The organism is Gemmiger sp. (assembly GCF_057431175.1).
This window is the reverse complement of sequence record NZ_DBMDDV010000005.1, coordinates 57,672-106,557: the sequence shown is the minus strand read 5'-3', so window position 1 is coordinate 106,557 and position 48,886 is coordinate 57,672. Positions and strand designations below refer to the sequence as shown.

Below are 48,886 nucleotides of genomic sequence, written 5' to 3'. Positions count from 1 at the left end.
TCTCTGGTGTATAACAAGGAGATCTTGCAGCGGCTGGAGAATCTGATCCCGCCGTCCACGGCGATTTCCGTTCAGGAGGCCATCTTCTCCGGCGATAACGCACGGCTGAAAGCGCAGATCCAAACGCTGCTGACCCAGTCGGTCAGCTCCTTCGACACCGCCGGCGAGAATTTCTACCACGGCTTTATGCTGGGACTGTGCGCCCTGCTGGGCGGCGCTTTCGTGACCTCCAACCGGGAATCGGGCGACGGGCGCTATGACATTCAGCTGAAGCCCACGAAAAAGGGTCTTCCGGGTATCCTGATCGAACTGAAAGCGGAGAAAAATTGCAGCGACGAGAAGCTGAAAAAGCTGTCCGAGACGGCCTTGCAGCAGATCAACGATAAGAAATACGAAACCGAGCTGACGACCGCCGGGGTCAGGACGATTTATAAATACGGCGTGGCCTTCAGCGGTAAAAAGGTCGAAGTGGCAGTCGGGTGAGGAGAGAGAATTTCAAAGTATCAAATTGATACTTTGAAGATGTGCTTATATCAAATGCTAAATGAATTAACAAAAATCGAGGGAGACTGCTTATGAAATCAAATTTTGATTTTCTGAATCGATACTGGCCTGCATTGGCACAGATCGGCGCAACCGCAGAAACCTATGTCTATTCTGATCCCAATGCCTGTATCTATAAACTCGGAATGTTTGCCGAGCGCTTAGTGCAGGAGATCCTTGTCTTTGAGCACATTGCGGAGCCGGCTGTTGACAACACCCACGCGAATCGAATTCGTATTTTGAAGCGAGCCGGTTTATTGCCGCACGAAATTGACAACACGCTATATGTTCTTCGCAAGACAAGAAACACGGCAGTACATACAGGAACGGACTCCGTGGACGAAGCAAAGACATTGCTATCCTTGACATACAATCTTGCTGTTTGGTTTATGGAGACATATGGAGACTGGGGATATATTGCGCCTGAGTTCGTTATGCCGAGCGAGACCACGCACGAAGATTTGGAATCCGTTATTGCTGAGCAGGAAAGGAAAATCGAGGAATTGACGAAGCAACTGGCCGTGGTCAAGACCGCCGCTTCGGGCAAAACGCAGAAGGAGCGCGCAAAGCGGTCGGAATCTGTCTCCGCTATGATGAGCTGGAATGAGGCGCAGACTAGATGCTTGATTGACGAGCAGCTTCGCCTTTCTGGTTGGGAAGCTGATACGCAGAACCTGCGCTACAGCAAAGGAACGCGTCCTGTAAAGGGGAGAAATATTGCCATCAGCGAATGGCCTACCAATTCGGCCTTTTACAAAAACGGGTATGCGGATTATGCATTCTTCGTTGGCGAGAAGCTCGTAGCATTGATGGATGCAAAAAAGATGTCGGAAGATGTGGCATCTACCATCGATGTGCAGGTAAAGGACTATGCTGCACATATTAAGCCGGAGGATATTCCACATACGGTTGGAAACTGGAATGGTTATCAGGTCCCCTTCCTCTTTGCTTCAAATGGCAGGGCATATTTAGAGCAGCTGCGGACGAAGTCTGGTATTTGGTTTTTGGATGTCCGGGAACAGGAAAATCAACCGTATCCTATTCGGAACTGGTTTAGCCCAAGTGACCTGATGGAAAAACTTGGTCAGAATACAGCGGCGGCCAATCAGGCGCTGGCTGCAGCAGATAATTCGTTTATGACAGATCCTAATGGGTTGAATCTGCGCGACTACCAGATTAAGGCCATTGATAAGGCAACAGAGGCGATCGTTGACGGCAAGAGGACAGCGCTGCTTGCAATGGCAACAGGAACAGGCAAAACCCGTACTGTTCTGGGACTTATCTACAAGATGCTGGAATCCAAGCGTTTCCGTCGTATTCTTTTCCTTGTGGATCGAGTGTCCCTCGGTGAGCAGGCAATGGACACCTTCAAAGATGTCAAGCTGAAGGAACTGCTGACGCTGGACAAAATATATGAGATCAAAGCGATCGATGACAACATCATCAATCTGGAAACCAAGGTCAGCATTTCAACGGTGCAGGGGCTTTTGAAACGCACGATTCTGGCAGAAGAACCGGATTTGATGCCCGGTGCATTTGATTTGATTATTGTTGACGAAGCCCACCGAGGCTATATTCTTGACCGTGAAATGACGGAAGAAGAAATCCTCTACGATAATCAAGATGATTATATGAGCAAGTACAAGCAGGTTATCGAGTATTTCGATGCGGTGAAAGTTGCTTTGACTGCTACGCCCGCCCTGCACACGACCGAGATTTTCGGGGAGCCGGTCTATACCTACAGCTACCGTGAGGCGGTTATCGATGGGTGGCTGGTGGATCACGACCCTCCATATCTGATTAATACGGATTTCATTGAAAATGACGCACAGTTCAAGAAGGGTGAAACCTTGGCGCAATATGACCCCAACACCAATGAACTTTTGAACGGTGCAGTTTTGGACGATGAAATGGATTTCGATGTGTCGGAGTTCAACCGCAAAATTGTTCTGCCGGATCATACCCGCAAGGTGCTGGAAGAAGTTTCGACCTACCTGAATCCGGAAAGTGGAGAAAAGACGCTGATTTTTGCGGTGAATGATGCACACGCTGACCGTATTGTGGATACGCTCCGAGAAATTTACAAGCCCTATGGCATTTCCAATGATGCCATTATGAAAATCACGGGCAAAACTGCCGGCGGCAACAAAAAGAAAATTTTGCAGGTGATCAAGCAGTTCAAGAACAACCAGTACCCCAACATTGCCGTAACAGTCGACCTGCTGACTACCGGAATCGATGTGCCGGCAATTTGTAATTTGGTGTTTATGCGCAAGATCAACAGCCGGATCCTCTTTGAGCAGATGCTGGGACGCGCGACTCGCCTTTGCCCGGAAATCGGAAAGACGCACTTCAATATCTTCGATGCAGTTCGCGTGTACGAGGACTTGGACGACACTTCCAATATGAAGTCAGTCTCCGTCAGCAAATCAATGGCTGAATTGTTGGAGGATTTGTTCCGTCCGGGTGAGGCCAGCAAGCAGCCTGTCAAAGATCGCATTTTAGCAAGATTGCAGCGTAAGAGCAACAATCTGACCGATGAGCAAAAGTATGATGTATCCGAGCGTTTAGGCGGAAAAACAATTCGGGAATATGCGAAGGAATTGAAAAGCTGTACAGAGGAAGCTTTTGTGCGACGCTGCCGGGAGAATAAGGATTTCCTACTTTGGTTTGATAACCTGAAGGGCAAAAAGCGCGGACATTACTATTCCGAAAAGGAAGATACTCTTTTGGAAACGACTCGCGGCTATGGTGACACGGAAAAACCGCAGGACTATCTGGACTCTTTTGTGGCCTATGTTAATGAGAATAAAGACCGTATCGAAGCGATCCGCATAGCCTGCACCCGCCCCAGCGATATGACCCGGGCGCAGCTTCGGGAGTTAAAGCTGGAACTTGATAAGGAGAATTTCACCGAGAGCAGCTTGAATGAAGCGGCCAGTGCGGTGAGCAATGAACGGATTGTGGCAGACATTATCGCCTTTGTTCGTCGGGCTGTACTTAAAACGCCGCTGGTGAACCACGATGACCGCGTGAAAATGGCCTTTTCTAAACTGATTTCGGCGCATCACTTTAACAAAATGCAGCTGGATCTGCTGGAAAAGATCAAGGTATATATGCTTCACGAGAGCATCCTCAATACCGAGACCTTTGAGGCACCGGCGTTCAAGATGGATGGTGGTTTTGCACGCTTTAACAAGAAGTTTGGCGGGCAGCTTGCGGAGATCATCCGTGAGATCAACACTTATATTTACGAAGGAGCAGCTTAAATGAGCACGCAAGATATTGTACAGAAGCTTTGGAACCTCTGCAATGTGCTGCGGGATGACGGTATTACTTATCACCAGTATGTGACAGAGCTGACCTACATTCTGTTTTTGAAAATGGCCGATGAGACCGGTGCAGATAAGGATATTCCCGAAGCATATCGTTGGGGCTCTCTGACCAGCCGTTCCGGCATTGACCTGAAAAAGCACTACTATACGCTGCTCAGCAAGCTGGGCGAAGAATCCGTTGGCCGCGTGGCGCAGATTTACGCCAACGCATCCTCCAGCATCGAGGAGCCGAAAAACCTCGAAAAAATCATCACGGAGATTGATAAGCTGGACTGGTATGAGGCCAAAGAGGAAGGTCTGGGCGACCTGTATGAAGGACTCTTAGAGAAGAACGCCAACGAGAAGAAGTCTGGTGCCGGTCAGTACTTCACCCCTCGTGTGCTGATCGATGTGATGACGGAGCTCATCAAACCCCAGCTGGGCGACAAGTGCTTTGACCCGGCCTGTGGTACTTTTGGCTTTATGATTGCAGCCAACCGCTATGTCAATGCGCATAACGATATGTATGCACTCTCTGACCGTCAGGCAGATTTCCAGCAGAACAAAGCGTTCAACGGCGTGGAGCTGGTGCACGAAACCCATCGCTTGGCATTGATGAATGCCTATCTGCACAATATGAATGCCAATATCACATTGGGGGATTCTCTTGCACAAAGCGCCAAGGGATTGAAAGATTTTGATGTTATTCTGACCAATCCGCCCTTTGGCACGAAAAAGGGCGGTGAGCGTGCCACACGGGATGACATCTCTTTCCAGACCTCCAACAAGCAGCTGAACTTTTTGCAGGTGATCTATCGCAGCCTGAAGGCGGACGGCAAGGCCCGTTGCGCCGTGGTACTGCCGGATAATGTGTTGTTTGCTGCCGGTGACGGTGCCAGCGTGCGCCGGGAACTGATGAATTTCTGCAACCTGCATACCATTCTGCGCTTGCCTACCGGCATTTTCTATGCACAGGGCGTCAAGACCAATGTGCTGTTCTTTACCCGCGGGACAACCGAGCAGGATAACACCACCGAGGTTGCGTTCTACGATATGCGCACCAATATGGACAGCTTTGGCAAGACCCGGCAGCTGCGCAAGAGCGACTTTGATGAATTCGTGGCAGGATACGAAGACCCGTCCAAGCGCACAGGCGAGCGCTGGAGCAAATTCACTCGTGAGGAGATTGCCAAGAACCCGGATGATAGTCTTGACCTTGGCTTGATCCGCGACGACTCCATTGTGGATTATGACGATCTTCCTGACCCTGTAGAAAGCGGCGAGGAAGCGATTGCAAATTTAGAGGAAGCGGTCGATCTGCTGAAAAGTGTTGTGCGTGAGCTTCGCGCTCTGACGGAGGGAAAGTGATGGCAAGAGCAAAAAAAGAAGCCGCCCTCACGCCCGAAGAGCGTTTGCAGGCAGCTTTAGTGCCGGATTGGGAGTGGCCCTATAAGTTGCCGGAGAATTGGTGTTGGACAAGGATGCAAGAAATAGCACAATGGGGGTCTGGTGGAACACCTTCTCGAAAAGTATCAGAATATTATAATGGTGACATCTCTTGGGTAAAGACAGGAGAGTTAAATGATGATTATATATTCGAAACAGAAGAACATATAACCCAAGAAGCTATTTCACATTCAAGTGCAAAAATCTATCCCACAGATACAGTTGTGATTGCAATGTACGGAGCAACAATCGGAAAAGTTGGCATTCTGGGAATTCCTGCAGCTACTAACCAAGCGTGTGCGTGTGCTATTGTTAAGCCGTCAACGGACTATAAATATCTTTTTTATTATGCTCAATCTCAAAAAGATGATTTTATAAAAAAAGGTAAGGGCGGAGCTCAACCCAATATATCCCAAGAAATTATAAAATTCCACCAGTTTCCTCTCCCGCCTCTTGCTGAGCAGCAGCGCATTGTTGACCGCATTGAAAGCCTGTTTGCCAAGCTGGATGAGGCCAAGGAAAAGGCACAGGCTGTGGTGGATAGCTTTGAAACCCACAAAGCCGCTATTCTCCATAAAGCCTTCACCGGTGAACTGACTGCGAAATGGCGGGAAGAACACGGTGTCTCAATAGATAATTGGAAAACTACTCGATTTGACAGCGTTGCAGCTATTAGAAGCAACTTAGTTGACCCTGCAGAGTATCAGAGTTTTCCGCATATCGCTCCAGATAATATTGAGAAAAAAACTGGTGTGCTGCTTGAATATCATACGATTGCCGAAGATGGTGTGACCAGCGGTAAACACCGTTTTTACTCAGGACAAATACTCTATTCAAAAATTCGACCTTATTTGTCAAAAGCGGTTGTTGTTGATTTCGATGGGTTATGCAGTGCAGATATGTATCCTATTGAAGCGTACCAAAACGCAAGGTGCCTTTGGTATTATATGCTATCAGATGAGTTTTTACTTCAGGCATCGACTGCTGGTTCTCGTTCTGTTTTGCCAAAGATTAACCAAAAAGAGTTATCTGCGTTAACTGTGCATCTTCCGACGAATGATAGAGAGCAAGAAGAAATCGCTCGAATCCTTGATGAACTTTTTGATAAAGAGCAGCAGACCAAAGAAGCCGCCGAAATAGTCCTTGACCAGATCGAACTGATGAAAAAATCCATTCTCGCCCGTTCTTTTCGCGGTGAACTGGATACGAATGACCCAAACGAGGAGAGCGCGGTAGAATTGCTGAGGCAAGTAATCGAACAAGAGGATGGAGATGTGATCAGGCCAAAGGCAAAAGCGAAGCGAATTGCAATTCCCGCAGAAATTAAGCCGTTGTTGTCAGGTGCTAATGAAGAAGCAATTGTCAAACTCCTATTAAAAGCTGCGCCCCAATCTGTTTCTACACAGACAGTAATGTCCATTAGTAAGGAAAAATTTGAGCTTATGGACGCATTACGCAATCTGGAGAAAAAACAGATTGTGTCGAAAAGTGATTCTGGAGAATACTCACTAGTGAGGTAATATTATGCAAATCAAACGGCTTCAGATCGATGATTATCTTTGTTTGGTTGACTTTGATATAGTATTTGACACCGTATCAGGTGGTAGCTCAACAATTCTGATTGGAGAAAATGGCGCTGGAAAATCAACGATGATTGAGTGTATTCTGAACATTCTGATGTCTTTTGATTCTCCCGCAATAGAAAAACAGATTGACTACAGCTATTCTATGGAGTACAACTATGCGCAAAAGGCGGTATGCATTGTCCAAAGCAATCATAATTATCATATCACGGTAGATGATGTTTTCTGTGAGGGAAGCTATAAAAGGGTGCGCTCTTTTATCCGATTTCATTCTTTGTTCCCTCAACGCATCATTGCGTTTTATTCTGGGGCCAACAATAAGCTCTTGCCTCAAATAGAACAAATTAACAAAAGATATGTAAGGCAATGCAGAAATACACTTGTGCGCTTTCTTAAAGCAATGAACGATGAATCTGAGCGCTTCTTGCCGAACTTTCCCAAAAGGAAGTACAACTATTGTGATGAGGGAATGACTCCAATATATTTAGCTTCTATTCTCTGTGGTCAGGAGTCTTATGAACAGAATTATCTTGTTGATGCGTGCCATTTTGATGAAGTCCAATGTGTGGATATGGCCATTAATATTAATAAAGTTGAGGGCATTTTTGGCAGAGAACAGTTCGAAGGAGATGTGCCCATAGGCCTGTACTATTTGACGGATTTCATTGACCATCGGTTTACGGATTTGCTGCGAAGAGGATTACTATATTCTGCTGTAGGAAAGTCCTATTTCGAAATTAAAGGTCTTGAAAAGTTAGGGTTAGATTCTATTGCAATCTTAGAATTTTTTGAGAAACTATACTCTCTGTTTGATGCGAGATTTGAGGTGACTGTCACTCAAGGGAATTCCATAGTGAAATGCAAATCAATGAGCGAAGGGCAGCGCCAACTTATCAAAATCCTTGGTATGCTTGGTATTTGCAAGACGGAAGATTGTCTCGTTTTAATGGACGAACCAGATGCGTATATGAACCCACGCTGGAAGTATGACATCAAAAGCACAATGGATCAATCCTTGAAAGACGCCATAAACGCTCAGGCAATCATTGCAACACACGATCCATTGGTGATCAATGGCGTTCCTAAGGAGTTTATTAGGATATTTACCCAAAACAAAGAACTTGAATCATCCACAGGATTTTTTGTCACAAGAGTTATCACTCCCGTCGAGGACACTGAGGGAATGGGAATCGACGGGTTGCTACAAAGTGAATATTATGGGTTGCAGACTTCTTACGACCAAAAATCGCATAAGAAATTCTTGCGCAGACAAGAATTATATCTAAAACTTATTGGCGGGAATGCTACGGCCGGAGAAAAAGCAGAACTTCGTGAAATAACGAAGGATTTGGGATTGCTGCCGCTATCGTATAATTCAATTGATTTTCTATATGATGATTTTTTGACCGTATATAAGAAGTGCGATCTGTATAGTAAAGAGTATCTTACCTACGACCAGGTGTTAGAGCGCAGAGAAAAAATTAAAGAAATTATTGAGGCGTTATACAAAAGGCAAGTATGAGATATATAAAGATAGAAGATCTTCTGGTATTCAGAAGCAGGTGGGGACAAGGGGATACACTCTGGAAAAACAGTGTGCTCAAAAAGGATTTCAGAGATTTCTTTCACAATAAATGCTGGTATACAGAAGTACCCCTTGTCGGGCAAGATGTACATATTGACCACTTTCGACCCAAGGCAGAGGTAAAGCCTTTTGAGAATTTTAAATATAATCATTTAATTCAAGATAAGGGGTATTATTGGCTAGCAAATGATCCGTCGAATTATAGGGCGTGCTGTATCTATGCTAATCGAAAGACTGGTGGCGGCGGTAAAGGAAATTATTTTCCTCTGGCAGATGATGGCGTATATCAATCGGAAAAAGATGAAAATAATGAGCATCCAATGCTGTTAGATCCATGCGTGGCAGAAGATGTTAAGTTGTTGTCTTTTCTGGGTAATCGCGTAGTTCCTGCAACGGACGATGAACTGGGCAAAGAAAGAGTTAGAGTTTCGGCATCTATTTACAATCTGACTGATGCTTACATAAGCAACGAAAGAGGGAAAATTTGGGCGAGCATCGAACAATTACTTGCAGAGTATGTCTCCGGAGATATTAGCAAGTCCAGCTGTATTCGCCAGCTAAGGGATGCTATATCACCCGAAGCGCCCTTTTCAGCTTGTGCAATAGCTTGTGTTAATTCTCTTGCTCCGGACGAAATAAAGAGTGAACTTGATTTGATACTCTAATTCTATGAAATGAGGGATGATAGTGCTGGATCAGACAAATGGAGTTCTGAAACAATGCAAGAAGTCGTCGCTGGATTTTCAGTAGACACTTCAAGACAAAAAAGTTTGGCAATTATTAAGGAGAAGCTGAAGCAGGACAAGAATACTTAGGAATAGGGCGCCGACCGTTTGGCCGGTGCCCTATTTCTATATGAGCCATCTATAAGCACTCCTTTCTTTTGTATGTACTGTTTTATTCTAAGTTATTCAAATGAAACATGAAGTGTCTTGCCCATGCAAGAAGCCATTTTTTGCAGAAAATCCAACGAGGGATTTGCATTCCCGTTTTCAAAACGCGAAATGTTTGCCTGCGCAGTTCCCATTTTCTCGGCCAACTGTTTTTGAGTTAACCCGGCAGACTTCCGACTTGCGATTGCAGCGCGGATAGCTTCATACTGAGGACCAAGCTGATCGTACTCGGCTTTGACTGCGGGATTTTCAGAAAAAATTTTGTTTTTGATGCTATTATAGTTCATCGGAAAGACCTCATCATACTAAATCAATAAAACTGTCTGATAAAATTATATCGTATAAGATATATTTTGTCAAACAGTAAACAGAATGCATAGAAAGTTCAGCGGTCAGTGCTAATTTGTGCCCAACCCAAACAGCTGGTTCTTGTGCAGTTTTATGAATAGCTATCTACTGAAATTAATGGTATGATTTGTACCGAACCCGGAAATCACTACTTGAAAATAAAGGGGAGATGTTTATAAGAAAAGTACGGGATTTTTACAAAGCGACAACAAAAAATCACTACCCAATGTAGAATTGAGTAGTGATACTTGGCGCAGACGGTGGGATTCGAACCCACGTGGCATTGCTGCCAAATTGATTTCGAGTCAATCTCGTTACGACCGCTTCGATACGTCTGCTTATTTAGTTTTTATCGCACCGCCTCGCACAGCGTTTGGAAAAATGCGAGATTTCGATGCAAGATAACGATGAAAGGTTGGGTACGCGACACCCGATAAAGCCCGCCGTTATGGGATTTCCTACGGACAAGGTGACCTGCCGGATGCAAACTTTCGAGTGCTCCCTCTTACGGCCACTTGAGTACATCTGCCTGTGTACTTTACCGCACCCACACAGGGATACTTATAGTATTATACCAACTCCCCGCCCGGTTGTCAATCATCCGCCAAGGTTTTCTGCCATTTCTGCCATTCATACGCTTTCGATGACCATTCATCCTACTTTCCCCCGCAGTGACCCCACCCGTGCTATACTGTGTACAGTTCAAGCAAAACTTCTCCACTCCCCCACCACAAAGAAAAGGATGGATAATCATGAAAAAGACACTCAAACATCTGCTCCCTGCGCTGTTCCTGGCGGCGGTCATGGCTCTGCTGACCGGCTGCACCAAATCCGTGGACCTGCTGCAATACGCCGACGTCACCTTCGACGGTGCCAGCGGCAACGCCACAGCCACCGTAACGCTCGACTACAACGGCTTGGGCAAAGAGCTGTTTGGCAAAGGCAAGGACCAGGACATTTGGGACGAAGCCCAGACCGAACTGAGCCTGATGGGCCACGTCAACTACACCGTCACCCCGCAGACCGGGCTGTCCAACGGCGACACCGTGACCCTGACCGTAAGCGCCGACGACGCCTTCCTGAAGAACCACGAAATCACCTTGAGCGAGACCAGCAAGACCCTGACCGTCTCCGGCCTGAAGGAGCCTGAGACGATCGACCCGTTCGAGGACAGTCTGCTGAACATCGCCGTTGAAGGTGAAACCGTGAGCGGCAAGCTCAACATCCTCATCCGCGGCTGTGCCCCGCACCTGGGTGTCACGGTCTCCAGCGACCTGCCCGCCGATGACCCTCGTTCGGCGCTGACCTACTCCGTCGCGACCGAAAGCCCCGAGGGCGGTTATGCCCAGGGCGATGTCGTCACCATCACGGCCACGCCCAAGTTCAGCAGCGACTTCACCAATAACTACATTCTCTCCCGCGACAGCCTTGAAGTTTCCCTGGAAAACGTTCCCCACTACCTCAACTCCGCCGACGAAGTGACCCCCGACCTGCTGGCCCAGCTGAAGCCCCTGGTCGAGAACGAGCTGAACAGCAGCGTCGACTACGGCATGACCTATACCAGCATCTGGGCCGCCGACGGCAGCTCTCCGGTTTCCAGCGAGTCCAGCGCCAGCGGTCCCCGCTGGACCGGCACAGCCTCGCTGCTGGTGGACAAGGACAGCGACATCTACAACGGCAGCTACTACGGTGACAATATGCTGGTTTTCCCCTACGAGATTGCCTACAACGTTTTCTCCGGCGAGGGTTCCGGCACGGCGGTCGGCGGTATCTACCTGCTGAACGTCAAGGTCAACGCGGACGGCAGCTATGATCTGAGCGAAGTCTCCACCGGCACGACCAGCTATTACACCGACATGGACGCTTTCCTGGCCAAGGAAGTCAACAACCGCAGCGAGTGGTACGACATCACCACCGCGCCCTTCAACTGGTAACAACTCTACGCTCCGCAGGTTGTGCCGCACAGCTTTGCGTCAGCGACAAGATCGTCTCCAAGTGGGAGACTGCCCGCAGCCTGCCCGACACCACCCTGTTGGAGCCGCCGGCCGCCGGGGCTATGGGAAGCTGTACTGGTACTGCAACCGGCACGGATTATTTGAGCAAAAGGTATAACAAAAGCGAGCAGCCCATCATCGGCTGCTCGCTTTTATTTTATGGCCGAGGGCCGGGTATGCCCGGCCCCTACACACGGTATTCTTTTACGCTTCCGCCACGGCCACCAGGTATTTGTAAATCTGCGGCTTGTATTCCTCGTACAGGCCCAGGTGCTCGTACAGTTCCTTATAGTAGGCAAACAGCGTGGCGCGTGTGGCAACAACGTTGACCGGGTTCAGCGCTGTGTGGACCGCACTGCCGGGCGTATTAAAATAATTATAAATCGGCGTGGAGAGGGCGTAGAACTTTTCCGCATAGCGGATGTAGCTCAAATTGAAATACAGATCCTCCGACCAGTCCATATCCTCGGCGCAGATGATATCATCGTGGGCGCGCACGATATCGGCGCGGTAGAGCTTATTCCACATAACACCATAATAAAAGCTGGCCGGTTCCTGCATCAGGCCCGCGGCGAATTCTTCCTTGGTCATGGGGCCTTCCAGCAAAAAGCCGTAGGTCTGCACCTTGGTGGGGCGCTCGGGGCGGGGGTCATCCTCGGCCCGGGGGCGGGGCGGCGTAATGCGGTTATAGTGGGCAATGACCAGGTCAGCCCCGTTTTCCTCGGCGCGCTGCACCAGCATTTCCGTCGCGTAGGGCTGGATGGTGTCATCCGCATCCACAAATTGCAGGTATTTTCCCTTGGCCTCCCGCAGGCCCATGTTGCGGGTGGCGGCCACGCCGCTGTTGGCCTTGTCGATAAGGACGATGCGCGGGTCAACGTTGGCGTACATTTTGCAGACTTCCAGGCTGACGTCCTTACTGCCATCGTTCAGCAGCAGGATTTCCAGGTTTTTGTAGGTCTGGCGGCGGATGCTTTCCACGCAGCGTGCAATATGATCCTGGGCATTGTAGATCGGCACAATGACACTGACGAGCGGCTGTTCCGGCATGGCGGGCGGCCTCCTTTTTACTTAGTATACCCACAATACCATAATTTTGCCCGGTTGGCAATGGAAAAAATCCGCCGGGTGTGGTATGATGAAGGTAAAGGCTTCTCCCGAGGGAGAAGCTGTCCGCGAAGCGGACTGATGAGGGGCGCGTTTCCCGCGGCTGCCCCTCATCCGGCCTGCGGCCACCGTTCAGTCTACGCGCTAAGAGCCGCCTTCGGCGGTTGCGCTCCGCCACGCGCCTGCGGCCACCTTCCCCAAGGGGGAAGGCATTTCTGTTGAAACGAGGAACACCACACATGAAAGACTCCATCATCCGCCTGCGTGCGCTGGAAAAGCAGCTGTACGCGTATCTCTACGCCCTGACCGTCATTGACTTTGACGCCGAGACCATCGCGCCCGAGGGTTCGGCCGACGGCCGTGCCGAGGCTACCGAGGTGCTGAGCCGCGCCAACTTTGACCTGCTGGTCAACGAAAAGACGGCTGCCCTTTTAAAAGAAGCAGCCGCCGATGCCGAGACCGAGCAGGAAAAAGCCGAGGTGCGCAATTTGCAGCGCCAGTACGACGAAATCGCCAAGATTCCCGCCGACGAATACGCCGCCTTCACCAAGCTGTGCAGCCAGAGCGTGCCCGCCTGGGTCAAGGCCAAGCGCACCAACGACTTCAGCACCTTTGCGCCGTATCTGGAAAAGATCGTCGCCGCCCGCCGCACCCAGGCCCACTACTTTGCGCCCGACCGCGACCCCTACGAGGTGCTGCTGGACCGCTACGAGAAGGGCCTGACCATCGCCCAGTGCGACGAATTTTTTGCCACCCTGCGGGAGACGATCGTGCCGCTGCTGGCGGACATCCAGGCCCGGGGCAGCGCCGTCCGCACCGACTTCCTCGACCAAGAATGGCCCATCGACGCCCAGCGCAAGGTCAGCGAGAAGATCATGCAGCTGTGGGGGCTGGATCCCGCCCACAGCCATCTGTCCGAGAGCGAGCATCCCTTCACCACCGAGTTCTGGCGCGGCGATGTGCGCATCACAACCCATTACATGGCGCGGGATATGTTCTCCAACCTGTACAGCGTTGCCCACGAGGGCGGCCATGCGCTGTATGAGCTGAATATCAACCCGGACTACGACTACACCGCCGTGACTCACGGCGCAACCATGGGCATCCACGAGAGCCAGTCCCGCCTGTTTGAGAACATCGTGGGCCGCTCCCGCGCCTTTGTCAACTACCTGTACCCGACGCTGAAAGAGCTGTTCCCCGCCCAGCTGGCTGACGTCTCCGCCGAGGAGATCTGGCGTGCCGTCAACCGTGCTGAGCCCAGCCTGATCCGTACCGAAGCGGACGAGCTGACCTACGCGCTGCACATCATGGTGCGGTACGAGCTGGAAAAGGCTTTGATCCAGGGCACGCTGGCCGTGACCGACCTGCCCGCCGCCTGGAACGCTAAGTACAAAGAGTACCTGGGCGTCGATGTGCCCGACAACGCCCACGGCTGTTTGCAGGACATCCACTGGGCCATGGGCGACATCGGTTATTTTCCGAGTTATGCCCTGGGCAGTGCCTACGGCGCACAGGCCATTGACGACCTGCGCAAGACGAACGACTTTGATGCCCAGTGGGCCAAGGGCGACATGGAGCCGCTGAAAGCCGCGCTGAAGGAGCGCGTCTGGCAGTGGGGCAGCATGAAGGAACCCCAGTGGATCGTCGAGAGTCTGTGCGGCGGCAAGTTCGACCCGCACCATTTCACCGAGTATTTAAAGAAGAAATATACGGAGCTGTATAACCTGTAATTGAAAGAGCCTTTCCCTAAGAGGAAGCCTTTTTTATTTCAGCACAGCACACTGTCCGGGAAATTCAGGCAGGTGTACAGATACCTCAGGGCCTCGTCCATGGTGTCAAACTCGCCGCCGTCGGCGTCCGCCGGGCGGGCGGCGATGGTGGACTTATCAAACGGGATATCGTTCTGTCTGCGCCATTCATCCACCTGCACGGCAATGTTTTTCGCGTAGGCAGTGCGGTCGCTGCTGCTGCCGTCGGCATCAATGTAGACGCAGGCGCTGTACTTGTCCTTGCCGGGCAGGTGTACCAGTTCCGCCAGCGTGTAGTAGTCGCGGTCAAAGTAGAACAGCATCCTGCCGCGGTAGGCGGCAATTTCCGCCACGTTTTCGTCACGGTTCGTGATCTGGGGTACGGTGTCCACCAGCCGGCGCAGTTCAGCCAGCAGGGCGTCGCCATCAGCGGGGTAGTTGTCTGTGCCCTTGGCATCGGCAATTTCGCCGAAGCAATAGGCCTGCCAGTGGGGCGGGCACTTGCCCAGTTTGGCGCGCTCGATATAGTAGAGCAGGTCCGCACGGTAAGAGGCTGCAAGAGCATTGGTTTTTACGTTTTCCATAAGTTTTCTCCTAAAAATCTGAAAGTAGTTTTGTACCGCAGCGCTCGCGCACTTCCTCCTAGTAAGTGCGCGGCGCTGCCTTTTTGTCTTTCCTGACAGCCCTATCGTATCACACTCCGCTGTCGAATCTTGCCACATTATAAGACCGAACGCCGTTTTATTTTGGGGACAGTTGTCCTGTGATGTCAAAAAACAAAATGCAGAGGCATAAAACGCACCTCTGCATTTTTGTTTGTCTATCAGCCCGCCTTGCCGGTCAGCACGGTGTTCACCGTCACGAGCTTATCGGGCACCTCGGTCAGGGCCATGTTTTCAAAATCCGTCGTCACACCTGCAGTGATCAGTTCATCAGCCTCGCCCGCAGGGTCACCGCAGATCGCCTCGGCCTCGCTCAAAATGCAGGGCCAGTTCAGGTCCAGCAGCTCCTTCTGGTCGTCAGTCAGGCCCGTGCACCAGTCAGCCATCACATCGGCATCCAAATCCGAGCAGCTCAGATATTCTACCAGCACGGCAGCGGCTTTGGCAGTCTTCAGGCTGCCGCCTGCTGTGTCCGCGCCAAAATCCACCAGCTGATCCAACACATCGATCTGCTCGCCGGTCGTATCATACGCCGCAGGGTCCTCGGCCGCGGTCGGCTCCTCGGTGGGAGCCGGGGTAGTTTGCGCCGTGCCGGACGCAGCTGCCGCCGATTCCGATGCTGCCGGGGCAGCGGCACAGCCAGCCAGCAGAGCAGCCCCCAGCACAACAGCAATCAATTTACGCATAAACGATTCCCCCTACGCGTTTATTTCATATTATTCACAGCAGGCGTGCTTTGCGCCGCTCCCGCAGCAATCCTTGCAGGCGTGGCCGCGGATATACCGCTGGATATCGTCAAAAATCGGCATAAGCGCCTCTCCGTTGGGGGTCAGGCGGTACTCAACCTTGGGCGGGACCTCATTATAGTCGATGCGCTCCACCAGGCCGTCCGCAGCCAGCTCTTTTAACTGGTTCGAGAGCATCTTGTGGGTCACACCGTCCAGCAGCTTGCGCAGCTCGCCATAGCGCAGCGTGCCGTGGGCACCTACCATAAAGAGTATGCGCATTTTCCACTTGCCGCTGATCTGGTCCATGACCTCTTCCATCTTGTCACAGCCCACATCGGCATAGCGGCAGTTGCAGTGTTCGTTCGGGTGCATAGGGGTTCACTCTCCTTTTGGGTAGCGGTTTCCAAAAAGTGCGTACTTGTCAAAACCGACCATTTCGCTATACTGAGTATAGAACAATTTTCGCAGGTTTGCAACTTGTTTCTTACAGGCTTTTGCGGTAATATAGTTGTGTGCAGTTCAAGCGTAGGGCGGCATGCCCCCATGCCGTCCCACGTTATCACCGCCAACCGTGCGGAATATTGTTCAAGAGGAGAAACCAACCCATGTACGATGATCTCGTAGAATTTTTGCAGGAATCCGTCACCCCGTTCCACGCCGCTGCCACGGCTGAAAGCTGGCTGCGCGCCGCCGGTTTTACCCGGCTGGAAGAAGCCGACTACTGGAACCTGGAACCCGGCAAGGGCTACTACACCACCCGCAACGGCTCGTCCGTGGTGGCCTGGCGCGTGCCGGACCACGCCATCGGCGGCTGGCGCATCGTGGCCAGCCACAGCGACTCCCCCACTTGGAAGATCAAGACCGACATCGTTGAGAATGACGGCTGCCGCCGCCTGAGCGTCGAAGGCTACGGCGGGATGATCATGTCCACCTGGCTGGACCGCCCGCTGACCGTCGGCGGCCGCGTCATCGTCAAGACCGAGGACGGCATCGAGAGCCGCCTTGTCTGCATTGACCGGGATCTCCTCGTCATCCCCTCGCTGGCCATCCACTTCCAGCGCGACATCAACAAAGGCCACACCTTCAATCCGCAGGTCGATATGCAGCCGCTGTGGGGCCCCGCAGGCAGCCGCACCCTGACCGACCTGGTGGCGGAGGAACTGGGCGTGGACACTGCGGACATCCTGGACAGCGATTTGCAGCTTGTGACCCGCCAGGCCCCGACCCAGATCGGCCCCGAGGGTGAGTTCTTCATGGCTCCGCGCATCGATGATCTGGAATGCGCCGCCACGACGCTGCTGGGCTTTCTGGATGCAGCCGCCGAGACAGACAGTGCCTGCGCCCCGGTCTGGGCGATGCTCGACAATGAGGAAGTCGGCTCGTCGAGCCGGATGGGCGCCCAGAGCAGCTACCTGCGCGACGTACTGGACCGCATTGTTGACGCCATCCCCCACAGCGGGCAGGCCATGCACCGCGCCATGGCAAACAGCTTTATGCTGAGCGCCGACAACGCCCACGCCACCCATCCGAACTTTCCGCAGAAGTCCGACCCCTGCGCCCCGGTACGCCTGGGCGGCGGCGTGGTGCTGAAGTACAACGCCAGCCAGAAGTACACGACCAACGCCGTCAGCGGCGCGATTTTCCGCGCCATCTGCGAGAAGGCCGACGTGCCGGTGCAGGTCTTTACCAACCGCGCCGACGAGGCCGGCGGCTCGACGCTGGGCAATTTGCAGAGCCACACGCTGCCCATCCCGATGGCGGATATCGGCCTGGCTCAGCTGGCGATGCACAGCGCCGTGGAGACGGCCAGCGTCGCCGACGCCGAGGCCATGACCAAGGCCGTGGCCGCCTTCTACCGTGTCCATCTGCGTGCCCTGGGCGACGGCACCTACACGCTGGCATGATCACCGGACGGTACGCACCCAGCCCCAGCGGCCGGATGCACCTGGGCAATTTGATGTGCTGCCTGCTGGCGTGGCTGAGCGCCAAAAGCAAGGGCGGCCAGGTGCTGCTGCGCATTGAGGACCTGGACACCCAGCGCTGCCCCCGCGCCTACGCCGACGCTATCATCGACGATTTGGCCTGGCTGGGCCTGGCCGCCGACGGCCCCGAGCCGCCAATCTATCAGAGCGAACGCAGCGCCATCTACCAGCAGTATTTTGACGAGCTTGCCCGCCGGGGGCTGGTTTACCCCTGCTTTTGCAGCCGCAGCCAGCTCCACGCTGCCAGTGCGCCCCACCGCAGCGACGGCCAGGTCGTCTACGCCGGGACCTGCCGCGGGCTGACCCCCGCCGAAATCGCCGCGCGCACCAAGACCCGCGCCCCCGCCTGGCGCGTGCAGGTGCCCGATGAGGTCATCGCCTTTGAGGACGGCCATATGGGCCATTACGCGGAAAACCTTGCCCGCGACTGCGGCGACTTTTACCTGCGCCGGGCCGACGGTGTGTTTGCCTACCAGCTGGCCGTCGTCGTGGACGATGCACTGATGGGCGTGGACGAGGTCGTGCGCGGCAGTGACCTCTTATCCAGCACGCCGCGCCAGCTCTGGCTTTACCGGGAGCTGGGGCTGACCGCGCCGAAATTCTACCATCTGCCGCTGCTTTTGGCACCGGACGGTCGCCGTCTCTCAAAGCGCGACGGCGACCAGAGCCTCGAAAACCTGCGCGAGAAATACACTGCCGGGGAAATCATCGGCAAGCTGGCCTTTGCCTGTAATTTGCAGCCCAAGCCCACCCCCACGACCCCGCAGGAATTAGCCCGCACTTTTGATTGGGCTAGGGTGCCAAAAAGCGACATACTTTTACCGGAAAAGCTGTTTTAATATAAGGTAGATACCTAAAGGCTTCCCCCCTTGGGGGAAGCCTTCTGCGAAGCAGACTGATGAGGGGCAGCCTTGCCGCTGTCGCCCTCTTCCCCGGGCGGCTATGGCAACCGCGCCCCTCATCCGGCCTGCGGCCACCTTCCCCCAAGGGGGAAGGCATTTACCATTTCACCAAAAGGAGACCTTCCCCATGCAACGCTATGACATCACCGGCATGAGCTGCGCGGCCTGCGCAAGCCATGTGGAAAAAGCCGTGGCGGCTGTGCCGGGGGTTGCATCCGTCGCTGTCAGCCTGCTGACCAACTCCATGCAGGTCGATTACGCCCCCGATGCCGACCCTGACGCAACCGCAAAACGCATCATCAAGGCGGTGGATGCCGCCGGGTACGGCGCATCCCTCGCCACCGCCGAAAGCGAGAACGCCGAGTTGGAGGACACCGAGACCCCGAAGCTGAAAAAACGCCTGATTGCCAGTCTGTGTTTTCTCGTTCCCCTCATGTATGTCTCGATGGGCCACATGATCGGCCTGCCGCTGGGCAGCGTGTTCCACGGCGGCGGTTGGCACGCCATTCTGTTTGCAGTCACCCAGCTGGCCCTGACCCTGCCCGTCTGCTGGATCAACCGTGCCTTCTTCATCTCGGGCTGGAAGGGCATCAAGACCCGCGCCCCCGGCATGGACACGCTGGTGGCCCTCGGCGCGGGCGCGTCGCTGGCCTACGGCCTGTTCGCCATCGTCATGATCTGCGTCGGCCTGTACACCGGCAATGACGATTTGGTCATACAGTACCGCCACGACCTCTATTTTGAATCAGCGGCCATGATCCTGACCCTGATCACCGTGGGCAAAACGCTGGAAGCATACAGCAAGGGCAAGACCACCGACGCGCTGAAAAGCCTGATGAAGCTGGCCCCGCAGACCGCCTGTGTGCTGCGCGACGGCGAGCAGGTCACAGTCCCGGTCAGCGAGGTCAATGTCGGCGACCTGTTCCTGGTTCGCCCCGGCGAGAGCATCCCGGTGGACGGCACGGTCGCCGAGGGCATTTCCACTGTGAACGAGGCCGCCCTGACCGGCGAGAGCATGCCGGTGGACAAGTTTCCCGGCTCGCCTGTCAGCGCCGCCACCATCAACCAGAACGGTGCCCTGACCTGCCGTGCCGAGCGCGTCGGCCAGGACACGACGCTGTCCCAGGTCATCCGCCTGGTGCGCGACGCCGCCGCTACCAAGGCCCCGCTTGCCAAGACGGCCGATAAAGTTTCCGGCATCTTCGTTCCCACCGTCATCTGCATTGCCACCGCAACGTTCCTGATTTGGCTGCTGCTGGGCCAGACCTTCACGTTCGCGCTGGCACGCGGTATCAGCGTGCTGGTCATCAGCTGCCCCTGTGCCCTGGGCCTGGCCACCCCGGTCGCCATCATGGTGGGCAGCGGCGTCGGTGCCAAGAACGGCATTCTGTTCAAGACCGCCGCCAGCCTCGAAACCACCGGCTACACCGACACTGTGCTGCTGGATAAGACCGGTACCGTCACCACCGGTGAGCCGAGCGTCGTCAAAATCGTTGGCACCGGCAACGTGCCCGAAAAGTTCCTGCTCAGCCTGGCCGCCGGCCTGGAACTGCGCAGCGAACACCCGCTGGCCCGCGCCATTTTGGAACGTGCTGACAAGGATAAGCTCTCCTACACCACCGTCGCCGACTTTGAGGCTGTCCCCGGCAAGGGTTTACAGGGCAAAGTTGCGGGCAAAGTCATCGCGGGCGGCAACGCAAACTTCATCCGCGAGCACTGCGAGCTGCCTGACGATCTGACCCAGGCGGGCGACGCCATGAGCGCCGACGGCATCACGCCGCTGTATTTCTCGCTGGCCGGCAAGGCGGCGGGCGTCATCGGCGTGGCCGACGTCGTCAAGAAAACCTCGAAATCTGCCATCGACCAGATGAAGGCTCTGGGCCTGAAGGTCGTGCTGCTGACCGGCGACAATGCCGCCACGGCCCGCCACATCGGCGCAACGATCGGCCTGGACGCCGACCACGTCATTGCAGGCGTTCTGCCTGCGGGCAAGGAAGCCGAAGTCCGCGCCCTGCAGGCGCAGGGCCGCGTTGCCATGGTCGGCGACGGCATCAACGATGCCCCCGCCTTGACCCGCGCCGAGACCGGCATCGCCATCGGTGCCGGTGCGGACGTGGCGCTGGACGCCGCCGACGTTGTGCTGGTGCGCAGCGATCTGGCCGACGTGCCCGCCGCGGTGCGCCTGTCCCGCGCGGTGGTGCGCAACATCCACCAGAACCTGTTCTGGGCGTTCTTCTACAACGCCATCTGCATTCCGCTGGCGGCGGGCGTGTTCACCGGTATCGGCATCACGCTGAACCCGATGATCGCCTCGGCGGCCATGAGCCTTTCCAGCGTCTGCGTTGTCACCAACGCGCTGCGGCTCAACGCCTTTGACCCGCGCAATGCCGCCCACGACGCCCCGCCGAAGCGCAAGGCCCCGGCCCGCAAACCCATTTCTGAACCCACCACCTGCCCCACCGGCAGCTGCCCTGTGCAGCCTGCCGAAATCAACGATAAAACGGAGGAAATCACCATGAACAAGACGATTCACATTGAAGGCATGATGTGCGGCCACTGCGAGGCCGCTGTGAAGAAGGCCCTGGAAGCCCTGGACGGCGTTGCCGGCGCCACGGTCAGCCACGAGCAGGGCACGGCCATCGTCGCCCTGACCCATGACGTGGCCGACGCCGAGCTGAAGGCCGCCGTCGAGGCCAAGGACTACACCGTTACCGGCATCGACGCATGAGCACCCTTCGCCGCCGCTGGCGGTTCACCGGCACGGTGCAGGGAGTGGGCTTTCGCTATTACGCCCGCGCCGCCGCACTGCACCTGGGGCTGACCGGCTGGGTCGCCAACAACTGGGACGGCAGTGTCACGCTGGAAGCCCAGGGCGACCGCGCCGCGCTGGACGCGCTGGTCCCCTTGATCGAGCGCACCAACCGCTGGGCCCGCATTGAGAACATCGAGACCGCCATCCTCCCCCTCAAGGAGCATGAGTACGGGTTTGAGGAACGGAGCGGGGAATAAATTTACGGGCAGCGCTGCCGAATGGCAGCGCTGCCCGCTTTTTTGCTTGCACTTACCCTCTGTTACGGCTATAATAATACTATATCAATATCAAAAGGGGTTTTCGTTTTGCCCGGAACTTTATATCTTGTCGCTACGCCTATCGGCAATCTGGACGATATGCCGCCCCGCGTGGCTGCTACCTTCGGCATGGCGGACTTCATCGCCGCCGAGGATACCCGCGTGACCCTGCGATTGCTGAACCATCTGGGGCTGAAAAAGCCGATGGTCAGCTACTATGAACACGCGCTCCACCACGGCGAGGCCATTTTGCAGCGCATTGAAGCGGGCGAAAACTGTGCCCTTTGCAGTGATGCCGGTATGCCCTGCATCAGCGACCCCGGCGAGCAGATCGTTCGCGAGGCCCACGAGCGCGGCATCAAGGTCGTGCCCATCCCGGCCGCGTCAGCCTGCGTCACGGCACTGGCAGCCAGCGGCCAGCCCACGGCCCGCTTTGTGTTCGAGGGATTTTTGCCTGTGCCCAAGCGCGACCGCCGCGAGCGCCTTGCCTTTTTGCAGAACGAGACCCGCACCATGATCTTCTACGAGGCCCCGCACAAGCTGCGCGGCACGCTGGACGATTTGGCCGCGGCGTTTGGCGCAGGACGCTCTGTCTCGCTCTGCCGCGAGCTGACCAAGCTGCACGAAGAGATCAAAAAAACGACCCTTGGTGAGGCCGTGGCTTACTATAAAGAAAACGACCCCCGCGGCGAGTATGTGCTGGTCCTGGCCGGTGCCGACCCCGCCGCCGTTGAACAGGCCGCTGCGCCGACTTTGGAAGAAGCCGTCGCCGCTGCCCGCGCCTTGCAGGCAAACGGCCTGCCCCCCGCTGCCGCCGCCAAACAGGCCGCCGCCGGGACACCGTTTAGTAAAGGTGAAATTTATAAGCAGCTTATCCAATAAAAAGCCTTCCCCCTATGGGGAAAGGTGGCCGAGCCCGCGAGGCCGGATGAGGGGCGCGTATGCCCAGGCTGCGCCGTAAAAGCGCAGCCTGGCAAGCCTGCCCCTCATCAGTCTGCTTCGCAGACAGCTTCTCCCAAGGGAGAAGCCTTTTTCAACAGGAGTTTCCTATGTGTAAAATCTTAGTCGTCTCCGACGTCCATGGCCGCCTGCGCGACCTTCGTTGGCTTTTGAATAACGAAACCGCCGACGCTATGTTCTACCTCGGCGACGGTCTGTACGATCTGAACGCCGCGCTGGAGCTGCGCAAAGAGCCAGTCCCCTACCCCATCTACCGCGTGGCGGGCAACTGTGATATGAACTACAACGAACCCAGCGAGGGAATGGTTCCTTTCGGTGGGGTGCTGTTCTTCTACACCCATGGCCACCATTACGGCGTCAAGATGGGCAGCGAACGCCTGGCCGAGTGTGCCGGGGAGCGTGGCGCGGATGTTGCCTTGTTCGGCCACACCCACCGGCGCGAGCTGGTGCGCGGCGTGGGCACGGCGGCCACCGTCTTTAACCCCGGCAGCCTGCGCGACGGCGGCAGCTACGGCGTCATTACCATCACCAACGGCAAATGCAGTTTTACCTGGAAGAGGGTGCCTGAATTTTGAACGAGAGCGTTATCTATCTGCCGGAAGTAGACAGTACCAACCTGTGGGCCAAGCATAACCTGGACAAGTTCGGCCCCATCGGCGCAGTGTACACCACCCACCAGACTGCCGGGCGCGGCCGCCTGGGCCGCGATTGGCTCGACGCCCCCCACAAGGGCCTGTATTACACGGCGGTCATCAAGACTGACCTGGTCCAGCCCGCCACCTTGCCGCTGTTTGCCAGCCTGGCCGTCTGCGACGCCCTGCGGGAGCGGTATCATATTGACTGCCAGATCAAATGGCCCAACGACCTGCTGCTGAGCGGCAAGAAGATTGTCGGCATTTTGTGCGAGGTCGGCCCCGACGGCCACAGCATTGTGGTGGGCATCGGCATCAACCTGGCCCAGCCGCAGGAGTATTTCGACGCCGCGGGCCTGCCCCACGGCACGAGCCTTGCCTTGCAGGGCGTATCGGTGGACATGGACACCGACCCTGAGTGGCTGGCACAGTACCTGACGGATTTCGGCTTTGACCGCGCACTGTACACCTACGAGAGCGAGGGCTTTGCCCCCTACCGTGAGCGCTACAAGGCCTGCTGCGTCAACCTGGGCCGCCGCGTCACCTACGACGGCGGCGCAGGCATCGCCACCGATGTGGACGCCGACGGCCGTCTCATCGTCCACGACGAATCCGGCGACACCCGCGTATTTACCGGCGAAGTCAGCGTAAAGGGCATTTACGGGGCGGTGTGACACTGGCACCACACCGTAGGGGCCGGGCATGCGCGGCCCCTACATCTCTACAAATAAAAAGCGATGGAACATTTCCTGTTCCATCGCCTTTTTTATTATAAATTCTTAATTCATCTTCAAATATTTCCGCACCGGCAGGGAAACCGCCCCGGCCACGACGCAGCAGATAGCCCACTCAAAAATTGCCTGCACGCCCACAAGCAGCACAATGAACATAAACGCATTGGCTGCGCCCAGCGTATTCGCCAGGTTCTGCACGTACTCGCAGTTATAAAAAATCAGCACCAAAAAGCCCATGAAGAACACGGTGTTCAGCACCGGCGCGGCCAGGCCGCCCAGGAAACAGCAGAGCTTCTCGTTCTTCGGCATCGCTTTGCGCAGGGCGGCAAAAATCAGGCCGGCGCACAGGCCCACCAGCACGCGGGCCACAAAGCAGACCACAAAGGTGCCGAACGGGCTGACCTGGAACAGGGCAGCGCCCATGGCGCTCTTGCCCTCGACCGCCTGGATAAAGCTGGTCGCGCCGAACACGCCGCCCAGGATGGCGCCCGCCGTGGGGCCCATCGTCATGGCGCCGATTGCCACCGGCACCGTCAGCAGCGAGGCCGACAGCGGGCCAATCTGCAGATAGCCCAGCGGCGTATAGTTCAGCACAAGCAGAATGGCCACCAGCAGTGCAAGCTGGGTCAGCCAACGGATGTTGGTACGGTTTTTCATATTCAATTTTCCTCCTGCTGCCGTCTCCTACAATTCGGGAGTACAGCGCAAATGTACGGCCCGTCCCGGGCCGCCGACATTCAGTATACCGCAAACAGAAGGAAAAGGCAAGCGCTTTTTGGCCCCCCTCGGGGGGAAGGCTTATTACAACTTCCCCTCAATCAGCAAATCCCGCACTTCCAGCAGGTCCTCACATTTGCGGTCATACAGTTGCGTGATCTCCTCGGTCGGCTGCATCATGTCCGGCACCATCACGGTCACGCAGCCCGCCGCACGGCCCGCACGCACACCGTTGAAGCTGTCCTCCAGCACCAGGCAGTCCTTCGGGTCGAGGTGCAGCTTTTCCGCTGCCAGCAAAAACGTGTCGGGCGCGGGCTTGCTGTGCTTGACCTCCGTGCCGGAGACAACGTCGTGGAAATACCGCGCCGTGCCGGTGTTCTGCAAATTCATCTCGATCATCGTGCGCGGGCTGGAGCTTGCCACGATGCGCGGCATCCCCCTATCATCCAGCGCGGTCAGCAGCTCTTTCAGGCCCTTTTTGCAGGGCACGCCCTGGGCAAACCGTTCGTCAGCCATCTGCCAGACCTTGTCCAGCAGCCGCTGCGGGTCGCCGGGGATGTATTTTGCCACCTGGCTGCGCAGGTTATCCCCCGCCAGCCCGCGGCAGCTGGCGCTGAACGCCGCCAGATTCTCCGGCAGCGGCAGCCCCAGCGCCTTGCAGGCAGGTTCCCACATTTTATCCCACAGCCGCTCCGTGTCAAACATCAGGCCGTCCATATCAAAAATAACGCCTTTAACCATCGGTGTCTCCTCTGTGTATGTCATAATTGTACCTTTTGTAACGCACTTTGACCGCCATTGCAAGAATAAGGCTTCCCCCAAGGGGGAAGCTGACTGCGAAGCAGTCTGATGAGGGGCAGCCTTGCCTTACTGCACCCTTACTGGGTCATATCGGCAAACGCGCCCTTCATCCGGCCTTCGGCCACCTTCCCCCAAGGGGGAAGGCAAAATCACTTTTCCAAATACGTCCGCAATTCTTCCAGCTTTTCCCGCCCCTCGCGGTGGCCGCGGTTGTAGAGGTCCAGCAGCTTGTTTTCGTCGCCCTCAAAGCGGCCGATGGTGATGGGGTCATTGGGACGGATGCAGTGTACGCGGCCGCTCTCTTCCAGCTCGTCCAGCTGATCCATCAGGGTATTATAGCGCATCTCCTGGGTCAGCATATCGGCCAAGAACAGCGGTTTATCGCCGTAAAAATCGTCGTACAGCTCCACCATCCGCTGGCTGGGCATCGTCTTACGGAACCCCTTCTGCCGCGTGGTGATGACGACGATTTTCTCAAAGCCCTGGTTCAGCGCCCAGTTCAGCGCGATGGGACAGGAGCAGCCGCCGTCCAGGTAGGGCTGGCCGTCCAGCATGACCGGCGTGGACGCCAGCGGCAGGCTGGCCGACGCGCGCACGGCCTCATTGAAGTCAAAATCGGTCTTGCCTTTCTCAAAATAAGCGGGCTTGCCGGTCGCTACATTCGTGGCCACCGCAATCATCCGCATACCACCGTTCCGGAACATTTCCTCGTCGAACGGCACTTCTTTTTTGACGTCGTGCAGCATAAATTGCAGGCCAAACACGCTGCCGCCGCGCAGCGCCGCCTTGGGGCCAAAGTAGCGCGGGTCGTGGCGGTAGCGCAGGTTGATACTGGCCGACCGCCCCGGCTGGCGGGAGACATAGTTCATTGCGTTCAGCGAACCGGCGGACACGCCCGCCACCGCCGGGAAATACAGGTCGTTCTCCATGAAGGTATCCAGCACGCCCGCGGTGTACAAACCGCGCAGCGAACCACCCTCCAACAGCAGGATGGAGTTCCCCGGAATCGTGATTTTGCTCATAAAACTCACCTCATATTCAGCATTTTACCCGATTGACAGGGGTTGTGCAAGCAAAATAGCGCGGTTGTTTTACACTTCGGCCAAATTGTGCTAAAATAGAAAAAACTGCCCCGAGAGGATGATTTTTATGCTGACCCTTCGCGGTCTGACTTTCGACGCCGCCGCACCGCGTATCATTGTGCCGCTGTTTGCCCGCAGCCTGGGTGCCCTGCGCCCGCTGGCCGCGGCCGCCGACGCAGACCCCGCCGCCGAGGTGGTGGAGCTGCGCCTGGACCCCCTGCCCGAGGTCGATTTTTCCGCCGCGCTGGCGCTGGTGCGCAGCCTGACGGACAAGCCGCTGATCGTGACGATCCGCACGAAAGCCGAGGGCGGGGAGCTGGCCCTGATGCCCGACACCTACGCCGCCCACTGCCGCGCACTGCTGGCCCAGGGCGGCGTGGACGCACTGGACATTGAGTGGAAGGCTTGCGGCCCCCACCGCGACGCCCTGCGCAACGCCGCCCGCGCGGCGGGTGCGGCGGCACTTTACAGCGAGCACCATTTTGACGGCACGCCCGCCACCGACGCCATGGCCGACACGCTGGCGGGTATGGCCGACGCCGGGGCCGACATTGCCAAGCTGGCCGTGATGCCCCACACCGCCGCCGACGCTGCCCGCCTGCTGGAAGCCACAGCCCGCGCCCACGCGGCCCGCCCGGGCGTGCCGCTCATCACGATGAGCATGGGCGCGATCGGGGCCGTCACACGGTTTTGCGGCGGGGCCTTTGGCAGCGCCGCCACCTTCGGCGTGACCTCTGGTACCACCGCCAGCGCCCCCGGCCAGCCCTCGGCGGAGGTTTTGAAAGAAAAACTATTTGTCTCCGGCCAATGATTTGCAGGGGCGGTCTATATGCCGCCCGCAGCTTTCCCGCAAATGGCTGTCCACCGTACACGCGCGGGCCGCACATATGCGGCCCCTACAACTCTATACAAAACAAAACAAAAAGCGCGTTCTCTCTTTGCCTGAGAGAACGCGCTGTATTTGTGCTAATGTAGCTTACTCAGCCTGGATAGCACCGGTGGGGCAAACGCCCTCGCAAGCGCCGCAATCAACGCAGGAAGCTGCATCGACAACAGCCTTGTCCTCCATGGTGATTGCACCAACGGGGCAGGTGTCAACACAAGCGCCGCAAGCAACGCACTCGCTGGAAACGGTATGAGCCATCGTGAACTCCTTATCTCCGTGCTGAATCTATATTTTGTACCGTCCCGGCCCTGCACGGCTGCTCCCCGGGGCAGCACACAGTCGGTTTGCTCTGCCTACTGCGTTGTACTTAGTGTACCACATTGTTTGGATTTTGGCAAGTGCCATATCTTGAAATTTTTCGACGGTAAGCCGCAACTAACCGCGCTTATAGTCCATTATTCGTCCTCTTTATCCGGGGCCTGCGGGGCGCGTTTGCCGCCCCGGATGTAGGCGCATTCGTCCCTCTTATAGATGCGCGGAGCTAAAATTTCAACATTGGAACGTACTTTCAGCGTGCCTGCCACAACGTTCGTCTCGATGACAGTGCCCTCGCCGTCCGGCGTGCGGACGATGCTGCCCACCTGCGGCGTAATCGAATTCAGATATTCGTAACTCTTTTGTTCATAAGCCAAACAGCACATCAGGCGTCCGCATGACCCGCTGATTTTTGCGGGGTTCAGGCTCAGGCCCTGCTCCTTGGCCATCTTGATGGACACCGGCTGGAAGTTCTTGAGGAAACGGCTGCAGCAGAACGGCTGGCCGCACAGCCCCAAACCGCCCAGCATTTTGCTCTCGTCGCGCACGCCGATCTGGCGCAGCTCGATACGGGTGTGGAACTGCGCGGCCAGATCCTTGACCAATTCGCGGAAGTCCACGCGGTTGTCGGCGGTGAAATAGAACACCAGTTTGCTGCGATCCAGCGTATATTCTGCGTCCACCAGCTTCATTTTCAGGTTGTGGGCGGCGATACGCTGCTCGCAGATTTCGTAGGCGTGCTGCACATCGGCGCGGTTCTGGCGCATACGGCGCACATCCACGGCGTCGGCCACGCGGATGACCGGCTTGACCTCGCGGGAGAACCCCGGCACCTCATGGGCGGCGCGGACGACCTCGCCGCACTCGGTACCGCGGGCCGTGGTGACGACAACGAAGTCGCCCTCCTTGATCTTAAACGCACCTGGGTCAAAATAATACGCCCGGCCGTTCTCTTTAAATTTGACGGATACTACTTTCATTGGTTTGTCCTTTTATATAATGAAGTCTTTTTTACGTTATCTCCCCCGCCAGCACGGCTACATTCAGGCGCAGGTTGCCGTTGCCGTTCAGGCTCCGGCGTGCCCCGGCGTCGGCGCGCAAAATCTTTGCCGCGTCATCCGGTGTCAGGCCGCCGCACTGTTCCTGGCCGTAGGCCGGGCGGCGCAGGACGGCGCTGCACAGCTGGTCCAGCTGCCACAGCAGGGCCGCAAAGCCCTCCTTGTCGCGCTCATACTTTGTCAGCAGAGCCAGCGCCCGGTAGGTGTCGCCCTGGGCCGCGTAGCCGCACAGCGTTTTCGCCATGCCCAGCGCGGCTTTCGTCGTCTGGTCGTTCCAGCTTTTCAGCGCCGTGCCGATATGCCCCTCGTACAGAAAAGCCAGCTCGTCCGCCGCCTTAGCGGGTAAGCGCTCAGCGCGCAGCCGGGCCGCGCAGTCCGCCGCAGGCACCGGCGCAATCGTGTACGCCGCGCACCGACTGCGAATCGTCGGCAGCACCACCGCCGCGTTAGGTGCTGTCAAAAGAAACAATACACCTTCCGGAGGCTCCTCAATAATTTTCAGAAGTGCATTGGCCGCAGAACCCTGGGTTCCGTTCAAATTCTGCGCCCCGTAAATAAACAGCACGCGGCCCGCCGCGTCGGTGGAAAGCGCCGACCGCTGGATGGCCTCGCGGGCCTCGCGCACTTTTTTGACCGGGATCTGCCCGCTGGCACCCTCGCCCTGCAAGACCAGGCACTCGGTGTCCTCTTTTTTCAGCACGGCCTCGGCGTGGGGGCCACCCTGCGGGTAGAGATAATCCGCCGCCAGGCAGCGCGCGGCAAAGCCCGCGCCGCAGCCCGGCTCGCCCACCAGCAGTACCGCGTGGGGCAGCCGACCGCCGCGCAGGGCAGCGCCCAGTTCGGACTTCAGCGCATCATTGCCGGCCAGACGTTCCAGCATCACAGCTTTTCAAAACGCTCGACGTTGGTGACCATGACGGTCGCGCCGCCGACGGTGACTTCCATCGGCATCGTGCTCTCGATGCCCAAACCCAGCGTGGCCGTGCCGGGGACGATTTCGGTGCGCTGCTTGCAGCACTTGGAGATGATACCGATGCAGTCGTCAACGCGGGCGTCGTCGGTGCAGATGAGCAGCGTCATGTTGCCCGCCATCAGGAAGCCGCCGGTGGTCGCCAGGCGGGTGACGTAGAACTTATTTTTCAACAGCTCGTTACAGACGTTTTTGGAATCCTCTTTGTTGACGATCGCAGTGATGAGTTTCATAGTATACTCGACCTTTCTATGTTAAAAATTACAGATTTCAGCGGTTGCGGTTTTCCCAGTCGCGGCGGCGTTTCCAGCTTTTCACGGTGTCCACGCACCAGTCAAAGACCTCGCGGCCGTAGAACGCCCAAAAGCCAGCCAGCCCCAGCACCAGACACACTTTTGTGGGGAAGCCGCCCCGGAAGAAGCTGACCGCCCACCAGGCCATCTCATACCAGCCCAGATACTTGATTTTGAAGGGGATAATGCCCATCAGCAGCACGGTCTGGTTGGGCCACAGCCAGGCGTAGGCCAGCAGCAGGCTCATAAAGATCGGCTCGCAGGAGGCGTACCCGGTCAAAAAGCAGCTGATCCACGCGCCCAGCATGCCCAGGGCGATATAGAGCGTCATGCGGAAGTCGCCCCAGACGCGGGTCAGAGCGTTGCCGACCCAGAAGTAGAACACCAGGTTCAGCACACCCAGCGCACTGCCCAGCCAGATGGGCTGAAACAGAAACGTGACGAGCCGCCAGACCTGCCCGCCCGCGAGATACGCGCGGCTGAGGTCGATCTGGTAGGCAAACTGCCAGCTGAACAGCAGGATGATCAGCCCCGCCGCCAGCTGGCCCAGCATCAGGCCGTTGATAAGGTAGGGGATGCCGCGCCCGCCGCAGCGGCGTTCGAGTTTATCGATCCAATTCATGGGGAAGAGTTCCTCCGTGTATATAGATTTACAGAATATATTATAGCAATTCTGCGGCCAAAGTGCAACAAATTCCCTGTCGAATCCCTTGCGGCGGGGCGTAAAATATGCTAGGCTTGTTGCAGGAGCATACAAAAGGAGCAGATTATGGGACGTACATCCACCAAAGAGAACAAGACAAGCTACCAGCTGGCCCGCGAGGAACTGGGCCTGACCCGGGAAAAGGCCAGTGAGCTGCTGGAGACCATCGCGCCCGAGCGCATTGAAAAAATCGAGAACGAGCGCACTGTCCCCCGCCCTGACGAGGTGCTGACGATGGCCGAAAAGTACAAACGGCCGTCACTGTGCAACTATTACTGTTCGCGCCAGTGCCCTATCGGGGAGCAGTATGTGCCCCAGGTGCCCATGCGGGAGCTTTCGGCCATTGTGCTGGAAATGCTGGCCTCGCTGAATGCGATGAACAAGGAAAAGGAACGCCTCATCGAAATTGCCGCTGACGGGCATATCTCCAATGATGAGATCGACGATTTCATCCACATCCGCACAGAGTTGGAGCGTATCTCCGTCACCGTGGAGACGCTGCAGCTCTGGACCGAGCGGATGCTTGCCAACGGCCAGATCGACGCGGAGATCTATAAGGAGAAGATGGCGGAGTAACCAGCTGCAGAGGTCGGCCCCCTGACGACCCGCTTTTCCTTCTCTCCGCAGCAAAAAACGCCCTCTATTTTTCTAAATTTTCCCTGTTTGCGCAATAACCCGCGTGGTAAAATCGTAGTACAAGGTGATGGAGCGACACCCTGTATCTGAAATGCTTACTTATGGCAATACCGCACAATTCCCGCCTGACGGCTTAAGCACCGCTCCGGCGGCTACGGCACGGCATCTGCGTTGCCAAAATGCTCGATAAGACATCCAGTATTATCTGCGCTTTTGGCTTAGCAGCTGCCGCACCTCGCTCGCCGTATCGGCACTTAGAATTATGCGGTATTGCCTTATAAAAAAGGAGAAATAGAGGATGTTTACGCTGTTTGTGATTTTGGTTTTCGGCTGGCTGTTCTTCAAGTCGGTGGGGCTGGCGTTTCACCTGACCTGGGGACTGGCAAAAATTGTGGCGACGCTGCTGTTCGTGGTGGCCCTGCCGCTGCTGGTGGTGTTTGCGGTGCTTGGCGCCCTGCTGCCCCTGCTGGTGCCTGTCGCCCTTGTCGCCGCCGCCTATGGGATTTTAAAAAATTACGCCTAACCTGACAAAAAAAGTAACCGCCCGGCATCGCAATGATGCCGGGCGGTTATTGTTTGCATGGCTTCTCCCTTGGGGGAAGGCTCTTTCTTTTACAGCAGCTTATTCGCCAGCGCGTGGCTCGTTCTTGTCAGGGACAGATTCGCCAGTTCCTGATTGTCCAGCGTGTAGCGCAGCACCAACACGTTTGCCACAAACAGCACGGCCAGCTTGACCGGCATACTGCCGGAGTCCAGCGGGCTTTCCTTGGCACCGCACAGCAGCACCACGTCTGCCAGCGCCACACCGGGCGCGTCGTCGTAATGGGTTATCAAAATCACCTTTGCGCCGTTCTCCTTGGCCAGGTGCAGTGTGTCCATCATGTCCCGCGTTGCGCCGGAGTAGGAGACGAACAGCACCACATCTTCCGGCCCCATCAGGCTGGCGGTGATTGCCTGCATATGGCTGTCCCCCGCCGTGTGGAATTTGGTGGTAATCGTGGAAAACCGCGCCCAGATGTCATTTGCCAACACCTGGCTGCCGCCCTGGCCGAAGCAATACACCTGCCGTGCCCGCTGCAAAAGAGTGGCCGCGCGGTCGATGGCGTCGGGGTCCAGGGCGCTGCGGGTGCCGTTCAGTGCCTCGATGGCCGTATTGTAGGCGTGGGTGCAAAGGGTCTGGGTATCCACGCCTGGCTCCAGCTTCAGCGTGACCGGCAGGGCCGTGGCCGTCGCCTTGGCCAGCGCGATCTTCATTTCATTGTACCCATCAAACCCCAGCGAGCGGCAGAATCGGAAAATCGTAGCCTCCGCCACGCCGCAGGCCTTCGCCAGCGACGAGATGGACAGATATTGTGCGTCCTCTGCGTGCTGCAACAAGTAATCCGCGACGATGATGCCCGATTTTGTCAGGCTGTCGCGCTTGGTGCGCAGCATCTCCCAAAAACTCTGCTCAACCATGGTGGATGGATCCTTTCCGGTGTATTTTCCTGATAATAGATTGCTGCCGCAGGGCAATGCTCCGCCCCTATCTTTATAGTGTACTGCCCGTCAGTTCCTTTTGCAAGGCTTTGGCCAGAACTTTGTGGGCCTCCAGCGTCATGTGCATCCCATCCACATCCGAGCATCCCGCCCCGGGCAGGGTGTTCGCATCCAGGAACCGCACATGGGCCATGCCCTCGAGCATCGGTTTCAGCCGGGCGGCGATGCCCGCGCAGCGTTCGTGGCAGCCGGGGCCCATTTCCTCGCGGAATTTCAGCTTGTCGTACTCCGGCGTGATGGACGGCGGCACGATGACCAGCACATCCGGGTTGGCGTTGTCGCGCCAGCACTCGGTGTGCAGCGCCTTTTTCACCAGCCGCACAATGCCCAGCGAGATCAAATAAGAACTGCAGTCGAACCGGTTCTTGCTGTCGTTCGTGCCCAGCATGATGGTCACGGTGTCCAGCGGCGCGTGGCTCATCAAAATCGGCGTGATGAGCGCCAGGCCGTTCATCCCCTCGGTGATGGCATCGTCAAACACGGCCGTGCGGCCGGGCAGGCCTTCCTCAACCACCGACCAGCCGTCGCCCAGCAGATTTTGCAGCACCATGGGGTAGCGCTCGTCGTCGCCGTAACGTCCATCCCTGGCCGGGTCATAGCCATAGGTGTTGGAATCGCCGTAGCAAAGCACGCGGCGGCGGGTCATGTTTTCATAAGTCATAAAAGAGGCTCCCTTTCTTAAAAATGAAAAGTTATTTCTTTTATTTCATTATATAGGGAAAACGCCTTCGTTGCAAGTGACTATCTTCCAGTTTTTGCGGCCTATTTTTGTGCATTTGTGCAAAAAATAGGCAAAGTTTCTCGAAACGAATGCCTCATTTGACATTTTTCATTTTCGCAGGGAAAGGAGTATTCCAAGGCCGCCTCAAAGGCACTTTTCAATAAATCTTATGGGTGAGCGCCTTTTTTTGCCTGCTGTTTTTCCGCCGGTGCGCAGAGGGAGCTCTCCTTTTTTGGAACTTGTTTTCATTTTGTAATAACTGCAAAAGAAACACTTTTCATCCGCAAACCCACGAAATCGCTGTATTTCTGCGTGCATTCTGCACTACATGCAGCTAATTTTGTGCAACTTGTACAGAAACGGCCGTTTTTCTTGGCTATTTCACATCTTTACAAAATGAAAAAAGTTTTCTAAAATAGAGGCATCACGAGGGGCACAGAACGATGATGCCCCCAACAAGGCCGAAAGGCAAAAAAGGAGAACAACGTATGAAAAAGCAAGTATCCGCGATTTTGGCCGCCGGTATGGCTGCCAGCCTGTTGGTAGGCTGCGGCGGCGGTTCCACCTCCACTGCCCCCGCCGAGAGCACTTCCACCGCCGCCTCCACCGAGGCCGCCGCTCCCGCAGAGTCCACCGAGGCCGGCCAGGCCGCTGATATTACCCTGTGGACCTACCCCATCGGCAAGTGGGGCGACTCCGAGTCCGTCGATGCACTGCTGGCTGACTTCAACGCCCAGTATCCCGACATCCACGTCACGGTCGAGTACCTTGACTACACCAACGGCGATGACCAGGTCAACACCGCCATCGAGGGCGGCAGCGCACCCGACCTCGTTATGGAAGGCCCCGAGCGCCTGGTCGCCAACTGGGGTGCCAAGGGCCTGATGGTCGACTTGAGCGACCTGTGGACCGATGACCAGAAGGCCGACATCAGCGCCAGCGTTGAGTCCGCCTGCAAGGATTCCTCCGGTGCTTACTACGAGTTCCCGCTCTGCATGACCGCCCACTGCATGGCCATCAACAAGACCGTGTTTGAGGCTGCCGACGCCATGCAGTACGTGGATGCTGAGAATCACACCTGGACCACCGACAACTTCCTGAAGGCTGTGCAGGCCGTCTACGACTCCGGCAAGACCGACGTCGGCGCGATCTACTGCAGCGGCCAGGGCGGCGACCAGGGCACCCGCGCCATCATCAACAATATGTACGGCGGCACCTTCACCGATGCAGCCCACACCAAGTACACCGCTGACTCCGCTGAGAACGTCAAGGCCATCGAGACCCTGCACAACCAGGACGGCATCAACTTCGACGCTTCCATCAACGGCGGCGAGGAGATCACCCTCTTCCGCAACGGCACCCTGCAGATGGCTTTCTGCTGGAACATTGCCCAGCAGACCAACAGCGACAACAGCGCGGCCGGCACCACCAACAACGGTGACGACATCCTGTTCATGGCGTTCCCCACTGAGTCCGGCGATCCCGCTCTGTGCGGCGGCATCTGGGGCTTCGGCATCTTCGACAACGGCGACGAGAACAAGATCGCCGCTTCCAAGACCTTCATCAACTTCATGGCCAACTCCGACGAGACCGCCAAGGCCGTCAAGACCTCTACTTACTTCTCTGTGAAGAACTCCCTGTCTGACCTGTACGCCGACGATGAAGTCATGAACGAGTACCAGAAGCTCATGCCTTACCTGGGCGACTACTATCAGGTCACTCCCGGCTGGGCCGAGGCTCGTACCGCTTGGTGGAATATGCTGCAGCAGGTTGGCGAGGGCGCTGACGTGACCACCGCCGTTACCGAGTTCTGCACCACCGCAAACGCAGCCGCTGCCGGCTGATAACGGCTGAGAACCTCCTTCTTCCTTTGTAACACCCCCCACGGCGTCCGACCTCTGACCTCAAACGCAGCGGTGGGACGCCGCTTTTATTGAAACTCACCTGTGAATTTTAAATTTAGAAGGGAGCGATCCTCTTGGCAAACACAGCCGCCAAAAAGAACGAGCCTAAGATGAGCCGTGCGCTTGTCCGGCAGGAGACTATCGCCGGTTATCTGTTCCTGCTGCCCAGTCTGGTGTTCTTTATCGGCTTCGTCATCTACCCCATGGTGATGTGCGTATTCACCAGCTTCTTTGATTCCACCATGAACCGTGCCGACGTCTTTATCGGCTTCCAGAACTACATCAACCTGTTCCGCGACAGCGTGTTCCTGGGTGCCTTGCGCAACACGCTCATCATCGTGATCGTGTCGGTACCCATCACCTGCATCTTCTCGCTGTGGGTGGCATCCGCCATCGTCAATATGCCGCCGTGGGCGACCTCACTGTTCCGCGTCATCTTCTATCTGCCCGTCGTCACCGGCTCCGTCGCCGTCACCGTCGTGTGGAAGTGGATGTTCAACAACTACTACGGCATCTTCAACTACCTGGGCAAATCCATGGGCATCATTGACCAGAACATCAACTGGCTGGGCGACGCCCGATACGCCCTGGGCTGCATCATCCTGATCCTGCTCACCACCTCCGTCGGCCAGCCCATCGTTCTGTACGTTTCCGCCCTGGGCAACGTCGACCAGTCTTTGGTCGAGGCTGCCGAGGTGGACGGTGCCACCAAGCTGCAGGCCTTCTGGAAGATCAAGTGGCCGCAGATCATGCCCACCACACTGTACATCCTGGTCATCACCACCATCAACTCCTTCCAGTGCTTCGCGCTGATCCAGCTGTTGACTTCCGGCGGCCCGAATCACTCCACCGATACCATCATGTACTACATCTACTACACCGCCTTCAAGCTGTACAAGTACGGCTACGGCAACGCGATGGGCGTTATCCTGGCCCTGATGATTGCCGTGCTGTCCGCTGTGCAGTTCAAGGTCACGCAGTCTGACTGAAAGGAGGAAATTTGACATGGAAGCAACGAAAACCGCTGCGCCTGCCACTGAGCAGACCAAAAAGAAAAAGAAGAAAGTTTCCCCCTACATGGTGTTCAGCACCATCGTCATCATTCTGCTGGCGATTGCCTTTGCCTTCCCGCTGTACTGGATCATCACCGGCTCCTTCAAGACGCAGGTGTCCATCAACGCCACCACGCCCGAATGGTGGCCCAGTGAGTGGGTCGCCACGAACTACGCCAAGCTGTTCAGCCGCCAGAAAGCCCCCCTGTGGGAGTTTGCAGTGCCGTTCAGCAGCAACTTCAGCAAAGACGGCAAGGACATCATCTGGTGGTCCGGCCCCCAGGTACCCGCCGCCATCCGCTGGCTCATCAACACGGTCTTTATGGCCGTTGCCTCGATGATCCTGACCTGCATCACCTCCGCCATGGCCGGTTATGCCCTGGCGAAAAAGCGCTTCGTCGGCCGCAGCGTTCTGTTCACCCTGATCGTCTGCGCCATGGCGCTGCCCAAGCAGGTCATCCTGATTCCCCTGCTGCGCGAGATGAGCAGCCTGAACCTGTACAACACGATCTGGGCGGTCATCTTCCCCATCGTCGGCTGGCCTTTCGGCGTGTTCCTGATGAAGCAGTTCAGCGAGGGCATCCCCGGTGAGATGCTGGAAGCCGCCCGCATCGACGGTGCCAGCGAAGCCACGACCTTTACCCGCATCGCGCTGCCCATCATCAAGCCCGGCATCGGTGCGCTGGCCATCTTCACCTTCATCAACTCCTGGAACGACTACTTCATGCAGTTGATCATGCTGTCCAGCACCAGCAAGCTGACGATCTCCCTTGGTATCGCCAAGCTGCAGGCCGAGAACTCCACCGACTACGGCCTGATCATGGCCGGCGCCGCGCTGGCCGCCGTGCCCATCATCATCGTGTTCCTTGCCTTCCAGAAGTACTTTACCAAGGGCATCACGATGGGTGCTGTTAAGGGCTAAAAATCCGACCGCCGGAAGTTCCGGTTGTCGAAAAGCTCTTGTAGGGGCGAGCATTGCTCGCCCGTGCCCGTTTGCCTTGTATGAAAACTGACCCGGAAACCGCGATGCTGCGCCAAGTTGGCGGGCGACCGATGGTCGCCCCTGCACATTCCATAAACCAAGAATGTGATTTTTTGACGCGCTGTGTCGCCGCATCCCACATATCCGCACCACCCTTCTCCTTCAAAATTTAACGTAACACCATCTATTTATGAACAGGAAGTGTTTTGTTTATGAAAGACATTACCAAGTACCGCGGTATTATCCCCGCCTTCTATGCCTGCTACGCACCGGACGGCTCTATCTCCACCGAGCGCGTCAAGGCGCTGACCCGCCACCTGATTGCCAAGGGCGTCAAGGGCGTCTACGTCGGCGGTTCCTCCGGCGAGTGCATCTACCAGCACCCCGACGAGCGCAAAGCCGTTCTCGAGGCCGTCATGAGCGAGGCCAAGGGCAAGATTACCGTTATTGCCCACGTTGCCTGCAACAATACCGCCGATTCCGTCGAGCTGGCCGCCCATGCCGAGAAGTGCGGCGTTGACGCCATCGCGTCCATCCCGCCCATCTACTTCCACCTGCCCAACGACGCCATTGCCGCCTACTGGAACGCCATGAGCGCCGCTGCCCCCAACACCGAGTTCGTCATCTACAACATTCCGCAGCTGGCCGGCACGGCGCTGACCATGCCCCTGCTGCAGACCATGCTCAAGAACCCCAACGTCATCGCCGTCAAGAACAGCTCCATGCCCACCCAGGATATCCAGCTGTTCAAGGATGCCGGCATCCAGGCCCGCGGCGAGGATGGCTTCGCCGTGTTCAACGGTCCCGACGAGCAGTTCGTCTCCGGCCGCGTCATGGGCGCCGACGGCGGCATCGGCGGCACCTACGCCGTCATGCCCGAACTGTTCATCCGCATGAACGAGCTGATCGAGAAGGGCGACATCCCCACTGCCCGCGCCATCCAGTACAAGGCTGACCGCATCATCTACAAGATGTGCGAGGCCAAGGGCAACCTGTACGCGGTCATGAAGGAGATCCTGCGCCGGATGTACGGCCTGGAGCTGGGCGGCGTCCGTGCCCCGCTGGCCAACCTCGCCCCCGAGGATGAGGCCGTCGTCGCCGAAGCGCAGAAGATGATCGAAGAAGCCATTGCAGCACTGTAAGGGGTAAAAAAATGATCGTAGATTCGTTCGATTACATTGCCTGTTACAAGGGCCTGCACCCGAACCTGGACACCGCCATCGAATGGCTGAACAGCCACACGCTGGATGCGCTGGAAAACGGCAAGACCATCATTGACGGCGACAAGGTTTTTGTCAACGTGATGGATGCCGACCTGCGCGACGCCGAGGGCGCAGCGTTTGAATACCACCGCCGCTACGCCGATCTGCAAATCGATCTGACCGGCGGCGAGTACCTGGGCTGGGCGTCCGAGGGCAAGGACGAGGGCGCGTTTGACGAGACCGCCGACTGCGGTTTCAAGTCCGCCCCCGATCACTGCGGCATGACGCTGGGCGATGGCCGTTTCGCCATCTTCTTCCCCGGCGAGCTGCACAAACCCAGCTGCAAAACGCCCGACTGCACCCACGTAAGAAAAGCCGTGGTCAAGATTTTGATGAAATAATTTGCATTCCCCAAGCCTTCCCCCTTGGGGGAAGGTGGCCCCGCAGGGCCGGATGAGGGGTAAGCTATTGATGGTTGCCCGTAAACGGGTTGCCGCCGCAAGCTCCGCCCTCATCAGTCACCTTCGGTGACAGCTTCCCCCGAGGGGGAAGCCTTTTTGCGTATGGAAAGGAGTCCTCACTATGACCCACGAACAAATCTTCACCCAAATCCAGGGCGGTCTTATCGTCTCCTGCCAGGCATTGGAGCACGAACCGCTGTACACGAAAGAAGGCGGCGTCATGCCGCTGATGGCCAAGGCCGCCGCCCAGTCCGGTGCTGTCGGCATCCGCGCCAACACCGTGCGCGATATCACCCAGATCAAGCAGGTCGTTGACCTGCCGGTCATCGGCATTATTAAAAAGGATTACCCCGGCACGCCAATGTACATCACCGTCACGATGAAGGAGGTCGACGAGCTGGTGGCCTGCGGCGTGGACATTCTGGCCGTGCAGGGCACCGGTGCCCTGCGCCCCAATGGGCAGACCAGCGCCGAATTTATCCGCGCCATCAAGGAAAAGTACCCCGACCAGCTCGTTATGGCCGACTGCGACAATATTGAGAATGCGCTGGCCTGCGCGGGAGCCGGTGCGGATTTCGTCGGTACAACGATGCGCGGCTACACCCCCGAGACGAAGGGCATCAACGATGTTGACTTCGGTTTTATCGCCCAGCTGGCCCGCGAGTGCCCGGCCAAGGTCATTGCCGAAGGCCACATCCACACGCCCGAGCAGGCCGTGCAGGCCCTCTACGCCGGTGCGTTCGCGCTGGTCGTGGGCGGTGCCATCACCCGCCCGGCCGAGATCACGGCCCGCTACACTGCCGCCATCAACAACCACAAATAAGCAGGTGCGCTATGAGTAAAACCTATCTGGGCGTCGATATCGGCGGCACAGCGGTCAAGCTGGGCCTGGTCGATGACACCGGCCGCGTGCTGCGCCGCGCCGAGCGCAGCGTCAGCTTTGACGGCTACAAGACGCCGATCCTGGACACCGTGCAGGCCGCCATCCGCGACTTTTTGGGCAGCCATGATGTGCCGAAGCTCGAGGGCATCGGCGTGTCCGCCACCGGACAGATCGACAGCCGCCGCGGCGTGGTCGCGGGGACCTGCGGCAATTTTCCGGGTTGGATCGGCGTGGATATCAAAGGCACGCTGGAACGCGAGTTTGGTCTGCCGGTCACCGTCGCCAACGACGCCAACTGCATGGTGCTGGGCGAAGTCTGGGTCGGCGCAGCCAAGGGGTACACCGATGTGATCGGTGTCACCTTAGGCACCGGCGTGGGCGGCGGCATCATCACCGGCGGCCGTTTGTTGGAGGGTGCGCGGGGCCTTGGCGGTGAGCTGGGACATTTCCGCCTGCACGCGCTGGACGGCGTGGCCTGCACCTGCGGTGCCATCGGCTGCTATGAGCGGTACGCCGCCACGACGGCGCTGGTGCGCGGTGCCCAGAAGATGGGCCTGGACGCCCCCGACGGCCGCGCGATCTTTGAGGCAGCCGCCGCAGGTAACGCCCGCACGCTGGCTGTGCTGAACGACTGGATCAGCGAGATTGCGCAGGGCCTGGCCGGGCTGGTACACATCTTCAACCCGCAGCTGATTTTGATTGGCGGCGGTGTCAGCGCCCAGCAGGAGCTTTTGATCGATCCGCTGGCCGCGCAGGTGTGCAAGTCGGTCATGCCCGCTTTCACGGAGGGGCTGGAAATCAAAGCCGCCGCCCTCCAAAACGACGCCGGTCTGGTCGGTGCCGTGTACTATTTCCGGGAAAATCAATAACCACAACATCACCCCGGGCACATTGCCGAATTTGGCGTGTGTTCCTGGGGTGTTTTTCGTCATTTTGACGGCTATGCACTTTTAGTCTTTTTAGCATTTAAACCGCCTATACAAAAACGCAGATTCGCATATTTAGTCCCTTTTAGCATCTCATTTCTTTAAAACCTCTTGCCGCACACATCATCTTGTGCTATAATACTGCCATGATAAACACAACATTACCACAATCGAATACCGCCCCCGTCTGCACGACGCTGGGGTCCGGGGTGTGGCTGGCGTTCCGGCATATCGCAGGCACATCGGCCCCCGCCGTGCCGCCGCCCGCCGCCGGGGCACACCTGCTCTCGGTAGAGTTCTGCCGCCGGGGCCGCCATGCGCTGCCCGCCGGGGACTACTGCACCATCGCCGCCGACGGCCACGCCGCTGTGAGCATGACCGCCGCCGGGGCCGACGACTACTACCCCGGGGCCGTTTATGAGGGGCTGCAATTCTGGATTGACCCGGACGCCCAGACCGACAGCGGCTTTCTGGCCCTGATGGGCCTGGACGTCCACGGCATCATCAACTATTTCTGCGCCGGCGGCCCCTATTACTGCCCCATGGGTGACGAACTTGCCGCGCTGGTGGACGAGCTTTGGCGCGAATTCGACGTCTCGGGCTATGCCAGCCCGGGCGAGCTTCGCTATGCCGTGGTGCGGCTGCTCTATATGCTGCTGCAGCTGCCTTACGCGGACCAGATGGCCTGGTATCCCCGGGCGCAGGTGGATTTGGTGCGCGATGCCGAGACCCTGATGCTGGCAGATTTGTCGGTGCGCCACACCGCCAGGGAGCTGGCCGTGCAGTTCGGCGTCAGCGAGAGCAGCTTCAAAGCCTACTGCCGCGACGTGCTGGGCGACGGCTACCTGCCCTACTTCCGCCGCAAGCGGCTGGAAAAGGCTGCAGACCTGCTGGCCCACACGGACTTAAAGGTACAGGACATCGCCGTACAGGTCGGTTACGAGAGCCAGAGCAAATTTGCCAAAGCCTTTGCCGACCAATTCCGCCTGACCCCACTGGAATACCGGCGGCTGGCGGAGAAATAAAAAAAGCTTTCCCCGTGGGCACAGTGTAAAAACTGTGCCCACGGGGCTTTTGTTGTTTATAGACCGCATTGCTTACTTTTTCTTTCCCAGCAGTTCCTTACGGATATGCGCAAAGCACGCGTCCTCGCCCTTGTCGCGTAAAATCAGCAGGCAGGTTTCCAGCTGTTTGCGGGTCTCGGGGTGCAGGATGTAGTGATCCCTGCTGCGGTCGTAGTACTCCCACGCAGCGGCATCGGTGTACCGGCTGCCCTTGTAGTTTTTGCTGGCGGCAATACGGTCGCAGACCATCTCGGCCACGTATTTTTCGGGCATCCGCATCCCGGCCATGGCATGGTCGCCGTCCGGGGCGTAGTCGATCCAATATTCCAGGTGGTGCTTGTTCCGGCCCTTGTGGTGCAGCCAGGCCGCGCTGTATCCTTCGGTCTGGCGCTGGGCGTTGTTGGGGCTGCAAGTGCCCTGCCAGTACTTGGCACCGGCCCAGAACTCCACCGGCGCGAGCTTGCTCAAATCATGGGTCAGCCCCTGCCAGTACAGCCCGCAGCGGAAGCAGTGCTTCATCACCAGCATTTTATGATGATGGATCGTTTTATAATGCTTGATCGGATGCCACAAAGTAAATACTCCTTTAGTAGATAATAGATAATAAAAAATGTGGTATTTTCGCCCCAAGGGCGAAAACGAAATTTTGAGCGCCGCGCAAGCGGTGCGATCCGCCAATTTTCTTATCTATTATCTTTTTTATCTGTCCCATTTGTCGCACAGTGCGGCGATCTGGCTGGCGAATTTGGCAAGGTCCTTGTTGGCGCCGCCCTGGTTGTGGCGGATGACCTCCATCAGGCGCTTGCCCATGTTGACGAGCCGGTCGTAGGCAGCGCTGGTGCGCACCATCTCGGCGCTCTTGGTGCGGATGATCTTCTGCGTGTTGCCCGTCTCGGCGCAGGCAACGCGCCCTTCGGCCGCGATCCAGACCGAGCCATTGTACGGCGCGTCGGCCTCGTAGCCTTCGGTGCGCAGTTTCTCGGCCCAGTGCTCGGCCACAGCGTCCTCGCCATGATTGACAAAAACGAACTTCGGCTTCTCGTCAAAGGCGTGGAGCCAGGCGGCCAAACCGTCACAGTCCGCATGGCCCGAAAGCCCGCCCAGCTGCGCAATGCGGGCCTTGACCTGCACCGGCTCGCCGAAGAGCTTGACCTCCTGTGCGCCGTTGACCAGCGCATTGCCCAGGGTGCCCGGGCTTTGGTAGCCGACGAACAGCACCGTGCACTCCGGCCGCCAGAGGTTGTATTTCAGGTGGTGGCGGATGCGGCCCGCATCGCACATACCGGCGGCGGAGATAATGACTTTCGGCGTCGGGTCGCCGTTGATGGCCATGGATTCCTCTTTCGTCTCGCTGATGTGCAGCCCCGGGAACTGCAGCGGGTTCTGGCCGCTCTGCACCAGGGCAAGGGCCTCGTCGTCGTAACACTCGGCGAAGTTTTCCCTGAAAATCGTGGTAGACTTACTGGCCAGCGGGCTGTCCACGAACACCGGGAAATTGTCGTGGCCCTTGACGCGCTTTTCGGCCTTGATCTGGCGGAAGAAATAGAGCAATTCCTGCGTGCGGCCCACGGCAAAGCTGGGGATGACCACGTTGCCGCCCTTGTCAAAGGTCGATTGCAGCACGGCGGTCAGCTCGCCCAGGTAGTCGGGCTTGGGGCCGTGGCTGCGGTCGCCGTAGGTGGACTCCATGACGAGGTAATCGGCATGGCCGGGGTTGGCCGGATCCTTGATGAGCGGCTGGTGCTGGTTGCCGATATCGCCGGAAAACACGATGATTTCCGGCGCACGGCCCGGCTCCGCAATGCGCAGCGAGATGGACGCGCTGCCCAGCAGGTGGCCCACGTCGGTAAAGCGCACCTCGATACGCCCCTGGGGGCCGTCGAACAGGGTCTGCCATGCCTCATAGGGGCAGGGTACGAACTGCTTCATGACGTTTTGGGCGTCCTCGACCGTGTAGTCCGGCTCGATCATTTCTGCGCCGCTGCGCATGGCCTTACGGTTTTTCCACTCGGCCTCCTGCTCCTGGATGTGGGCGGAGTCCTCGAGCATGATGCCGCAGAGGTCGCGGGTGGCCTCGGTGGTATAGACCGGGCCGCGGTAGCCATTTTTGTACAGGTACGGGATGCGCCCCGAGTGGTCGATATGGGCATGGGTCAGCAGCAGGGCCTCATAGGTGCCGGGGGCATAGGGCAGGTCGGCGTTTTCGTAGACGTCGCGCCCCTGCTCCATGCCGCAGTCCACCAAAAAGCGGTGCCCTGCGGCTTCGACCTGTGTGCAGCTGCCGGTGACTTCCCGGTCAGCGCCGAGGAATGTGAGTTTCATGTGGGTGCCCCCTTTGGTCAAATAATCCATATGTTTGGTGAGCGGCGGGTGGGGTATGGGGATATTGGACAAGGTGCGATGCGGGGCGTCGAGGACGCCGCCCCCTACAACTAAAGTGCCAAGTCGTGCCATGAGAAAGGTGCGGCGGCCAGAGGGCTGGCCGCCCTACGGAGCAGCAGAGGAAAAGTGAGAGGGGCAAGGGAGGGCGGCAGCCCTCCCCCGACAGCGTGGGCGGAGCAGAAGCCCCGCCCCTACGGATGCACTTCCCACAGCGGGGGTTCGGGGTCTCCCCGACTCAAAAGTGGAGCAAGGCCCGTAGGCGTTAAGCGCGAACAGTAATACTGCGTTCGCGTAGCCGAAGGGCCTTGCGACTTCCGCTTTGGGGTTCCTAGGGGCGTGCAGCCCCTAGGTCGCGGGTCCGCTCCGTCGAAAGAGCGGCAGTTTTCTTTGCGAGCTTTCTTTTGCTGCCAAAAGAAAGCGACCTCCCGGGAGGATGCCGTTCATCCTTTAGCCGCGCCGCCCGACGCCGTACTGCGGGGCCTCGGGCAGGACAAAGTCATCATTGAAATTATTCGTCAGATCGTTAATGTTCATGCGTACAGCCCAGAATACGTCGCCGTAGTCGCGCAGGACGGTATAGTCAACATTCAGGGCCGCCAGCGTGGCCGTGTCGGTGACGATGTAGGCGGTGTCGCCCTCGGGCGCGTACTCGGTCAGGCTGTTCTGGTAAACGCGGCTCACCGTACCGCCGTCGGCCAGGGCCTTGGCCGCGTCAGCGGGCAGGCTGACCAGCTGGATGCGCGCCGTGGCAGGCAGGGCGTTCAGCAGGTCACCGCGGGTGATATCGCCGTATTCCAGCTCGGTCACGCCGCCAGCAAAGGCTTCAGCGGATGTGCCCTCGGGCAGGCCGCCGGCGTTGTCGTTTGCCACAATTTCAGCGTAGAGCGCCGCCAGATAGTTGCCGAAGCTGATGGTCTTGCTGGTGTCGGGGTTCTCGGCGTAGGTGAACAGCGGCGTGTAGTAGATGCTCTGGTCATCGGCGTCCAGCCCGGCCAGCTTGGCGGCGGCGTAAATGTAGGCGTCCGCACCCGCCTGCTGCGCTTCGTCAACGCTCTCGGTCGGGGCGGCGGTGTCCTTGCCGCCTGCGGCCTCGGTGTCCTTGTCGGGGTCGGCAGCATCACTTGCCGTGGTCTGGTCGTCGGCGGCAGCACTGGCGGCCAGGGTTTCCCAGTCGGTGCGTTTTGCCTGCAAGGTGTCCGCCGTCACGGCGCTCTGCACCTCGGCGCGGCAGCCGCCGCCCTGGGTGAACACCAGATTCAGCTGCGCCACGCCGTCCAGGCCCAGGCCCGCGCCCAGCACGTTCGCGCTGCTCTCGGCGGTCGTGCCGTCGATGATGGCGGTCACGCCGCTGTTCAGCAGCGCCTTCTGCCAATCCCCCTCCGGCGTGGTGGACGCCACGGCGATGATGGCATCGCACCCGGCGTTCTGCAACGCCGTGATCTGCTCGTTCGCGGTGTCGGTCCAGTCGCGGGCCGTGATGAACTCGCCATTGGAGGCGGAAATTTTCGCTGCCTGGGCTGTATCGTTCAGCGCAAAGAAGCCGATTTTGTACCCCGCGCGCTCGACGATCGTGTACATACCGTTGGTGACGCGGTTGCGGTTCCAGCTGGTGGAGCGGTAGAACACGGCGGTGGCGTCGGTGTTGATGAGGTTCGACGCCAGCGACGGGCCGCTGCCCATGTTGGCGTCGCTGACCAGGCGGGATGTTCCGTAGGCGAAGTCGTCCAGCGCCATGGCCTGCAGGTCGTACCCGGCTGCCGAGAAGCCGGACAGCATATCCATACCGCCGGTCAGGCTGGCGCTCTGGGTACCGTGCAGCGCCCCGCCCGCATCCAGCAAAATCGAATCCGGGGTCGAGGCCTTCAGCGCGGCGGCGTCCGCCAGCGTCGTTCGGTCGCCGTGCAGCCCTGCTGTGGCAAAGACCGGGACCGTAATGTCCCCAATACGCACCAGGCAGGAAATGCTCTCGGTACCGTCGGCCAGCGTGGCCGTGATGGTACATTCGCCGCTGTCGGTGCGGGCGCGGACCGTGCCGTTTTTGTCCACGGTGGCAATGTTTTTGTCACTCGTCGTCCAGTAGACCCTGCGGCCGCCTTCGTCCTCGCCCGGCTCATTCGTCGCCAGCGTGGCGTAGGCGTCCTTGCCATCCATGTGCAGCTCATCGGTGCGGGTGTCGTTCAGCAGCACCGGCGCTGCTGTCTTGCCGTTGCAGGCCGACACGCCTGTAAATGTAAACGGCCGCATGACGAAATCCAGATCCACCGTCTCGCTCTGCACACCGTAGTCCGCGCCAGGGGCGCTGTACGTCGACTGCCACATATCGTAGGTGCCGTTGTAGCCCAGCTCGTCGGCAAAGCGGGCGATCCAGAGATTGCCGCGCCATTGGTCGAAGCCGGGATCCGAAAAGCGGCCCCGCACCCAGTTCAGCGAGGCATAAAGCCCCTGCTTGCCGGTGTAGCCGTGCTCTTCCAGCCGGGAGAAGAACGCCTCGGTCAGCTCGGCCATCTCGGCGGGGAAAACGCCGCTGATGTACTTATCTTCCAGGTCGTAGTAGACCGGGTAGCTCAGCTGGTAGGGCGCGGCGGTGTAGTCGTCCAGACCTTCCTGCGGCGGGGCGGTCAGGCCCAGCAGCCGGGCAACGTGGTCGGCCTCACTGCGGGCCTCCTCCACCGTCGTCGCGTAGGAGTAGAGATAGGTGCCGAAGGGGATGCCCAGCCGGGTACACTCGTCAGCGTTGCGCCGCCAGTAGGTGTCGTCCTGGGCCCAGTTTTCTTCCTGGCCGTCCCACTCGCCGCCGTAACCGCAGCGGATGATGGCAAAGTCGATACCGGCGGCCTTGGCCTTTTCCCAGTCCACCTCGCCCTGGAACTTGGAGACGTCCATGCCCTTGAGCACGGCTGCGGGCATGGCCTGGCCGCTGGTGTTGAAGTAGTAGCCCAGCTCGTTTTTCTGCCAGGCGTCGGCGGGCGTGCCAAAGTCCGGCGCGGCGGGGCCTTCCGGCTCGGCCGTGCAGCGCACCAGCACCACAGACACCACCAGTACCACAACCAGGCAGAGCAAACACAGCCCCAGTACCAGCATACTGCGGCGGCGTTTGGCACTGCGGCGCTTTGGCTTTTTGGGCGGCTGCGGCGGGCGCGGGGCCGCCGTTTGGGCCGGTCTGGCCTTGGCGGCAGCGCGGGCGGGGCTGCGGTAGACTTTGCGTTCTTCTGGCACGGCGGTTTACCTCTCTCCGGGTAGATTTTATGCAGGGATAGCTATTATTAGTGTAGCATTTTGTCGAAGAAATTACAATCAGCCGCAGCAGATATTGGGGAAATTTTACACAAAAAAAACCCGTCGTGGATACGGCGGGGTCGTAGGGGGGCGGCGTCCTCGACGCCCCGCAAATCAGTAGATGTTACCCGGGGTCAAACGCTGTTCGTCCGCGCCACAAAAGGCAAACGGCCGCCCGCCTTTCACGCGCGGGCCGGGCATGCCCGGCCCCTACAGGAGCTGCACTGCCGAGACTTCACAGCCCCTTCTTTTTACACGTCCAAAAATAGTACGGCACCTCAAACGCCAGCATGACGCACCAGCCGAAGGCGCAGGCAAAGGCGATGCCCTGCAGCCCCACACGCGGGGCCAGCACAGCGGCTGCGGCGGCGCGCAGACCCGCCTGCATACAGGTCCCGATCAGCGTCGTCGTCATCTTGCCCATGCCGCGGTAAAATCCCTGGAAACCGTTCGTCAGCGCGGGCAGGGCATAGAACACCGCCATGTACCCCAGGTACTCGCTGCCCAGGGCCACCACGTCGGCGGCCCCCTCCCCCGCCACAAACAGCGAGAGGATCGGCCCGCGGAATGCCAGCGTCGCGCAGCCCACCAGCAGCCAGTAACCCAGTTCCAGCCGCAGGCCCACGGCAAAACCGCGGCGGATGCGCTCGTTCTGCTGTGCGCCCCGGTTCTGGGCAATGTAGGTCGTAATGGCCGTCGCGATGCTCTGCTCCGGCGTAAAGGCGAAATCGTCCACCCGCGTGACCGCGTTGAACGCCGCAATGGCTCCGACGCCCAGCGCGTTGACCTGCCCCTGGATCAGC

The 48,886-nt window shown here is 57.7% G+C and carries 45 protein-coding genes and 1 tRNA gene (1 of these 46 running past the window's edge); 26 read left to right on the top strand and 20 right to left on the bottom strand.

Going from position 1 to position 48,886, the window contains the following annotated elements; all coding sequences use genetic code 11:
- From ACZO0A_RS03770 to ACZO0A_RS03745, 6 genes are all read left to right on the top strand, one after another.
- The coding region (locus tag ACZO0A_RS03770; protein WP_486846051.1) for a PD-(D/E)XK nuclease domain-containing protein at positions 1-483 on the top strand (483 nt) is incomplete at its 5' end.
- Between the two features lie 92 nt (positions 484-575).
- Positions 576-3,812, top strand: coding sequence for a type I restriction-modification system endonuclease (hsdR, locus tag ACZO0A_RS03765; RefSeq protein ID WP_486846050.1), 3,237 nt, complete (start codon positions 576-578; stop codon positions 3,810-3,812).
- Positions 3,813-5,225: a class I SAM-dependent DNA methyltransferase gene (locus ACZO0A_RS03760; protein WP_302492776.1), complete on the top strand. Its 1,413-nt coding sequence runs from the start codon at positions 3,813-3,815 to the stop codon at positions 5,223-5,225. It abuts the gene before it with no gap.
- Entirely contained in the window at positions 5,225-6,823 is a 1,599-nt protein-coding gene (locus ACZO0A_RS03755; protein ID WP_308132460.1) for a restriction endonuclease subunit S, read from the top strand. The genes ACZO0A_RS03760 and ACZO0A_RS03755 overlap by 1 nt, the downstream gene beginning before the upstream one ends.
- Positions 6,824-6,827: 4 nt before the next feature.
- Complete coding sequence (locus ACZO0A_RS03750) at positions 6,828-8,408, top strand: AAA family ATPase (RefSeq protein ID WP_302492774.1); 1,581 nt, start codon at positions 6,828-6,830, stop codon at positions 8,406-8,408.
- Positions 8,405-9,136 carry an HNH endonuclease family protein gene (locus ACZO0A_RS03745; RefSeq protein ID WP_302492773.1) on the top strand — a complete coding sequence of 244 codons (732 nt, stop codon included), beginning with the start codon at positions 8,405-8,407 and terminating at the stop codon, positions 9,134-9,136. Before ACZO0A_RS03750 ends, ACZO0A_RS03745 begins: the two co-directional genes overlap by 4 nt.
- Before the next feature lie 242 nt (positions 9,137-9,378).
- Here the strand turns inward: ACZO0A_RS03745 and ACZO0A_RS03740 are convergent, their stop codons facing one another.
- On the bottom strand, positions 9,379-9,651 hold the full coding sequence (locus tag ACZO0A_RS03740; protein ID WP_270442451.1) for a helix-turn-helix domain-containing protein: 273 nt from the start codon (positions 9,649-9,651) through the stop codon (positions 9,379-9,381).
- 310 nt (positions 9,652-9,961) lie between these two features.
- A tRNA-Ser gene (locus ACZO0A_RS03735) sits at positions 9,962-10,050 on the bottom strand.
- 414 nt (positions 10,051-10,464) lie between these two features.
- Between ACZO0A_RS03735 and ACZO0A_RS03730 the strand changes: the two genes are divergently transcribed.
- On the top strand, positions 10,465-11,646 hold the full coding sequence (locus ACZO0A_RS03730) for a hypothetical protein (RefSeq protein WP_291213217.1): 1,182 nt from the start codon (positions 10,465-10,467) through the stop codon (positions 11,644-11,646).
- A gap of 264 nt (positions 11,647-11,910) precedes the next feature.
- Here the strand turns inward: ACZO0A_RS03730 and ACZO0A_RS03725 are convergent, their stop codons facing one another.
- Positions 11,911-12,756, bottom strand: a complete 846-nt coding sequence (locus tag ACZO0A_RS03725; RefSeq protein ID WP_294719540.1) for a glycosyltransferase — start codon at positions 12,754-12,756, stop codon at positions 11,911-11,913.
- Between the two features lie 296 nt (positions 12,757-13,052).
- Between ACZO0A_RS03725 and ACZO0A_RS03720 the strand changes: the two genes are divergently transcribed.
- Positions 13,053-14,543 carry a carboxypeptidase M32 gene (locus ACZO0A_RS03720; RefSeq protein ID WP_302370616.1) on the top strand — a complete coding sequence of 497 codons (1,491 nt, stop codon included), beginning with the start codon at positions 13,053-13,055 and terminating at the stop codon, positions 14,541-14,543.
- 38 nt (positions 14,544-14,581) lie between these two features.
- Here ACZO0A_RS03720 and ACZO0A_RS03715 read toward each other — a convergent pair whose 3' ends face one another.
- The 3 genes from ACZO0A_RS03715 to ACZO0A_RS03705 form a co-directional block, all read right to left on the bottom strand.
- Positions 14,582-15,145, bottom strand: a complete 564-nt coding sequence (locus ACZO0A_RS03715) for a hypothetical protein (protein WP_294719544.1) — start codon at positions 15,143-15,145, stop codon at positions 14,582-14,584.
- Positions 15,146-15,384: 239 nt separating this feature from the next.
- On the bottom strand, positions 15,385-15,909 hold the full coding sequence (locus tag ACZO0A_RS03710; RefSeq protein ID WP_418759798.1) for a hypothetical protein: 525 nt from the start codon (positions 15,907-15,909) through the stop codon (positions 15,385-15,387).
- A 30-nt stretch (positions 15,910-15,939) separates the two neighbouring features.
- Positions 15,940-16,323: a winged helix-turn-helix transcriptional regulator gene (locus ACZO0A_RS03705; RefSeq protein WP_418759799.1), complete on the bottom strand. Its 384-nt coding sequence runs from the start codon at positions 16,321-16,323 to the stop codon at positions 15,940-15,942.
- Between the two features lie 233 nt (positions 16,324-16,556).
- Here ACZO0A_RS03705 and ACZO0A_RS03700 point away from each other — a divergent pair, with 233 nt between their 5' ends.
- The 7 genes from ACZO0A_RS03700 to ACZO0A_RS03670 all read left to right on the top strand — a co-directional run bounded on the left by ACZO0A_RS03700 (position 16,557) and on the right by ACZO0A_RS03670 (position 24,170).
- Positions 16,557-17,855, top strand: a complete 1,299-nt coding sequence (locus ACZO0A_RS03700; protein WP_486846046.1) for a M18 family aminopeptidase — start codon at positions 16,557-16,559, stop codon at positions 17,853-17,855.
- Positions 17,852-18,772, top strand: a complete 921-nt coding sequence (gene gluQRS / locus ACZO0A_RS03695) for a tRNA glutamyl-Q(34) synthetase GluQRS (RefSeq protein ID WP_294719550.1) — start codon at positions 17,852-17,854, stop codon at positions 18,770-18,772. Before ACZO0A_RS03700 ends, gluQRS begins: the two co-directional genes overlap by 4 nt.
- 190 nt (positions 18,773-18,962) lie before the next feature.
- Entirely contained in the window at positions 18,963-21,563 is a 2,601-nt protein-coding gene (locus ACZO0A_RS03690; protein WP_302376067.1) for a heavy metal translocating P-type ATPase, read from the top strand.
- Entirely contained in the window at positions 21,560-21,844 is a 285-nt protein-coding gene (locus tag ACZO0A_RS03685; protein WP_291212603.1) for an acylphosphatase, read from the top strand. The genes ACZO0A_RS03690 and ACZO0A_RS03685 overlap by 4 nt, the downstream gene beginning before the upstream one ends.
- A gap of 108 nt (positions 21,845-21,952) precedes the next feature.
- On the top strand, positions 21,953-22,786 hold the full coding sequence (gene rsmI, locus ACZO0A_RS03680) for a 16S rRNA (cytidine(1402)-2'-O)-methyltransferase (protein ID WP_215692867.1): 834 nt from the start codon (positions 21,953-21,955) through the stop codon (positions 22,784-22,786).
- A 167-nt stretch (positions 22,787-22,953) separates the two neighbouring features.
- Entirely contained in the window at positions 22,954-23,439 is a 486-nt protein-coding gene (locus ACZO0A_RS03675; protein WP_302376068.1) for a metallophosphoesterase family protein, read from the top strand.
- Positions 23,436-24,170: a biotin--[acetyl-CoA-carboxylase] ligase gene (locus ACZO0A_RS03670; protein WP_291208670.1), complete on the top strand. Its 735-nt coding sequence runs from the start codon at positions 23,436-23,438 to the stop codon at positions 24,168-24,170. Before ACZO0A_RS03675 ends, ACZO0A_RS03670 begins: the two co-directional genes overlap by 4 nt.
- Before the next feature lie 105 nt (positions 24,171-24,275).
- Here ACZO0A_RS03670 and ACZO0A_RS03665 read toward each other — a convergent pair whose 3' ends face one another.
- The 3 genes from ACZO0A_RS03665 to ACZO0A_RS03655 all read right to left on the bottom strand — a co-directional run bounded on the left by ACZO0A_RS03665 (position 24,276) and on the right by ACZO0A_RS03655 (position 26,770).
- A complete protein-coding gene (locus tag ACZO0A_RS03665; RefSeq protein ID WP_215692869.1) occupies positions 24,276-24,887 on the bottom strand; it encodes an ECF transporter S component in 612 nt (203 codons plus the stop codon).
- Positions 24,888-25,031: 144 nt separating this feature from the next.
- The gene (locus ACZO0A_RS03660) at positions 25,032-25,712 is read right to left on the bottom strand and encodes an HAD family hydrolase (protein WP_302149783.1); all 681 of its coding nucleotides are present in this window, start codon (positions 25,710-25,712) and stop codon (positions 25,032-25,034) included.
- A 185-nt stretch (positions 25,713-25,897) separates the two neighbouring features.
- Entirely contained in the window at positions 25,898-26,770 is an 873-nt protein-coding gene (locus ACZO0A_RS03655) for a patatin-like phospholipase family protein (protein WP_294719563.1), read from the bottom strand.
- 127 nt (positions 26,771-26,897) lie between these two features.
- On the opposite strand from ACZO0A_RS03655, the gene aroD reads away from it, so the two are divergent.
- The gene (gene aroD, locus ACZO0A_RS03650; RefSeq protein WP_302376069.1) at positions 26,898-27,641 is read left to right on the top strand and encodes a type I 3-dehydroquinate dehydratase; all 744 of its coding nucleotides are present in this window, start codon (positions 26,898-26,900) and stop codon (positions 27,639-27,641) included.
- A 165-nt stretch (positions 27,642-27,806) separates the two neighbouring features.
- On the opposite strand, the gene fdxA is transcribed toward aroD, so the two are convergent.
- The 5 genes from fdxA to ACZO0A_RS03625 all read right to left on the bottom strand — a co-directional run bounded on the left by fdxA (position 27,807) and on the right by ACZO0A_RS03625 (position 30,974).
- Positions 27,807-27,974 (bottom strand): 4Fe-4S ferredoxin, encoded by a 168-nt coding sequence (gene fdxA / locus ACZO0A_RS03645; protein WP_078784341.1) that lies wholly within the window; start codon positions 27,972-27,974, stop codon positions 27,807-27,809.
- 197 nt (positions 27,975-28,171) lie between these two features.
- On the bottom strand, positions 28,172-29,011 hold the full coding sequence (locus ACZO0A_RS03640) for a PSP1 domain-containing protein (RefSeq protein WP_215692874.1): 840 nt from the start codon (positions 29,009-29,011) through the stop codon (positions 28,172-28,174).
- Between the two features lie 31 nt (positions 29,012-29,042).
- Positions 29,043-29,969 (bottom strand): DNA polymerase III subunit delta', encoded by a 927-nt coding sequence (locus ACZO0A_RS03635; protein ID WP_291232277.1) that lies wholly within the window; start codon positions 29,967-29,969, stop codon positions 29,043-29,045.
- Positions 29,969-30,292 carry a cyclic-di-AMP receptor gene (locus ACZO0A_RS03630; RefSeq protein WP_215692878.1) on the bottom strand — a complete coding sequence of 108 codons (324 nt, stop codon included), beginning with the start codon at positions 30,290-30,292 and terminating at the stop codon, positions 29,969-29,971. Before ACZO0A_RS03630 ends, ACZO0A_RS03635 begins: the two co-directional genes overlap by 1 nt.
- Positions 30,293-30,329: 37 nt before the next feature.
- On the bottom strand, positions 30,330-30,974 hold the full coding sequence (locus ACZO0A_RS03625; RefSeq protein ID WP_215692880.1) for a Rhomboid family protein: 645 nt from the start codon (positions 30,972-30,974) through the stop codon (positions 30,330-30,332).
- 147 nt (positions 30,975-31,121) lie between these two features.
- On the opposite strand from ACZO0A_RS03625, the gene ACZO0A_RS03620 reads away from it, so the two are divergent.
- Together ACZO0A_RS03620 and ACZO0A_RS03615 are read left to right on the top strand one after the other, a co-directional pair.
- A complete protein-coding gene (locus ACZO0A_RS03620; protein WP_291232278.1) occupies positions 31,122-31,631 on the top strand; it encodes a helix-turn-helix domain-containing protein in 510 nt (169 codons plus the stop codon).
- Between the two features lie 358 nt (positions 31,632-31,989).
- On the top strand, positions 31,990-32,214 hold the full coding sequence (locus ACZO0A_RS03615) for a hypothetical protein (RefSeq protein ID WP_215692884.1): 225 nt from the start codon (positions 31,990-31,992) through the stop codon (positions 32,212-32,214).
- A gap of 89 nt (positions 32,215-32,303) precedes the next feature.
- Here ACZO0A_RS03615 and ACZO0A_RS03610 read toward each other — a convergent pair whose 3' ends face one another.
- Both ACZO0A_RS03610 and ACZO0A_RS03605 read right to left on the bottom strand, forming a co-directional pair.
- Positions 32,304-33,149, bottom strand: a complete 846-nt coding sequence (locus ACZO0A_RS03610) for a MurR/RpiR family transcriptional regulator (protein WP_215692886.1) — start codon at positions 33,147-33,149, stop codon at positions 32,304-32,306.
- Positions 33,150-33,222: 73 nt separating this feature from the next.
- Complete coding sequence (locus tag ACZO0A_RS03605) at positions 33,223-33,891, bottom strand: GDSL-type esterase/lipase family protein (protein WP_294719158.1); 669 nt, start codon at positions 33,889-33,891, stop codon at positions 33,223-33,225.
- 548 nt (positions 33,892-34,439) lie between these two features.
- On the opposite strand from ACZO0A_RS03605, the gene ACZO0A_RS03600 reads away from it, so the two are divergent.
- The 8 genes from ACZO0A_RS03600 (at position 34,440) to ACZO0A_RS03565 (ending at position 42,386) form a co-directional block, all read left to right on the top strand.
- On the top strand, positions 34,440-35,795 hold the full coding sequence (locus ACZO0A_RS03600; protein ID WP_215692890.1) for an ABC transporter substrate-binding protein: 1,356 nt from the start codon (positions 34,440-34,442) through the stop codon (positions 35,793-35,795).
- 170 nt (positions 35,796-35,965) lie between these two features.
- Positions 35,966-36,844 (top strand): carbohydrate ABC transporter permease, encoded by an 879-nt coding sequence (locus ACZO0A_RS03595; RefSeq protein WP_302499111.1) that lies wholly within the window; start codon positions 35,966-35,968, stop codon positions 36,842-36,844.
- A 16-nt stretch (positions 36,845-36,860) separates the two neighbouring features.
- Complete coding sequence (locus ACZO0A_RS03590) at positions 36,861-37,829, top strand: carbohydrate ABC transporter permease (RefSeq protein ID WP_215692892.1); 969 nt, start codon at positions 36,861-36,863, stop codon at positions 37,827-37,829.
- A gap of 272 nt (positions 37,830-38,101) precedes the next feature.
- Positions 38,102-39,031 (top strand): dihydrodipicolinate synthase family protein, encoded by a 930-nt coding sequence (locus ACZO0A_RS03585; protein ID WP_215692894.1) that lies wholly within the window; start codon positions 38,102-38,104, stop codon positions 39,029-39,031.
- 11 nt (positions 39,032-39,042) lie between these two features.
- The gene (locus tag ACZO0A_RS03580) at positions 39,043-39,492 is read left to right on the top strand and encodes a NanQ anomerase/TabA/YiaL family protein (RefSeq protein WP_302492761.1); all 450 of its coding nucleotides are present in this window, start codon (positions 39,043-39,045) and stop codon (positions 39,490-39,492) included.
- A gap of 181 nt (positions 39,493-39,673) precedes the next feature.
- On the top strand, positions 39,674-40,375 hold the full coding sequence (locus ACZO0A_RS03575; RefSeq protein WP_215692897.1) for an N-acetylmannosamine-6-phosphate 2-epimerase: 702 nt from the start codon (positions 39,674-39,676) through the stop codon (positions 40,373-40,375).
- Positions 40,376-40,386: 11 nt separating this feature from the next.
- Positions 40,387-41,304 (top strand): ROK family protein, encoded by a 918-nt coding sequence (locus tag ACZO0A_RS03570; protein WP_302376070.1) that lies wholly within the window; start codon positions 40,387-40,389, stop codon positions 41,302-41,304.
- A 203-nt stretch (positions 41,305-41,507) separates the two neighbouring features.
- Positions 41,508-42,386, top strand: coding sequence for a helix-turn-helix domain-containing protein (locus tag ACZO0A_RS03565; protein ID WP_302376071.1), 879 nt, complete (start codon positions 41,508-41,510; stop codon positions 42,384-42,386).
- A gap of 72 nt (positions 42,387-42,458) precedes the next feature.
- Here ACZO0A_RS03565 and ACZO0A_RS03560 read toward each other — a convergent pair whose 3' ends face one another.
- From ACZO0A_RS03560 to ACZO0A_RS03545, 4 genes are all read right to left on the bottom strand, one after another.
- Positions 42,459-42,998 (bottom strand): DUF5662 family protein, encoded by a 540-nt coding sequence (locus ACZO0A_RS03560; protein WP_275951435.1) that lies wholly within the window; start codon positions 42,996-42,998, stop codon positions 42,459-42,461.
- 126 nt (positions 42,999-43,124) lie between these two features.
- On the bottom strand, positions 43,125-44,747 hold the full coding sequence (locus ACZO0A_RS03555) for an MBL fold metallo-hydrolase RNA specificity domain-containing protein (protein ID WP_302149763.1): 1,623 nt from the start codon (positions 44,745-44,747) through the stop codon (positions 43,125-43,127).
- 507 nt (positions 44,748-45,254) lie between these two features.
- A complete protein-coding gene (locus tag ACZO0A_RS03550; protein ID WP_418757023.1) occupies positions 45,255-48,023 on the bottom strand; it encodes a GH25 family lysozyme in 2,769 nt (922 codons plus the stop codon).
- Positions 48,024-48,318: 295 nt separating this feature from the next.
- Positions 48,319-48,886 carry the final stretch of an MATE family efflux transporter gene (locus ACZO0A_RS03545; RefSeq protein WP_368043164.1) on the bottom strand. 764 nt of this gene lie beyond the right edge of the window, so 568 of the gene's 1,332 nt are visible here — the last part of the coding sequence; its start codon lies beyond the right edge, outside the window; its stop codon occupies positions 48,319-48,321.

Coding starts and splice junctions, on each gene's coding strand:
- hsdR (WP_486846050.1), top strand. CDS start 576: ATGAAATCAAATTTTGATTTTCTGAATCGATACTGGCCTGCATTGGCA.
- ACZO0A_RS03760 (WP_302492776.1), top strand. CDS start 3,813: ATGAGCACGCAAGATATTGTACAGAAGCTTTGGAACCTCTGCAATGTG.
- ACZO0A_RS03755 (WP_308132460.1), top strand. CDS start 5,225: ATGGCAAGAGCAAAAAAAGAAGCCGCCCTCACGCCCGAAGAGCGTTTG.
- ACZO0A_RS03750 (WP_302492774.1), top strand. CDS start 6,828: ATGCAAATCAAACGGCTTCAGATCGATGATTATCTTTGTTTGGTTGAC.
- ACZO0A_RS03745 (WP_302492773.1), top strand. CDS start 8,405: ATGAGATATATAAAGATAGAAGATCTTCTGGTATTCAGAAGCAGGTGG.
- ACZO0A_RS03740 (WP_270442451.1), bottom strand. CDS start 9,651: ATGAACTATAATAGCATCAAAAACAAAATTTTTTCTGAAAATCCCGCA.
- ACZO0A_RS03730 (WP_291213217.1), top strand. CDS start 10,465: ATGAAAAAGACACTCAAACATCTGCTCCCTGCGCTGTTCCTGGCGGCG.
- ACZO0A_RS03725 (WP_294719540.1), bottom strand. CDS start 12,756: ATGCCGGAACAGCCGCTCGTCAGTGTCATTGTGCCGATCTACAATGCC.
- ACZO0A_RS03720 (WP_302370616.1), top strand. CDS start 13,053: ATGAAAGACTCCATCATCCGCCTGCGTGCGCTGGAAAAGCAGCTGTAC.
- ACZO0A_RS03715 (WP_294719544.1), bottom strand. CDS start 15,145: ATGGAAAACGTAAAAACCAATGCTCTTGCAGCCTCTTACCGTGCGGAC.
- ACZO0A_RS03710 (WP_418759798.1), bottom strand. CDS start 15,909: ATGCGTAAATTGATTGCTGTTGTGCTGGGGGCTGCTCTGCTGGCTGGC.
- ACZO0A_RS03705 (WP_418759799.1), bottom strand. CDS start 16,323: ATGCACCCGAACGAACACTGCAACTGCCGCTATGCCGATGTGGGCTGT.
- ACZO0A_RS03700 (WP_486846046.1), top strand. CDS start 16,557: ATGTACGATGATCTCGTAGAATTTTTGCAGGAATCCGTCACCCCGTTC.
- gluQRS (WP_294719550.1), top strand. CDS start 17,852: ATGATCACCGGACGGTACGCACCCAGCCCCAGCGGCCGGATGCACCTG.
- ACZO0A_RS03690 (WP_302376067.1), top strand. CDS start 18,963: ATGCAACGCTATGACATCACCGGCATGAGCTGCGCGGCCTGCGCAAGC.
- ACZO0A_RS03685 (WP_291212603.1), top strand. CDS start 21,560: ATGAGCACCCTTCGCCGCCGCTGGCGGTTCACCGGCACGGTGCAGGGA.
- ACZO0A_RS03675 (WP_302376068.1), top strand. CDS start 22,954: ATGTGTAAAATCTTAGTCGTCTCCGACGTCCATGGCCGCCTGCGCGAC.
- ACZO0A_RS03665 (WP_215692869.1), bottom strand. CDS start 24,887: ATGAAAAACCGTACCAACATCCGTTGGCTGACCCAGCTTGCACTGCTG.
- ACZO0A_RS03660 (WP_302149783.1), bottom strand. CDS start 25,712: ATGACATACACAGAGGAGACACCGATGGTTAAAGGCGTTATTTTTGAT.
- ACZO0A_RS03655 (WP_294719563.1), bottom strand. CDS start 26,770: ATGAGCAAAATCACGATTCCGGGGAACTCCATCCTGCTGTTGGAGGGT.
- aroD (WP_302376069.1), top strand. CDS start 26,898: ATGCTGACCCTTCGCGGTCTGACTTTCGACGCCGCCGCACCGCGTATC.
- fdxA (WP_078784341.1), bottom strand. CDS start 27,974: ATGGCTCATACCGTTTCCAGCGAGTGCGTTGCTTGCGGCGCTTGTGTT.
- ACZO0A_RS03640 (WP_215692874.1), bottom strand. CDS start 29,011: ATGAAAGTAGTATCCGTCAAATTTAAAGAGAACGGCCGGGCGTATTAT.
- ACZO0A_RS03635 (WP_291232277.1), bottom strand. CDS start 29,969: ATGCTGGAACGTCTGGCCGGCAATGATGCGCTGAAGTCCGAACTGGGC.
- ACZO0A_RS03630 (WP_215692878.1), bottom strand. CDS start 30,292: ATGAAACTCATCACTGCGATCGTCAACAAAGAGGATTCCAAAAACGTC.
- ACZO0A_RS03625 (WP_215692880.1), bottom strand. CDS start 30,974: ATGAATTGGATCGATAAACTCGAACGCCGCTGCGGCGGGCGCGGCATC.
- ACZO0A_RS03620 (WP_291232278.1), top strand. CDS start 31,122: ATGGGACGTACATCCACCAAAGAGAACAAGACAAGCTACCAGCTGGCC.
- ACZO0A_RS03615 (WP_215692884.1), top strand. CDS start 31,990: ATGTTTACGCTGTTTGTGATTTTGGTTTTCGGCTGGCTGTTCTTCAAG.
- ACZO0A_RS03610 (WP_215692886.1), bottom strand. CDS start 33,149: ATGGTTGAGCAGAGTTTTTGGGAGATGCTGCGCACCAAGCGCGACAGC.
- ACZO0A_RS03605 (WP_294719158.1), bottom strand. CDS start 33,891: ATGACTTATGAAAACATGACCCGCCGCCGCGTGCTTTGCTACGGCGAT.
- ACZO0A_RS03600 (WP_215692890.1), top strand. CDS start 34,440: ATGAAAAAGCAAGTATCCGCGATTTTGGCCGCCGGTATGGCTGCCAGC.
- ACZO0A_RS03595 (WP_302499111.1), top strand. CDS start 35,966: ATGAGCCGTGCGCTTGTCCGGCAGGAGACTATCGCCGGTTATCTGTTC.
- ACZO0A_RS03590 (WP_215692892.1), top strand. CDS start 36,861: ATGGAAGCAACGAAAACCGCTGCGCCTGCCACTGAGCAGACCAAAAAG.
- ACZO0A_RS03585 (WP_215692894.1), top strand. CDS start 38,102: ATGAAAGACATTACCAAGTACCGCGGTATTATCCCCGCCTTCTATGCC.
- ACZO0A_RS03580 (WP_302492761.1), top strand. CDS start 39,043: ATGATCGTAGATTCGTTCGATTACATTGCCTGTTACAAGGGCCTGCAC.
- ACZO0A_RS03575 (WP_215692897.1), top strand. CDS start 39,674: ATGACCCACGAACAAATCTTCACCCAAATCCAGGGCGGTCTTATCGTC.
- ACZO0A_RS03570 (WP_302376070.1), top strand. CDS start 40,387: ATGAGTAAAACCTATCTGGGCGTCGATATCGGCGGCACAGCGGTCAAG.
- ACZO0A_RS03565 (WP_302376071.1), top strand. CDS start 41,508: ATGATAAACACAACATTACCACAATCGAATACCGCCCCCGTCTGCACG.
- ACZO0A_RS03555 (WP_302149763.1), bottom strand. CDS start 44,747: ATGAAACTCACATTCCTCGGCGCTGACCGGGAAGTCACCGGCAGCTGC.